48 protein-coding genes and 2 pseudogenes (2 of these 50 running past the window's edge) are annotated in these 57,671 nt (G+C 60.9%); 35 read left to right on the plus strand and 15 right to left on the minus strand.

Annotated features, from left to right (window positions below; genetic code table 11):
- The 4 genes in view from chrA to P6U23_RS08975 are tightly spaced (at most 56 nt apart) and all read left to right on the plus strand, a layout consistent with a single transcriptional unit that may run on beyond the window.
- Nucleotides 1-506: the 3' end of a chromate efflux transporter gene (gene chrA / locus P6U23_RS08960; protein WP_407179190.1), read on the plus strand. 676 nt of this gene lie to the left of the window's left edge; the window shows 506 of its 1,182 coding nt (coding positions 677-1,182); its start codon lies beyond the left edge, outside the window; the stop codon is at nt 504-506.
- Nucleotides 507-555: 49 nt separating this feature from the next.
- Nucleotides 556-903: a c-type cytochrome gene (locus tag P6U23_RS08965; RefSeq protein ID WP_407179191.1), complete on the plus strand. Its 348-nt coding sequence runs from the start codon at nt 556-558 to the stop codon at nt 901-903.
- Nucleotides 904-959: 56 nt separating this feature from the next.
- Nucleotides 960-1,181 carry a hypothetical protein gene (locus P6U23_RS08970; protein WP_407179193.1) on the plus strand — a complete coding sequence of 74 codons (222 nt, stop codon included), beginning with the start codon at nt 960-962 and terminating at the stop codon, nt 1,179-1,181.
- 13 nt (nt 1,182-1,194) lie between these two features.
- Nucleotides 1,195-1,605 carry a hypothetical protein gene (locus P6U23_RS08975; RefSeq protein WP_407179194.1) on the plus strand — a complete coding sequence of 137 codons (411 nt, stop codon included), beginning with the start codon at nt 1,195-1,197 and terminating at the stop codon, nt 1,603-1,605.
- 47 nt (nt 1,606-1,652) lie between these two features.
- Here the strand turns inward: P6U23_RS08975 and P6U23_RS08980 are convergent, their stop codons facing one another.
- Complete coding sequence (locus P6U23_RS08980) at nt 1,653-3,017, minus strand: sensor histidine kinase (protein WP_407179195.1); 1,365 nt, start codon at nt 3,015-3,017, stop codon at nt 1,653-1,655.
- A 50-nt stretch (nt 3,018-3,067) separates the two neighbouring features.
- Nucleotides 3,068-3,751, minus strand: coding sequence for a response regulator transcription factor (locus P6U23_RS08985; protein WP_407179196.1), 684 nt, complete (start codon nt 3,749-3,751; stop codon nt 3,068-3,070).
- Between the two features lie 297 nt (nt 3,752-4,048).
- Here P6U23_RS08985 and P6U23_RS08990 point away from each other — a divergent pair, with 297 nt between their 5' ends.
- The 8 genes from P6U23_RS08990 to P6U23_RS09025 all read left to right on the plus strand — a co-directional run bounded on the left by P6U23_RS08990 (nt 4,049) and on the right by P6U23_RS09025 (nt 10,355).
- A complete protein-coding gene (locus P6U23_RS08990; RefSeq protein ID WP_407179198.1) occupies nt 4,049-4,600 on the plus strand; it encodes a hypothetical protein in 552 nt (183 codons plus the stop codon).
- An 82-nt stretch (nt 4,601-4,682) separates the two neighbouring features.
- The gene (locus tag P6U23_RS08995) at nt 4,683-5,051 is read left to right on the plus strand and encodes a hypothetical protein (protein WP_407179199.1); all 369 of its coding nucleotides are present in this window, start codon (nt 4,683-4,685) and stop codon (nt 5,049-5,051) included.
- 2 nt (nt 5,052-5,053) lie between these two features.
- Nucleotides 5,054-6,454 (plus strand): hypothetical protein, encoded by a 1,401-nt coding sequence (locus P6U23_RS09000; protein WP_407179201.1) that lies wholly within the window; start codon nt 5,054-5,056, stop codon nt 6,452-6,454.
- Nucleotides 6,455-6,459: 5 nt separating this feature from the next.
- Nucleotides 6,460-7,710: an ABC transporter permease gene (locus P6U23_RS09005; RefSeq protein ID WP_407179203.1), complete on the plus strand. Its 1,251-nt coding sequence runs from the start codon at nt 6,460-6,462 to the stop codon at nt 7,708-7,710.
- Nucleotides 7,707-8,429 carry an ABC transporter ATP-binding protein gene (locus P6U23_RS09010; protein ID WP_407179205.1) on the plus strand — a complete coding sequence of 241 codons (723 nt, stop codon included), beginning with the start codon at nt 7,707-7,709 and terminating at the stop codon, nt 8,427-8,429. The genes P6U23_RS09005 and P6U23_RS09010 overlap by 4 nt, the downstream gene beginning before the upstream one ends.
- Before the next feature lie 17 nt (nt 8,430-8,446).
- Nucleotides 8,447-8,743, plus strand: coding sequence for a hypothetical protein (locus P6U23_RS09015; RefSeq protein WP_407179206.1), 297 nt, complete (start codon nt 8,447-8,449; stop codon nt 8,741-8,743).
- Between the two features lie 286 nt (nt 8,744-9,029).
- Complete coding sequence (locus tag P6U23_RS09020; protein ID WP_407179208.1) at nt 9,030-9,614, plus strand: ubiquinol-cytochrome c reductase iron-sulfur subunit; 585 nt, start codon at nt 9,030-9,032, stop codon at nt 9,612-9,614.
- A gap of 234 nt (nt 9,615-9,848) precedes the next feature.
- Entirely contained in the window at nt 9,849-10,355 is a 507-nt protein-coding gene (locus P6U23_RS09025) for a pyridoxamine 5'-phosphate oxidase family protein (RefSeq protein WP_407179210.1), read from the plus strand.
- Nucleotides 10,356-10,630: 275 nt separating this feature from the next.
- Here the strand turns inward: P6U23_RS09025 and P6U23_RS09030 are convergent, their stop codons facing one another.
- Nucleotides 10,631-11,824: a DUF3182 family protein gene (locus tag P6U23_RS09030; RefSeq protein ID WP_407179211.1), complete on the minus strand. Its 1,194-nt coding sequence runs from the start codon at nt 11,822-11,824 to the stop codon at nt 10,631-10,633.
- Nucleotides 11,825-11,963: 139 nt separating this feature from the next.
- On the opposite strand from P6U23_RS09030, the gene P6U23_RS09035 reads away from it, so the two are divergent.
- The 3 genes from P6U23_RS09035 (at nt 11,964) to P6U23_RS09045 (ending at nt 15,380) form a co-directional block, all read left to right on the plus strand.
- Nucleotides 11,964-12,557: an ATP-binding cassette domain-containing protein gene (locus P6U23_RS09035; RefSeq protein WP_407179212.1), complete on the plus strand. Its 594-nt coding sequence runs from the start codon at nt 11,964-11,966 to the stop codon at nt 12,555-12,557.
- A complete protein-coding gene (locus P6U23_RS09040) occupies nt 12,554-13,360 on the plus strand; it encodes an ABC transporter permease (protein WP_407179213.1) in 807 nt (268 codons plus the stop codon). Before P6U23_RS09035 ends, P6U23_RS09040 begins: the two co-directional genes overlap by 4 nt.
- A gap of 1,564 nt (nt 13,361-14,924) precedes the next feature.
- Complete coding sequence (locus P6U23_RS09045) at nt 14,925-15,380, plus strand: hypothetical protein (protein WP_407179214.1); 456 nt, start codon at nt 14,925-14,927, stop codon at nt 15,378-15,380.
- 142 nt (nt 15,381-15,522) lie between these two features.
- Here the strand turns inward: P6U23_RS09045 and P6U23_RS09050 are convergent, their stop codons facing one another.
- On the minus strand, nt 15,523-16,347 hold the full coding sequence (locus P6U23_RS09050) for a class I SAM-dependent methyltransferase (RefSeq protein WP_407179215.1): 825 nt from the start codon (nt 16,345-16,347) through the stop codon (nt 15,523-15,525).
- Between the two features lie 1,523 nt (nt 16,348-17,870).
- On the opposite strand from P6U23_RS09050, the gene P6U23_RS09055 reads away from it, so the two are divergent.
- The 3 genes from P6U23_RS09055 (at nt 17,871) to P6U23_RS09065 (ending at nt 22,881) form a co-directional block, all read left to right on the plus strand.
- Entirely contained in the window at nt 17,871-20,522 is a 2,652-nt protein-coding gene (locus tag P6U23_RS09055; RefSeq protein ID WP_407179216.1) for a hypothetical protein, read from the plus strand.
- 143 nt (nt 20,523-20,665) lie between these two features.
- Nucleotides 20,666-21,628, plus strand: coding sequence for a TAXI family TRAP transporter solute-binding subunit (locus tag P6U23_RS09060; RefSeq protein ID WP_407181391.1), 963 nt, complete (start codon nt 20,666-20,668; stop codon nt 21,626-21,628).
- Between the two features lie 662 nt (nt 21,629-22,290).
- Entirely contained in the window at nt 22,291-22,881 is a 591-nt protein-coding gene (locus tag P6U23_RS09065) for a hypothetical protein (RefSeq protein ID WP_407179218.1), read from the plus strand.
- 92 nt (nt 22,882-22,973) lie between these two features.
- Here the strand turns inward: P6U23_RS09065 and P6U23_RS09070 are convergent, their stop codons facing one another.
- Entirely contained in the window at nt 22,974-23,255 is a 282-nt protein-coding gene (locus P6U23_RS09070; protein ID WP_407179219.1) for an adenylate/guanylate cyclase domain-containing protein, read from the minus strand.
- Between the two features lie 383 nt (nt 23,256-23,638).
- Between P6U23_RS09070 and P6U23_RS09075 the strand changes: the two genes are divergently transcribed.
- Entirely contained in the window at nt 23,639-23,860 is a 222-nt protein-coding gene (locus tag P6U23_RS09075) for a transposase (RefSeq protein WP_407179221.1), read from the plus strand.
- An 898-nt stretch (nt 23,861-24,758) separates the two neighbouring features.
- On the opposite strand, the gene P6U23_RS09080 is transcribed toward P6U23_RS09075, so the two are convergent.
- Genes P6U23_RS09080 through P6U23_RS09100 form a run of 5 tightly spaced genes read right to left on the minus strand, consistent with a single transcriptional unit; the run spans nt 24,759 to nt 30,487 of the window.
- A complete protein-coding gene (locus P6U23_RS09080) occupies nt 24,759-25,700 on the minus strand; it encodes a 3-hydroxybutyryl-CoA dehydrogenase (RefSeq protein ID WP_407179223.1) in 942 nt (313 codons plus the stop codon).
- A gap of 41 nt (nt 25,701-25,741) precedes the next feature.
- A complete protein-coding gene (locus tag P6U23_RS09085) occupies nt 25,742-26,836 on the minus strand; it encodes an NAD/NADP octopine/nopaline dehydrogenase family protein (protein WP_407179225.1) in 1,095 nt (364 codons plus the stop codon).
- On the minus strand, nt 26,833-28,368 hold the full coding sequence (locus P6U23_RS09090; RefSeq protein ID WP_407179227.1) for a class I adenylate-forming enzyme family protein: 1,536 nt from the start codon (nt 28,366-28,368) through the stop codon (nt 26,833-26,835). Before P6U23_RS09090 ends, P6U23_RS09085 begins: the two co-directional genes overlap by 4 nt.
- 2 nt (nt 28,369-28,370) lie before the next feature.
- Nucleotides 28,371-29,660, minus strand: coding sequence for an acyl-CoA dehydrogenase family protein (locus tag P6U23_RS09095; RefSeq protein ID WP_407179229.1), 1,290 nt, complete (start codon nt 29,658-29,660; stop codon nt 28,371-28,373).
- Nucleotides 29,660-30,487: an alpha/beta fold hydrolase gene (locus P6U23_RS09100; protein ID WP_407179231.1), complete on the minus strand. Its 828-nt coding sequence runs from the start codon at nt 30,485-30,487 to the stop codon at nt 29,660-29,662. The genes P6U23_RS09095 and P6U23_RS09100 overlap by 1 nt, the downstream gene beginning before the upstream one ends.
- Before the next feature lie 180 nt (nt 30,488-30,667).
- On the opposite strand from P6U23_RS09100, the gene P6U23_RS09105 reads away from it, so the two are divergent.
- From P6U23_RS09105 to P6U23_RS09120, 4 genes are all read left to right on the plus strand, one after another.
- Nucleotides 30,668-31,429 (plus strand): SDR family NAD(P)-dependent oxidoreductase, encoded by a 762-nt coding sequence (locus P6U23_RS09105; RefSeq protein WP_407179232.1) that lies wholly within the window; start codon nt 30,668-30,670, stop codon nt 31,427-31,429.
- Nucleotides 31,430-31,474: 45 nt separating this feature from the next.
- The gene (locus tag P6U23_RS09110) at nt 31,475-32,311 is read left to right on the plus strand and encodes an enoyl-CoA hydratase family protein (RefSeq protein ID WP_407179234.1); all 837 of its coding nucleotides are present in this window, start codon (nt 31,475-31,477) and stop codon (nt 32,309-32,311) included.
- A gap of 85 nt (nt 32,312-32,396) precedes the next feature.
- Entirely contained in the window at nt 32,397-34,748 is a 2,352-nt protein-coding gene (locus tag P6U23_RS09115; protein WP_407179236.1) for a bifunctional salicylyl-CoA 5-hydroxylase/oxidoreductase, read from the plus strand.
- A gap of 60 nt (nt 34,749-34,808) precedes the next feature.
- Nucleotides 34,809-36,068 (plus strand): flavin-dependent oxidoreductase, encoded by a 1,260-nt coding sequence (locus P6U23_RS09120; RefSeq protein WP_407179238.1) that lies wholly within the window; start codon nt 34,809-34,811, stop codon nt 36,066-36,068.
- Here P6U23_RS09120 and P6U23_RS09125 read toward each other — a convergent pair.
- On the minus strand, nt 36,065-36,517 hold the full coding sequence (locus tag P6U23_RS09125) for a cupin domain-containing protein (protein WP_407179240.1): 453 nt from the start codon (nt 36,515-36,517) through the stop codon (nt 36,065-36,067). The two genes, P6U23_RS09120 and P6U23_RS09125, sit on opposite strands and share 4 nt — an antisense overlap.
- Nucleotides 36,518-36,535: 18 nt before the next feature.
- On the minus strand, nt 36,536-37,711 hold the full coding sequence (locus P6U23_RS09130; RefSeq protein WP_407179242.1) for an ABC transporter substrate-binding protein: 1,176 nt from the start codon (nt 37,709-37,711) through the stop codon (nt 36,536-36,538).
- Nucleotides 37,712-38,012: 301 nt separating this feature from the next.
- Between P6U23_RS09130 and P6U23_RS09135 the strand changes: the two genes are divergently transcribed.
- The 9 genes from P6U23_RS09135 (at nt 38,013) to P6U23_RS09175 (ending at nt 46,317) form a co-directional block, all read left to right on the plus strand.
- Nucleotides 38,013-38,507 (plus strand): MarR family winged helix-turn-helix transcriptional regulator, encoded by a 495-nt coding sequence (locus tag P6U23_RS09135; protein ID WP_407179244.1) that lies wholly within the window; start codon nt 38,013-38,015, stop codon nt 38,505-38,507.
- 5 nt (nt 38,508-38,512) lie between these two features.
- Nucleotides 38,513-39,328 carry an alpha/beta hydrolase gene (locus P6U23_RS09140; RefSeq protein ID WP_407179246.1) on the plus strand — a complete coding sequence of 272 codons (816 nt, stop codon included), beginning with the start codon at nt 38,513-38,515 and terminating at the stop codon, nt 39,326-39,328.
- A 144-nt stretch (nt 39,329-39,472) separates the two neighbouring features.
- Nucleotides 39,473-41,152 (plus strand): AMP-binding protein, encoded by a 1,680-nt coding sequence (locus P6U23_RS09145; RefSeq protein WP_407179248.1) that lies wholly within the window; start codon nt 39,473-39,475, stop codon nt 41,150-41,152.
- Between the two features lie 27 nt (nt 41,153-41,179).
- On the plus strand, nt 41,180-41,635 hold the full coding sequence (locus P6U23_RS09150) for a RidA family protein (RefSeq protein ID WP_407179249.1): 456 nt from the start codon (nt 41,180-41,182) through the stop codon (nt 41,633-41,635).
- Between the two features lie 119 nt (nt 41,636-41,754).
- Complete coding sequence (locus P6U23_RS09155; RefSeq protein WP_407179251.1) at nt 41,755-42,762, plus strand: ABC transporter substrate-binding protein; 1,008 nt, start codon at nt 41,755-41,757, stop codon at nt 42,760-42,762.
- A 45-nt stretch (nt 42,763-42,807) separates the two neighbouring features.
- A complete protein-coding gene (locus P6U23_RS09160) occupies nt 42,808-43,623 on the plus strand; it encodes an ABC transporter permease (RefSeq protein WP_407179253.1) in 816 nt (271 codons plus the stop codon).
- Nucleotides 43,624-43,626: 3 nt separating this feature from the next.
- Nucleotides 43,627-44,412, plus strand: a complete 786-nt coding sequence (locus P6U23_RS09165; protein WP_407179255.1) for an ABC transporter permease — start codon at nt 43,627-43,629, stop codon at nt 44,410-44,412.
- Complete coding sequence (locus P6U23_RS09170; RefSeq protein ID WP_407179257.1) at nt 44,409-45,470, plus strand: ABC transporter ATP-binding protein; 1,062 nt, start codon at nt 44,409-44,411, stop codon at nt 45,468-45,470. Before P6U23_RS09165 ends, P6U23_RS09170 begins: the two co-directional genes overlap by 4 nt.
- Nucleotides 45,471-45,477: 7 nt before the next feature.
- On the plus strand, nt 45,478-46,317 hold the full coding sequence (locus P6U23_RS09175; protein WP_407179259.1) for a phosphodiesterase: 840 nt from the start codon (nt 45,478-45,480) through the stop codon (nt 46,315-46,317).
- 188 nt (nt 46,318-46,505) lie between these two features.
- Here the strand turns inward: P6U23_RS09175 and P6U23_RS09180 are convergent, their stop codons facing one another.
- A complete protein-coding gene (locus P6U23_RS09180) occupies nt 46,506-47,234 on the minus strand; it encodes a CBS domain-containing protein (RefSeq protein WP_407179261.1) in 729 nt (242 codons plus the stop codon).
- Nucleotides 47,235-47,405: 171 nt separating this feature from the next.
- Between P6U23_RS09180 and P6U23_RS09185 the strand changes: the two genes are divergently transcribed.
- Both P6U23_RS09185 and P6U23_RS09190 read left to right on the plus strand, forming a co-directional pair.
- Complete coding sequence (locus P6U23_RS09185; RefSeq protein ID WP_407179263.1) at nt 47,406-47,765, plus strand: hypothetical protein; 360 nt, start codon at nt 47,406-47,408, stop codon at nt 47,763-47,765.
- Nucleotides 47,766-47,998: 233 nt separating this feature from the next.
- Nucleotides 47,999-49,674, plus strand: a pseudogene (locus P6U23_RS09190) (PHA/PHB synthase family protein).
- Between the two features lie 188 nt (nt 49,675-49,862).
- Here the strand turns inward: P6U23_RS09190 and P6U23_RS09195 are convergent.
- Both P6U23_RS09195 and P6U23_RS09200 read right to left on the minus strand, forming a co-directional pair.
- Nucleotides 49,863-50,147: pseudogene (locus tag P6U23_RS09195) on the minus strand (GFA family protein); the annotation flags it as partial.
- A gap of 43 nt (nt 50,148-50,190) precedes the next feature.
- Nucleotides 50,191-53,544: an AAA family ATPase gene (locus P6U23_RS09200; protein WP_407179265.1), complete on the minus strand. Its 3,354-nt coding sequence runs from the start codon at nt 53,542-53,544 to the stop codon at nt 50,191-50,193.
- Nucleotides 53,545-54,512: 968 nt separating this feature from the next.
- On the opposite strand from P6U23_RS09200, the gene P6U23_RS09205 reads away from it, so the two are divergent.
- Nucleotides 54,513-57,671 carry the 5' portion of an adenylate/guanylate cyclase domain-containing protein gene (locus P6U23_RS09205; RefSeq protein ID WP_407179267.1) on the plus strand. Its footprint extends 162 nt past the window's final position, so 3,159 of the gene's 3,321 nt are visible here — the first part of the coding sequence; its start codon is at nt 54,513-54,515; the stop codon falls past the right edge of the window.

Genomic DNA, 57,671 nt, shown 5'->3' on the forward strand with positions numbered 1-57,671 from the left:
CGCTCACCTTCGGCAGCGGACTTGTCATCGTGCCGTTTCTCGAGCAGGGGCTGGTGCAGCAATATAACTGGCTCGATCAGCGGCAATTCCTGATCGCAGTTGCGATCGGGATGATCAGTCCGGGACCTGTCGTGATCACCGCCACCTTCGTGGGTTATCTGGTGGCGGGATTCTGGGGTGCGCTGGTTTCGACGATCGGCATCTTTCTCCCGTCGTTTCTGCTCGTGCTGATCGTAGCGCCTCTGCTGGCTCGCCACCGCGATAACGCGAACGTCCAAGGTTTCGTTAAGGGCGCCTATGCCGCGGCGATCGGCACGATTTTGGGCGCCTGTATCCTGCTTGGAAAGATTGCGATCGGTGATTGGCTGACGGCGGCGATCGGTATCGTGTCTCTTGCAGTGCTGTTCCGCTGGAAGATTAGCAATCCGGTTTTGATCGCGGCAACGGCAGTCGTGGGCCTCATCGGCTATCCTCTGCTGCAACCGGCGTGGGTGATGGTGAAATAACAATTACGATAGGGCAGGAGGGTACCTCGTCGAAATGGAGTTAGGGATCATGAAATTGAACTATGGCGTTATGAGTTTGGTCCCCACGGTCCTGGCCGCCTCACTGGGATGCGCAACGCCGGCTCATGCGCAGTCTGCGGCCGCCGCGCCGGACAATGCACCACTCGATGTCCACCAGTTGTTCGCAACGACGTGCGGGTGGTGTCATTCCGACGGCGGGCGCGCTGCCGGTAAGGGGCCGCAGCTCATGGATACAAAGCGAGATGACGAGTTCATTCGCAACCGGATCAAGAATGGCAAGCCGGGGGCGATGCCCGCGTTCGGCACGATGTTCAGCGACGCGCAGATCGACACAATCATCAGGTATATCCGGGAATTGAAGCCGCACGAGGGATGACCAGCGAAGTCTGAGCCCATCCGCAACCGATTTGTCCGTAAGTCCAGGAGCGTTTTATGGCGACCCAAATTGTAATGGATCACACCGGCCACTCCCGCTACGAATTCGATGGTGATGATAGTGAAGCGCTGGTGAAGGCGGAGAGGCGCTTCAGAGACTTGACCAGCAAAGGGTTTACAGCCGCAGTGCGGACTGCGGCAGGTGAATCGGTACGGGTTCTCTCGTTTGATCCCAAGGCAACGGAAACGCTTTTCTTCCGGCGGCTTAAGGGTGGCTAGAAGGGCGGTCACCGTGTCTCTCTTCCGCAGATGTGCAGCTCAAATTTCAAGACTTCGTGCGCTGCGGCAACTCTATCACGCCTTTGTCAGCGAGAGTTCACCCGAAGCGAAAGGGCGGACGCTTCTGCGCCAATGGCTAACGCCAGCTCAGAGGACACAGTTTGAAGAGCAGGGCTACTTTGACGTCGTCGGCTGCGCGACGCGGAGGCGGTACCGAGTCCAGTACGGGTCTGTTGCCAACGTGCGGGAAATCGATCTCGAAGGGCGTTTCGGACCATTCTTGTGCTTCGCTCCCGAGGGTTATCTGGTCCCAGGCGACGTCATGCTTGCCCAGAAGATTGCCTTGGAGACAGATGAGGTTGCGACACTGGCCGTCGCGAATCGAGTGGCCGCAGTCGTCAGGCGCGCGGACCGGCGCAGTTGAAGGTATTTGATTGCGTGACTGCAGGCGCAGGCCACCGCGGCCCAGCTTCACGATGATCCGACTTCTTGCCTTCGCCCTCGTGGCTCATATACCTGTCGATGCCCGCCGGCCGCTGATGAATCATGCGGAGCCGGTAGAATGAGCCGAAACGAGCTTCCGTCGGTTCCACCGCTTGCGAGTTCGAGTTGGCCGCCGTTCGCCTCAACTGCCCAGCGAGCGATAGCGAGCCCCAGTCCGACCCCGCCTTCTTCCCTGGAGCGGCTCGTGTCGACGCGATAGAAGCGATCAAAAATGCGATCCCGGTGCGCGGCAGGAATCCCCGGTCCCGTGTCTCGTACCTCGATCATGGCCCGGCCGCCGGTCACGTTCACTTCGACGCTGATGATGCCGCCATTTGGGGTGTATTTTATCGCATTGTGTATCAGATTCATCAGCGCATGCCGGATGAGCGCGGCGTCTCCGATAGCGTTGACACGGATCGGAGCTCGCAGCGTGAGCTCTTGGTGCTTTTCATCGGCGAGCACGCGTAGCTGATCGATGACATGTCCCACCAGCCGTCCGAGATCCAGGGCCTCTGGGGCCAGCTGGAGTTTTCCCGAGTCCGCGCGCGTGAGCATCAGAAGGCCCTCGACGAGGTGCGTGAGCCTGTCTACCTCCTCCAGCATGCTGCCAATAGCATCGCGATACGCAACCGGATCAAGGGTGCTCTGCAGCGCCACTTCTCCCACGCTGCGCATCGCGGTGAGAGGGGTGCGCAGTTCGTGGGAAGCATCGGCGGTGAAACGGCGCAATCGTTCGAACGCATCTTGCAGGCGGGATAGCGTGTCGTTGAATACTGTGGCGAGCCGCCCGAACTCATCCTGGGCGTTATCGACCGGGAGCCGTTTGGCGAGTGATTCCGCTGTGATTTCCCGAGCCTTTTGCGCCATGGCGCCAACTGGAGAGAGTACGCGGCCGGCAAGGAAGTAGCCACCCGCGATCGCCAGGCCGGCAGCGAAGGGAATACCCGCCGCGAGAATGACTGCGAGCGTCCACACCGTGTTCCGCAGGGAGGTTTCGTCAAGTGCGGCGGCCACACGATAGGAAGATTCAGAGATGCTGTCGACGCGATAGTGATGCCCCTCCGGCGTCGTCCAGGACACTGGCGATGCAGCGCCGCCCGTTTGCAGCGCGCGTGACAGTCCTTCTCGTTCCCATGCCTCGCTCTGCCGGTGGACGCCGCCGCCGTCCAGCTGAAACAATGTGATGCCCCACTCGGGGGCTAAATCGTTTAATTCGTCCGGTTCCTCGCGATAGACCTTACCGATAGTGGCGATCTCTTGGCCGAGCTGCGCGTCCAACGCGGCGTAGAGGCGAGCCTCGACGAAAAGCAGAATGCCTGCGGAAAAGATACACACGATAAGCGTCAGCACGCCAGCGTGCCAGAGCGTAAGCCGCGCGCGCACGCTTGGCGGTCGGAATCTCATCCTTGCCTCCCGCTCAGAAGGTATCCAAGGCCGCGGACCGTGTGCAGCAGCTTTGTTTCGTAGCGTTCGTCGATCTTGCGACGCAGCCGCGCGATCGTCACGTCGATGACGTTGTCGAGTGGTGTAGCCCTGGCCGTCGCGTGCCATACGTCGTGTGCCAGCATCTCCCGCGATACAACGCGGCCGCTGTGGCGCAACAGGTATTCGAGTAGGTCGAATTCCTTCGTGGTGAGGTCAAGAGACTGGGCTCCCCTGGAGACCTTGTGCGTGATGAGATCCATCTCAAGATCCTCGTGCTGTAGCTTCAGGATCTGGTCCATGCGCCCGCGGCGGAGCAGTGCCCGGATGCGCGCAAGCAGCTCGGAGAATGCAAATGGCTTGGTCAGGTAGTCGTCCGCGCCTTGATCGAGGCCAATCACCCGGTCCTCCACCGCGTCCTTCGCCGTAACGACTAATATCGGGGTCTGATTGCCGCACTTGCGCAACGTCGCAAGCACATCGATACCATCACGGCGCGGCAGCATAAGATCGAGCAACAGAAGATCGAAAGAACGCTGGCTCGCGAGGAAAAAGCCTTCTTCTCCGGTCCCCGCGACCGTGACGTCGTAGTGCTCTTTTTCAAGACCTTCGCGGAGGGCGTTCGCGACCTTAATTTCGTCCTCAATGATCAGGATGCGCACGATGTGCTCCGCCTCAAGAGCTGCTCCAGCATGCGCATTATAGACCGGTTCCTTGCTGCCGCAGCCTCCCTGACAGGGATTTCAGGAAGTCTTCAGTGGTGGCGGTGCTGAAACACGACCAAGATCGAATCGCGGATCGAAGCATCGGGCCGTTTCTGGAGCGATCTCAAGCCGTCGAATCGGCGGGAACCCATCGCGGCACCTGGAACGGCGTGGGATTGCGCCACCAGACCGCTCGACCAGACCGCGCTGCGCGCGGCAGTCTGACCGGGTCTCGATCAGCGGAGGAGGTTCATCATGACTAGGCGACAAATACTACGGGCGTCCGCCTGTGGCTTCGTCATCGTTGCTTTTGCAACATCATTTGCCGGCCATCGATCGGCTCTTGCGATTGGCCCGGACCAGGAACAGGCCGAGCTAGCAAACGCATTGAGTGGCGCAAAGGTAAGCTTGCAGCAGGGGTTCACCGCAAGCGAACGGGAGGGGCAACCGATTTCCGGCAAATACGAGATGGACGAGGGCAAGCTCCAGCTCTCCATCTATACCGCGAAAGAAGGAAAGTATTTCGAAGTCATTGTCGATCATATGACCGGGACTATCGCCAAGGTCGAGCCGATTACCGAGGGCGAGGATCTTGCCCACGCTAAATCGCAGAAGGCTGCAATGGATCGGGCAAAGGTCAAGCTAGCGGATGCTGCGACTAAGGCGAAAGGAAAGGCCAAAGGGGAAGCTACGGAGGTGCTCGTTGTCAGTGCGGCGCCCGAGCTGAAGGACGGGCGTCCGGAGGCCACGGTCGTTCTCTTGCAGGGAAAAAAGTTTTCGACTGTTTCGCAGCGGCTTGACGAATGAAAGATGCGGGCTGGAGCACTCTGTACAGACCGGTATCTTACAGGAGGATGCGATGAGAACTGCCCCAAAATGGATTAGCTTAATGTTGGCGGCCGGCGTGGTGACGATCGGCCTCGGAATTGACAGTGCTGGCTGGAGCGGCGCCGCAGTCGCTCAGAAGAGGTCCCACGGTGCGGGATCGGTGGATCGGATCGTGAGCTCGTTGCGCGCGGTCGATACGGCCTACGCGTCAGGCAACTCGGCTGAAGCTCAGACCCGCTTTAGGGAAGCCCGTGCGGAGTGGAATGGCGTGGCGCCGAGGATTTCAGCACGTGAGGCTCGCGAGCAGCAGTTGCTGTTCGATTCGCTGGACAAACAGCTCAAGAGCGGCGCGCCTGCCGCCAAGGTGAAGTCAACCGTTTCCGGCATGATCGGCGAGCTCCACGAAGATATCGAGCGCGAACTGAGGTAGGCGTGATCGTGTATCGCGGGCTGATTTGGCTCGCCTTTGTCGATCTGAAAAGAGCGTGGTTGCGGTCACTGGTGACCGCGCTGGCGATCGCACTCGCACTGATCGCAGTCACGTTCTTTGTGGGACAGATAGGTCTTCGACGGGCTGAGCTCCTGACCGGCTATGAGGCTTCCGGAGCGGCGACGTTTGTTATTGAGCTCGGCAGCGGAGCCACGGGCGAAGTCGCGAATCTTGTTCAGCCGCTACGTTCGATTGCCGGCGTGCAGTCAGTCGATGCTCCCTATAATGGGACGCAACTCGGCCTCGTGGCCGACACCTCTTTTGTGGTCTTCGAAAACGAGAAACAGCAGGAGTCTCTCGGTGCCCGGACAACTGTGCTGGGCGTCGATCGGTCATTCGATCCCGTGCGGGACTATTATGTAAATTTCCATGATCTCAATCCGAAGGCGCCCACGGCAGTTCTCGGAGCGCCCCTGCTTTTGACATCTGGCGCGGTGCGCCCGCCTGATCGCAACGAGGTCGTAATCCCCTCCGACGTCACTGACTACGTCGGAATTCGACCTGGCGCCGACGCGACCGTGGATCTGACGTATGTGAATGCAAATCCACCAATTGTTCGACGCTACGAGAAGCTACGCGTGGTCGGGACTTTCGAGCTCTTGGGGCCAGATCAAGGTCGATTTGAGCCATTTTGGCGCCTTGCTGCGCGCGGCAGCGAAGTCCTCACAGTCCGCCGGCCGGATGCGCCGGAGGGCGTGGCAACCACGTTGCCCATCCTTTTGAACGAACAGCTCGTCAAGGAATTTCTCGGATTCGTTGGCGAGCAATTGGCTGCTCGCGGCATATCACCCAAGGAGGCCGTACCCAAGGAACTGGTCGTGCGGGCGAACTCAATTCGGGCAGTGCCCGCGGTCGAAGGCGAAGCGATATCCTTGCTCGATCAGCGCGGTCTCAAGCATGACTGCGGCGCTGCTAGTGAAGCCTCCTTCTGCCTAAGAGTGCCGGAGCGAAACAATTTCAAAGCGGCACTGCAAGAGCAGAAGAAGTTGGAAACAGGGGGGTCGTTCTTCATCCTACTCCTGCTTGTACTCGTGGCGGCCGGAGCAGCCGGTCTGCAGATCCAGTTGGTGCTGGCACGTTGGCGCGAACTTGGGATCTTGCAGGCCGTTGGCTTTTCGCCCCCAAAAGTCCTGCTCTATTTCGCTATACGACTGTACACTGTACTTGCCGCAGGCATACTGATCGCCGCAGCGGCGGTGAGCATTCTGCCATTCGCTCGAAGCGCTTCAGCGTTCGTTTTTGCCGCCGGGGTTGCGCTTGTGGTTGCGAGTATTGCAGCCCTTCCCGTGCTGCTTTGGCCACTCGCACAAGCGCCCGCCCAGCTCCTTCGGGTGTCCGCATGATATGGGTGAAGCTCACCTTCGGAGGCTTCGGCCGCCGCTTCGTCGAAGCGCTTGCTGCGGCCATCGTTCTCGCTGCTACCAGCGCGACGGTCGCTGCGTCGCTGATGGTGGTCGAGGGGGCCCGAAACACATTGGCTAGGGCTATCCGCCAGGATCGGCCCGACGTCGTTGAGGTGAAGAGTCGCTTCAACCGGGCTCTGTTTGAAACCCCGCGTAGCGGGCATTTGCCGCCGCTCACAATCCCCGTCTATGAACCCCTCATCGATCCCGCCGAGCTAGAAATGGCAGCGGCTGGCAACGAGGTCGTTAAACGCCAGTCCCTGTTTCGTAATGTCGTCTCCGGCGACAGCTTTCTCAATATTTACATTTTCGGTATAGATCCTGACGTCGAGCGCGGTTTGAGCAGCTTTTCACTCGTGCGCGGTCGATTCCTGCGGACGGACGATCGCGCTGTTGCGGTGCTCGATCAAGCATCAGCTCGCGCGCTCGGCGTAGATGTCGGCGGGACCTTCCCGGTTCGGAAGGCGGACGGTAACGATCTGCAGCTCACTGTCGTTGGCATTCTCGACCAACTGGAGCTGCGGGGCGCCCCGCCAAGGTCGGCCGAAGCGCCCTCATTGAGGCCGGAGTCAACCTTCGTCTCGAGCGGTGCCTTCGTCAACATCCAGACGAGCGAAGACATTTTCGGTCGCGAGAGCCTGACCGATGCACTTATCGTTGCAAGGAGCGCTTCTGACGTACCGGCTCTCGTTGCCAAGCTCCAGGAAGCCTTTCGGCTGGAGCCGGGCATTTTCGTCACGGAACGATACAGCCAATACCAGCGTAAGGTGCGCGATTTCGTCCTGACGCTCGCATTGTTCTCCGCAATGAGTATCGCGACCGTGTTATTGGCCGGATCCTTCGCAGCGAACCTTCTGCACGACATTTATGTCGAGCGTCGGCGGCAGTATGCCACGGTCGTAGCGCTCGGGTTTCGGCCTCAGATTGGTATCGCTCCCGCTATCATCTTTGGACTGGTCCTTGGATTGACAGCCGTAGCCATTGGTGGGCTCGCTGCCCGTGCATTGCTGCCGCGAACGTTCGCGATCCCTTCGCTTATGGCCGATCTTGGCCCGACGGAGCCGACAATCGATTGGGTGGTGGTCTGCGTCATGATAGCGATCGCTATCGCCGCCGTCGGCGCCGGTTTGGTCTCGACGGTGCTCCGGCTTGCGCGGCAGCCCCTCGCAATAACGCTATCGGAGGAAACATCGTGAGCCAGCCGCTTGTCTTGGTGCGCTCGGTTTCGAAGACATATCGCCGTGAGCGCGCCGTCGTTGGCGCGCTGCGTGACGTGTCACTTGAAATTGGACACGGCGAGCTCGTGCGGCTCAGCGGTCCGTCGGGTTCGGGCAAAACCACGCTCCTCAACCTCATCGCGGCACTTGATCGTCCCGACCAGGGCCAAGTCGTTGTGGCCGGAAGCGATCTCGCCCGCTTGTCGGCGGGCCGGGCCTCAAAGTACCGGGCGGAGCAGGTCGGTATGGTCTTTCAGGCCTATAACCTGATCCCGCAGCTGACCGCGCTGGAGAATGTCCTCCTTCCGATGGTGGCGTTGGGGCGAGCGAACCAAAGCCGCGCCCGCGGACTTCTCGATCTCGTCGGCTTGGCCGATCGGAGTGACCACAGTCCGGCCCAGCTTAGCGGGGGAGAGCAACAAAGGGTGGCTATTGCCAGAGCATTGGCGAACGATCCTGCGCTCGTCCTGGCTGACGAGCCGACTGGGAATCTTGACGACGAAAGCGCAAAACGTGTCATGGGGTTGCTGACGAGCGCGGTTCGTGAGCGCGGTAGAACGCTGTTGCTTGTCACCCATGAGCGTGACGGGACGCGTGCCGCCGATAGATGTTTCGAAATGCGAGGCGGGGTGCTCACCTCGGCCGGAGCGAAGAAGACCTCTGACGATCTGTCCACTTTGAGTGCCGATCAACTCTAACGGTCAGGAAGACGACATTGAGAGCAGTAGAAGTTGTTCTTGCAGTAGCGACGGTGATGGCCGCGATCAGCTCTCAGGCATTAGCGGAACGAATCGTTATAGGAGTAGTCGTAAAGGTGGACGGGGTAGCCGGCACTATTTCGGTCCGCGAAATGCATCTAGGTGCCGCCGGCGCGATCTCTTACGGCAAGGTCGAAGAGTTCAAAGCGCAGGATGGGCTGCTGTTTGATGCCGTGCGATCGGGAGACGAAGTCGTCTTTTCCGCTTCCGAGATGAACGGAGCTATGACGATTACAAAGCTTAGCGAGCAGTGACGGAAAGCAGCCGAATTTCAGTTACGTTTAGCGCGAATTGCAAGAAGCAGCCGCGCGGCACCCCCAGGAGATCTCCAGTGAGAAGCACCGAGGAAGAAAGTCGATACATCTCTAACTTGGTCGATGATTGTGGCCAACGCGCGTTGCTGTGCAAAACAAAAAACCTCTCGGGCAGCGAAACAGGAGCAGGTGGTGATCAACGCTCGGTCGTCGATGCCTTCCGTTCTGCCTGTTGGCGGCGCTCAACTTCTTCATCCATGCTCACATTCGATACGGAGCTGACGACATGCATAGTCATAACCGAGAGCGACGTTCGCTTCTTCTCACTGCCCTCGCAACGGGCGCGTGCTTGGCAACAAAATCCGTTCTCGCGGAGGAACAGCCGGGCAGCGATGAGCGACCACAAAAAGGTGACCGGCTCGTTGTGTCCGAAGGAGAACATGAGGGTGAGGTTATCAAGTCGAGCGACCTTCAGCTTGGCGGACCGCCGTTACGTGCTTGGCCGAAGGATCCGAAGACGTCAGTTGTCCGGAACGGCTCCCGGCTCAACGAGATCCTGGTTCTTAAACTCGAGCCGAGCGAACTTGATGAAGCGACCCAATCGCATGCTGTCGAGGGGATCGTTGCCTATTCAGCGATTTGCTCCCACGCCGCATGTCCCGTCTCGGAGTGGGTAAAGGCTGAACAAGGTGACAAGACGGTACTAAAATGTCCTTGCCACAACTCCGAGTACGACCCTCGGCAAAATGCGCAGGTCGTGTTTGGGCCAGCGCCTAGGCGCTTGGCCGCGCTTCCACTCACGGTCGCTGATGGCACACTTGTCGTGGCCGGGTCATTCGTCGGAAAGGTTGGCGCGCAGTCCGGAGGGTGACTAGCGCTCTCAGAACGGCGACGCGCGTGGGAGCCCAAGCCCGAGTTGTGTGGGACAGACTCCTTGCGGCGCGTCCGGCATGGGCTGTACGCGGTATCAGGCGTTGTTGATTTCAGGCCGACCTGCGGTCGGATCATTGCAATCACGACCGCCGTTCAGGCTGGCGCAACAATTTGCGAGTAGCGAGCTCGTCTTAGCGACCGTAAACCGCAGGGGCACTCCAGGAGACCTCCAATGCGAAGCGCAGAGGATCGGAAGAAAGTCGATGAAATCTGGAATTTGGTGAAACATGAACATACTGCGGTGCTAGTCAGCATCAGAAAAGACGGGTCGCTTGATTCAATCCCCATGGGGTGCGTCCAGCGCGATTTCGACGGAAGGCTCTGGTTTTTAACGTTCAAGGATAACCCGCGATTGCATGAAATCGAAGAGAATGGTCACGTGCTGGTTTCCTACGTCCGGCCGTCACGCTACGAGTTCGTTTCGATGAGTGGATGCGCCCGACTCGTGGACGACCGCGCCAGGATTCACGAGCTTTGGCGCGAAGGGTTCAGCGTCTGGTTTCCTGATGGTCCAGAGTCGCCGAGCATTGCACTTATCGAAATCGACGTGAACACGGTCAAGTGTTGGAGCAAACCGGCGTCAATCGTGACGTACGCATACCACTATGCGAAGGCGAAACTGACCGGAAGATCTCCGTCTCCCGAGCAGATCGCTAAAGAAGTCCTCGTACACTTTTGAATGCCGAAGTTCGCGTCCTCTCCGACTCGGTCAGCCGGGTGTTCCGTAAGATCGACGGCCGGGGCGAGGACGAGAACGGATCATGCCGAGGGAGACCAAGGATGCAGCCACAGAGGGATATGGCACGTACGCAGTGCAGCGGCAGGCCCGCTCGCACCACGGCAGCGGCTACGCAAATGGTGTATGAGGAAGTTGACCGAAATTCCATCGGCTATCGAGCGTGGCACAGAGCTTCGATGGATCGGCGTCTAGTGCACGCGAACGAATTGCTGCAACTATCCCGCGTGGCGGAGCGCTCGTGTAATCACGGTGTATCTCATTAGTGGCCCATCCTCGGGATCATTCCCGCAGAAGTGGACTGCGGCTCCGGGTGGCGGTTTCCGTGGCTTTCCAAAATGTTTCACGGAGTTCGCGTCGACAACTCGCAACGAAGAATCCGCGGCGAACGCGGTCAGTGCAGCGAGTTCGGCGGTACTTGCACCACCCGACCGCCACGAGGCCTCAAACACCCCTGATCGCCATTGCCCGTGCGCGTCGACGCCCTGGCCGACATCATAGTTTCTGCATGAGGCCAAGAAGCCAGGATATTCGTTGGCATTGCGGTCATAGGTTCTAGCCTGCGTTACGGCAAGGCGCGCCTCGGCATCCATCGGCAGGCGTTCCAGTTCTGTCCAGGCGCCGCGCACGCAGATCAAATGCGAACCACCATAGACCGAAACTCCGTGATTATTGATAACCGACCGTTGCGTGCCGTGATAAGCGATCGACCGATCGCCAATCATTGTGTAACCGACGGTTCGCGTCGTCGCGCGACGTAAGTTCGCTTCGAGAACGAGACCATGGCGCGTGATCTTTTCGGTTGGCAGATTCTCGAGGAAGACATCTAATTCAGTAATCGTGTTGATAACCGCTTGTCCGTGGCCGCCGTCCCCGAGGGGCTCCTTTGCGCGGAGAGCTCCCAGGGGCAGCAGCCGCATGGCGGCTGCCCTTGCGTCATCAATGTTGAAGGCGGTGTAGCCTGGAAGGACCACGTTGCTCACATTTTGGGCGAATACTGTCGACCAACCATGCGGCCGCGTCGCATGCGTGTTGATCAGTTGATGCGTGATGGCTTTCGTTTTGGCGAAAGGATAGGGCACAACCGCGCCATAAAGCTGGCAGGGAGAGTGAATACCGAGCTCCCGCGCCTCACCGAGCATGAGCGTGTCGTCCGGAACGAAGAAGACATGTCCAGGCGAGGGTTCGTTGGCGTCGAAGACACCGGCGTTTCGATAGCCGGTCAGCCGAGCGATGCTTTCGGCGACCGCGAACAGCGTAACTCTCTCGTGGACATACATCGGCGCGCCCAGCCGAGAGAAGTAGAGAGCGAGCGCAGTGGTCGCCCGCGGATTGGGCGCGGTTTGACCGGCGGTGGCCGGCTGCGATCCTTGAGCGTGATCAGTAAGAGGTGAAAATCTGGTACCGTCCATGCAACCACTCCGACAAAAAGGGACTGGCCAGTGCTTGGACGGAACACCGTCTAACGGGGAGACTGCATTTCCCCGTGTGGATAGGATAGGGAGCAGCCTCCTCTTGTGCAAGGCGTCGTCTGAAAGGTCATGAACGGTTATGCTTACGGTCAGCGCGCTGACGCGCTTGCACATCTCTGTTTCCTTTGAATTGAAGGATGGCGAATGTATTGCCCTGCAGGGGCCTTCCGGAGTCGGGAAAAGCCTGCTGCTCCGCGCCATCGCCGATCTCGACCCGAACGAGGGAGCGGTCAAACTGGACGGAACGCTCAGGGAGGCGGTGCCGGCCCCGCTCTGGCGGAAGCAAGTGACCTATCTCGCCGCCGAGCCGGGCTGGTGGGCCGATACGGTGCAAGAACATTTTACCGCATGGGATGCTGCCGTGCCGCTGGTCGCGCGATTGGGATTACCGCCCGATTGCGGAAACTGGCCCATCCGAAGACTTTCCACTGGAGAGAAGCAGCGGCTGGGACTTGCCCGGGCGCTGATGCTGCGTTCGCGGGTGCTTCTGCTGGATGAGCCAACCTCGACGCTCGACGCGACGTCGACCACGACCGTGGAATCGATCATTGCTGAGCGCGTCTTGAGCGGAACGGGCGCTATCTGGAGCACTCACGATAGCGCTCAGGCTCGTCGCGTCGGATCGCGGTTGTTTGTGATGGGCGGCGGTCGGCTCGAGGAGCATCAGCTTTGACCTATATCCAACTCGCTTATAGCGATCTCATCCTGCCTGCGCTGCTCGTCGTCATGGACGGCATTCTCTCGCTTGTGCTTCACCTCAAGCTAGAACGACAACTCGCCATCGCGACGATACGGATGGTGGTTCAGCTGGTGCTCGTCGGATATGTGCTCACGTTCCTCTTTGCCGTCGTCTCGCCGTTCTGGACTGCGCTAGCGGCCTTCATAATGGTGATCTTCGCATCGCGCGAAATCGCCGTGCGGCAGAAGCGGCGACTGCTGGGTTTTTGGACCTACGGCTTGGGCGCGGGATGCACGTTGCTCGCTGCCGCTACCGTCACGATGTTTTCGCTTCTGACCCAGTTGCACCCCGAGCCCTGGTATCATCCGCGCTATGCGCTGCCGCTGTTGGGGATGATCCTGGGCAACACCATGACCGGGGTAAGCCTGGGCTTGGACGTGCTCACGAACGGGCTGGTGCGTGAGCGGGCGGCCGTGGAAACCTGTCTCGCGCTGGGAGCTACGCGGTATCAGGCGCTGCTGCCGGTGATTCGCGACGCCTTGCGAAGCGGCTTCATGCCGACGATCAACGGAATGGCGGCGATCGGTCTTGTGTCCCTGCCGGGAATGATGACCGGCCAGATCCTTGCTGGCGTCGAACCGGTCGATGCCGTGAAATACCAACTCCTGATCATGTTCCTGATCGCCGGCGGCACGGGCCTGGGGACACTTGCGGCGGTTATCGGAGGCGCACGTCTGCTCACGGATCATCGACACCGATTGCGCTTGGACCGGATCGCAAGCGAAACGCCGGGGTAGGGCTGTCTCGATTTCATCGCGGCCAGCCATGTGCTGACTATCCGCTCGAAGTAATTCTGGCGCGTGTGGTCTGGATCACCAGCGGCAGCAACGATTCCGCGTGATCACAGCGACCGATCGAGTCTCGAGGGTCTCACAGCACGCTCAAGTAGTCTGGAACGTCGCCAAACCTGTGGCTTGCCTTGGCGTTCCCGAACCTCGCGAAGCGCACCCAGCGCGTCGAGATATCGACCGCGTCGCCGCAGGGGCAGCCGATTGCGCCTGCGCTTGCGCTCGACTGCAAGAGCAAGATGCACGGCTGCTTGCTCGGGAGGGCTAGTCGTGAGCGGCAGCTGTCGATCGGCTGCCGCACCGCGAATATCAATCGCGGAGCCACCGGATGCTGGCGCCCAGAGCTCCGCAATCAAATATTTGCTTTCAAGGAACTCGGCCCATTGCATGCAGTTCTCGGACGTGGCACCTCGAAGGAAGAAGCACCGCAAGGGGCCCGTTGGGCGGCTGTTCGCGCTGCAGGAGGGCGGGTGCATCATCGTTCATAGATCGGGGGCGGAGGAGGAGACGAAATGAGGAACATGATAGTAGCCGCTGCCTTGGCTAGCGCCGTGTTCGTTCCGGCCGCCATCGCTCAACACAGGGAGTCGGATGTCTCGACCGCTCCAAGTGCGCAAAACTCAGGGGCCGGAATAGCTGGCCAGCCCGGAAGCAAGAGTGGTCCTGCCACCAAGCCTGGAACGGTAGGCTCAAATTCAAGTAACCAAGGCAACCCCGCAGTGCAACAACAGGATCCTGCGAAGATTCCGGGTGTGCCAGGAAACAAGAGCGGACCTCCAGCGAAGCAACCTTCCCGTCAGTGAGCGATGCGTGGGGACAGTCGCCAGCGACGGCGGAGGTGTACTGAAATCTCAGGGCGCAGCTGGCCGAGGGAGCGAATTGAAACCGGTTGCCGTCTGTCGGTGAGCGAACCTCTCTTTGGTCAAGCAATTGCTCGCCGGCGGTCCTCTCTTCACTCTTGAGTCTGGCCGACAGAGGCCAACTTGGGCGACCTTAGTTGTGCGTGTTGCGTTCTTTACCAATCCGGAGAATCGTCGATCTCGCCTTCTTCGGTGCAATCGCTCGCACCCAGGTGGGCAGCATTTCTTGCGCGAACTCGTCCGCCTGACTGACTCCTTTGGACGGGAGTTCGATGCCCTCCATCCGCGCTCGGGCGCGCCGGCACCAGCGGAGCAGGCGCGGCACGCGCTGGTTTATGGAAGCCGGCCGCTCTGAACGTTCGTGGTGCAGCGAGAGGCGTGTGAGGCGCGCGTCGGCCGCACAGCTATGTGCGACTATAACGTAGTGGGCGACGTACAGCGGTGCATAGGGTGGTCGGCTTGCGGCGGTCCCGCAATTCTTCGAGCGTCCGCGTCCTCCCGTCGGGCAGAATCATCGGCTTGTCGCGCACAGGCAGATTCGTGCATACAACTTTTTAACCATTCGTTAACCATAGGTTTTCATGATGCCGCTCGCCGGTGTGTGTTCGTGACAGGGCGTAAATTACATGGCTCAGCGTAGTTCCAGAGCGTCAGTGCGGAAAGACGAGAACGTCCTAAACTTTGTCCCAGCGTCGGCACCCGAGGACGGAGCAACAGCCCTGGATTTGGTAGATCAAGCGGCCGAGGTCTTCCGCAGGATGGAGGAGCACGCCCGGGAGGCCGAAGCCCGCGCGCAGTCGCTTTGCACGAGCGCCTTGGAAAGATTACGGGCTGCTGAAATGCGAGCCGAGGCCGCCGAGCGGGCGCAACGTGAATTCGTTATCTCCACCGAAGATAAATTGAAAGAGGCTTGCAGAGCCCTTGAACAAGCGCAGACTTGTATCGAAGCCCAAAAGAATAAGGTGACGGCTGCAGAGCTTCGCGCCGAAATTGCTGAAGCCGAAGTGCGACAAGCCAATGAAGCGCTCGCGCTTGTTGAAGAGGCCATCCGCAAGCGTCTGCTTTGCGCAAACCCGCATACCCACAGCAGTTCGACTGCGGTAGGTTGATGATCGCGAGCGCCATGGCGGCCGATGCTGCCCAACCGCGGCGAGGCCTGCGCTCTCGACATCCAGCGCGCCATTCCGGTGCGTCATGCTCGGGCGCCGGCAGCTTGGTGATGTAGGGTCCGGGTTCGCGCACCTCGTCAACTCACCTCGCTCTATGGAACGCAAAGTACCAGCCGGATACGGCCCAATAAGGCAGCCAGTCTGCCAAGCGAATATCGCTCGACGATGATCCATCCATGAAATCGGAATTTTGCTGATCGAACAACTCGAACCCGGCAGCCTTAGCCATCTTCAAGACTCGTTGACGGGTGTACCACTGCTGGCGCTCGCCGTCCGCGCGGACATAAGGATCGTATCCAAGCAACCGACGCAGCGTGTTGTTGCGGCGGAGATATGCTCTTGGATTGAGTCGTTGCTGGGTCAGCTCGAACCATCCATAGCCGTTGGATGTCGAAGCCAGCAGCAATCCACCGAGCCGCAGATTGGCGGCAGCATTTGCAAGCAGGCTTTCTGGTGGTGTCACGACTTCGGTTAAAACGTCAGCCATGATCACGGCGTCATAGGGAGCGCCTTCCCGGAAGGTTGCGGCATCGCCGACCTGCGCATCGACGCCGTGAGAGCGAGCAACTTCGACGCACTCTGCCGAGACGTCGATTCCTTTGACTTGCCAGTTCTTGGCGACCAGCGACATTGCAATAGGCCCAGTGCCGCAGCCCAACTCCAACACCCTGCGCACGCCCGCTTCGGCAAGATGGCGATGGATGAAATCGAGCTTCTTGATGTCGACGGGGCGGGTATAGGTTGTGGTGTACGATTCAATATTCATGCAGAAGTTCCGCCTTTTCCACTCGCTAGTGCTCACGCTCAATCTTGAGCTGGCGACAAAGATTCGGAACGCTGGGCAGGGGATGGTATCCCACTCGATGAAATAGCCATAGATGTGATCGAACCCGATCGAGCCCGTCATCAGGCCTTTGGTGCCGACGGGATTGGTATCATAAATTGCCTACCAGCTTGACGACGCGACTGCCGCGCGAGATCCCGCTGGACTCATCCTGGCCGACCGACAGAGCGCGCCTGATGCTTTTCGATTTGACCCTCCGGGTTGGTCTCCATGAGTTCTTCGCCGACCGTGAGCTTGACCCCTTGGTCTCTCGGTTAGCCAGACGAGCAACACGGATAACGGGGATCAGGTATTCAGGCGAGGCATTCGTTCTTGGTGAAGAGATCGATGATGCGTCCGTATCCGCCGCGGTCAACGGCGGGATCGCCGTCGTGCTCTAGCCGGAGGCCTTAACTATCGTGTTGATGGAGCCAGTCTGGGCCGGATGGGACAGTGGTGGTGCTGGTGGGGAGCCAGAAACCCAAAGACCCAAACATCCGGCGAAGATGGCAGTCGGGCAGTTTTGCGCGATGCGCGTCAGAGAATCGGCCAACGTGCGCGCGTTGGGTCGGTTCGAAACGACGCCGGTCGGCGGAAAGCAACGCTGCGGACAAAGGAGCTCCAGGAACATCCCGGGTTCCGGAGGTTTGTACGCGGGTTCGTGCCATTCACAGCAGGACTTTTGAGGTTACTGCAGTTGCTCAAAGGGATTGTTGGGCACCCGGGATAGGGCGTGTACTCATCTGTGGACGCCCCGCGAGATGCAAGCGATTTTTGAAGAAGATCGGCACGTAGTCGGATGCTGCCATCTGTCCGGCCTCTGATGGTATCCAGACCGATTGTGCTAACCTGCAACACGGACGCCTCCCTTAAGTGGTGCTAAACACCTCCACTTTGGCACATCGATGCCGTTGCCGAGGCGATCTGCGAAGCTGCGCAGCGGCCGAGCATGCGGTTCGTTGCCGTGATCGGTCAGACTTTCTAGTTCAAATCCGGAGACTAGCACCTTATCGCCTTCAATCGCGTCGGCCTGGCCGGGGCAAGCCGCTTCCGGTCTACCCTGACCCTGCAGACCTTCTCAGAGGTGCGCCATACTTCGCATTCGGGCAATAGCGGTAGTCAGCGGCCATCCTTTAAAAACCGCTGTTGAAGACTTCTGCGCGCATCGCGGAGAAGGATTATGAAATAAAGGCCTGTCGTGCCCTTTCCAAGTCGGAACGATCTAGAAAGTCTAACCCGAAAGGGGTAGGCCAGGATCGTCCTCGCGAGGAATAGACTGCGCCTGCCGCCGAAGGGTATGATGACCAATCGGGATGGGGCATGTCAGCATGCGGCAGGTGATTGCTGATGCGTTAGGCGGCTCGGACGAGGCGCCCATTCCTCGAAAGCCCACGAAGCACTCCTCCGCGGGCCGGCGATCCGCGGTCCTGTGGATCACTGCGGCTTGCCTCTCAGCGGCCTGGGCGTCGGAGACGCAGGGTTTACCTGACGCGCGGCACGCGCGAGCAAACCAGGGCGGCGCCAGACCGGTGCAGGTTGCGCAATCAACAACGAGCAATTCGCGGGAGCTGCAGCCGGTTCTGGAACAAGAACACCGCAAACCCGAGATGCTGGGTCGGGAGCTCGCCTACCCACGGCGCGATGTTGAGACGCAGTCGGGGCTGGCGGCGAAGGAGACCGCCGAGGCCTGCCAGCTGAACCGGTCGGACGACAGTGACACCGTCGAGCTGCGAAACTTCCTGCAACGGGAACGCAAACGAAGGGAGCAGATCGAGCGGTATCTTGCGGCGGTCCAGCAAGCTGTCGAGATGCAGACGGCGGCCAAGGCGAGCGCCGAAGCGAGCCAGCTTAAGCAGGCCGCGGACAGCACCCCGGTGGAGCAGGGAAAGTCCTTGCAACAGGAGCGGGAGCGGGCAGATCGGCTGGAGCAGGATCTTGCGACGGCCCGGCGCGATCTCGCGACACAGACGGCGTTGGCGGCGAAGGCGAACGACGATGCGGCTGAGCTCAAGCAGGCGGCGGAAAGCGACGCGGCGAAGCTGAAAAAGTCCCTGCAAGAGGAGCAGGAGCACGCAGCTCGGCTGGAGCAGGATCTTGCGACGGCCCGGCGCGAAATCGAGACACAAACGGCGTTGGCGGCGAAGGCGAACGACGATGCGGCTGAGCTCAAGCAGGCGGCGGAAAGCGACGCGGCGAAGCTGAAACAGTCCCTGCAGCAGGAGCACGCAGCTCGGCTGGAGCAGGATCTTGCGACGGCCCGGCGCGAAATCGAGACACAAACCGCGTTGGCGGCGAAGGCGAACGACGCTGCGGCTGAGCTCAAGCAGGCAGCGGAAAGCGACGCGGCGAAGCTGAAAAAGTCCCTGCAAGAGGAGCAGGAGCACGCAGCTCGGCTGGAGCAGGATCTTGCGACGGCCCGGCGCGAAATCGAGACACAAAGCGCGTTGGCGGCGAAGGCGAACGACGCTGCGGCTGAGCTCAAGCAGGCAGCGGAAAGCGAGGCAGCGAAGCTGAAACAGTCCCTGCAAGAGGAGCAGGAGCACGCAGCTCGGCTGGAGCAGGATCTTGCGACGGCCCGGCGCGAAATCGAGACACAAACGGCGTTGGCGGCCAAGGCGAACGACGCTGCGGCTGAGCTCAAGCAGGCAGCGGAAAGCGAGGCAGCGAAGCTGAAAAAGTCCCTGCAAGAGGAGCAGGAGCACGCAGCTCGGCTGGAGCAGGATCTTGCGACGGCCCGGCGCGAAATCGAGACACAAACGGCGTTGGCGGCGAAGGCGAACGACGCTGCGGCTGAGCTCAAGCAGGCAGCGGAAAGCGACGCAGCAAAGCTGAAAAAATCCCTGAAACAGGAGCAGGAGCGGGCAATGCGGCTGGAGCAGGATCTTGCCGCAGCCCGGCGTGGCATCGAGACACAGGCGAAGCTGGCCACCAAAGCGAACGAGGAGGCCAGCCAACTGAAGCAGGCCGCGGAAATTGGCCCAGCTGAGTTGAGATCATTGCTGCAGAAGGAGCACGACAAGGCCGAGGCGCTGGCGCAGCACCTCTCGATGGCGCGTACACAAATATATGCGTGCGAGGCTCAGAGCCGTAAGGTTAGCGAGCAGCCGGCCGAGTTCAAGCAAGTGGCCGATAACGAGGCTGCGGAGCTGCGCAAATCCTTGCAGCAGGAGCGCGACAGGGCAGCGCGGCTGGAGCAGGACCTTGCGGGGTCGCGGCGCGATATCGAAACGCAGACGGCGCGAGCGGCCGAGGCGCACGAGGACGCCACCCGGTTGAAGCAGGTCGCGGAGAATGATTCCGCGGAGTTGAAACAGTCGCTGCAGAAGGAGCACAACAGGGCCGAGGCACTGGTGCAGGACCTCTCGATGGTGCACACCGCGATCTACGCGTACGAGGCTCAAGCGCGTAAGGCCGGCGATCAGGTGACAGGCTTCAAGCAGTCCAGCGCGGCAGAGCTGCGAAAGTCCCTCGTGCAGGAGTGGGAGCGCGAAGCGCGGCTGCAGCAGGCTCTCGCGGCTGCGCGGCGCGATGTCGAGAGGCAGTCGAGGCTGGCGGCCAAGGCAAACGACGACGCTATCCAGGCCAAGCAGGTCGCGGAAAGCGACGCGGCGAAGTTGAAAAAGTCCCTGCAAGAGGAAGGAAAGCGGGCAGTTCGGCTGGAGCAGGATCTTGCGGCGGCCCGCCGCAATGTCGAAAGGCAGGCGGCGCTCGCGGCCAGGGCGAGTGCCGAAGCTGCCCAGCTGAAGCAGGCGGCCGAGAGCGGGGCGATGGAGCTGGGCAAATCGTTGCAGAAGGCGCGCGACAGGGCAGCGCAGCTCGAGCGGGAGCTTGCGTCCGAGCGTAGGACGAAAGATGGCCCCACGACATCTAGGATCGCAACCGCCCGTCAGGCTGCGCAAGGTGGGCCGGAGGCGGCCAAGCCAGCTGCTGCGAACGACACAACCGTCTCAGCGGCTCGCGGCAATGCCCAGCCCAAGCCTGAGCGTGCTGCGGAGGCTGCAAGACTGGTGGCGCGGGCGAGCGTGCTGCTCGGTCAGGGCGATATCGGCTCGGCGCGACTTGTGCTCGAGCGCGCCGCCGAGACGGGCAGTGCTCACGCGAGCTTTACGCTCGCGGAGACGTATGATCCGCTCGTTCTTCGCAAATGGGGCGCGTATGGGACGCTCGGCGACGCAGCCAAGGCACGGGATCTCTACGCAAAAGCTCAAGCCGGCGGAATCACGGAGGCGCAAGAACGGCTCGACGCGCTGCCTCGGTAGGTGCCAGGCCAGATAGCCGCAGCGCGGGATCGCGAAGAAAAGTCCCCCGATTGGAGTTGATGATGAACGGATTTCTTAGATTACGGCCGCCGCTCTTGCTCCCGGCATTCGCTTTGTTGCTGCTCCTCGTTCATCCGTCCTGGGTGGAGGCGAAGACCAAAAAGCTCTGGACGCAGCACGTCCACCTGATGCGGCATCAAGCGCCGCCGCCGACGCCGCAAGTGGCGATGAACGCCTGGACGGTCGGTCTTGCCGGAGGCCTCATCGAGGGCGCGCCCATCCGTCTTGCCGCAGAGATGTCCCGCGTGGTCGATGACGGAGACAATCTGCATGTGCTGCCGATCGTGACACGTGGCCCTACTGAAAACGTGAATTCACTGCTCTATCTGCGCGGCATTGACGCGGCGATCATCAACGCCGACGTACTCGACGAATACAAGAGCCAGGTGCCAGATATCCAGCGCCGGCTGGCCTACGTGCTCAATCTGTTTCCCTCTGAGCTGCATGTCTTTGTCCGGCCGGAGATCCGGAGTTTGAACGATCTCACCGGCAAGAAGGTGAATTTCAACACGCAAGGCACCGCTGCAGCCTATTCGGGGCCGTTGATCTTCAGCCGGCTCGGCCTTGATGTGCAGCAGACCTTCATCCCGCACCAGGTCGCGCTGGAGCAGATGCGCAAGGGCGAGATGGCAGCGGTCGTGTTCGTTACGTCGAAGCCGGTCGATGCGTTCGTGCGCAGGCATTGGGACCCGGGCTTCAAGTTTTTGGCCGTCCCCTACGAGAGCAGGCTTGAGGATTACTATCTTCCTGCGTCGCTCGACGCGAACGATTACCCCGCTCTGATCAAGCAGGGCGAGCGCGTGGCGACGATTGCCGTACCGACCGCGCTGGTTGCCTTCAATTGGCCGGCGAATACGAATCGGTTCGAGCGCGTCGCGCGTTTTATTGACCATCTTTTCTCGCGGATCGATGAGCTGCAGGCGCCGGGTTTCGATCCGAAATGGAAATCCATCAATCTTGCTGCGAGGGTTCCAGGGCTTGCGCGCTTCCCCGCCGCGCAGGCCTGGCTCGATGCCCACGCGCGGGCAACACAGGCCTCGCAGTGAAACGCGCGGTCGTCTCCGTCTCGGCTGCATTCGCAGCGGTGAGCAGAATTGCGCTGCCGCGGGAGGCTGACGATCCGATGGCACGGCTTCGCGCCTGCTCGCTGACGGAAGGCGCCGACCGGCTGGAATACCTGGACAGGCTGTCGCGTGCCCTCGCCCTTGCGGCCGCTCCGGCAGCCAAGGAAAACCGCTGGATCATCAGCCAGACAATGTCGCCCGAGGCTTTCACGCCGATCGCCACCGCGACAATACCATGGCGCGAGGTTCCAGGCGGCAGTGCGATGCAGCGGTCAATTCGTTGCCGTAGAGGGCGCACTGAACTTGCGGTCGCAGGGCCTGCCATCTCGGGCCACGGCGATGATTTCGGGGTTTCCTATCGCACCAATGGTGGTCCGCCTTTGCAGATCGCCGCTGCCGTGCCGGCATTTGGTGCCGGCGTCTCGCTCAAGGTCGATGCGGTTGCAATGATACAATCGCTTCTGGGGGACGGTGGAGTGGCTTTGCACCTCTTGCGCCTCGTGGGAGCCGCTCAGGACGTAATTTCCCTCTGTTTGGGCTGGAGACGGTGCGCGCCAAGAGTACCGCGCCATGCAAATGGCCGCACGCCATCGCGAAGCCGAATAACTGACGCTGAGTGGAGCGTTCTTCGACGGGAACGGATCATGAGCATGTTCGGGCATATTGGGAAAGCAACGACGATCGGCGCCTCCGCGCTCCTGCTGGCGGTGTCGCCATCACTGGCGCAGTACCATTATTGGACGCCGGCAATCAGCCCATCAACCGTCACGGATAAGCCGCACATATCTAAGAGGCCGCACACGACCGCGCACAGGCGGAACCGATTGGCGTTTGCGCGCCTGGACAAGGCTCGAGAAGAGAAACCCAAGCTGCACCGTCTGATCTTGCAGGTGAATATCAACGATGCCGCGGCAATGAACCTCGCGCTTAATAACGCGATCAACGTGACGCAACACTACAGAGATCTCGGCGAGAAGGTGAAAATCGAGGTGATCACGTTTGGGCCGGGCCTGCACATGCTGCGCGACGACACCTCGCCGGTTAAGGCTCGGATCGAGACGATGGCGCTCAGCACGCCCGAGGTCTCGTTCAAAGCCTGTGGCAACACCCAGGAGAACATGCACAAGGCAGAGAACAAAGACATACCGATCATTCCGCAGGCGCAAGTTGTCAAATCCGGCGTCGTCCGCGTCATCGAGCTGGAAGAGCAGGGCTGGACTTACGTTAAACCATGAGCGAGGCTACGTTCGCCGCGATGATCCCTGGCACCATCGCTTTGACGGGCAAGACGATCAAACTCACGGTGCAATCATCTCGACGAGCGCGATCAATCCACTGGCAAAAATCGCCCCATGAGCCCGCGAATGATATTTTTGAAGCGCTGCTCACCCGCATGCTCAAAGATGACGTCAAGCTTTCCTTGGATATCCTCAAATACTCGGCCAGCGATGCAGATATCGCCAGCCTCGGCAATCCGTTCGAGCCGCACGGCCACATTGACACCGGTACCGAAAAGGTCGCCGTCATCGCGCATGACACAGCCGAAATTGATGCCAATGCGGAACTCAATTCGTCTCTCCTGCGGCACATCGGCATTGCGCTCCGCCATGCCCCACGCAGCGAACTTCTTGACCCTCTGCACATGGTCGGTCTTCGGCGCGAACTTGCGTCGTCATGTCATCGGTCGCGGGATGCGGCGAGCTTCGAGGTCGTGCGCCGGTACCAGCTGCATCTGGCCGCGAGCGGCGTCGGCGCGCCGAGGGTCAGTCAGACGATCTCGACGCTGCGGTTCTTCTTGGTTCACACTCAGGCGCCATGAGATCGTCGAACATACGCATGTCATTCACGAGCGGCGCAAGGTGCCGGTGGTGCTGAGCGTGGAGCAAGTGGCGCGGCTGCTCGATGCCGCGCCGGTGCTGAAGTACAGGCCGGCGTGCCACCTGGTCGAACAGAACCACGACGCTACGCACCAAGCCGGCAGCCTGAGCTTCGTTGGCGATCACGCCCATCTCGCCGAGGCGCAATCCTCCGCTGTTTATCTCGCACCCGCTGCGCAAGGCCGAATGGGTCGTCTACCCAAAGCGCCCGTTCGGTGGACCGGAGGCGGTGCTGACCGATCTGTCGCGTTACACCTACCGCGTCGCCACTGATCGCCTTGACGAGCGAGGCGTCACCTTCAAGTGGAAGAACCACCGCATCGATAGAAGCAGATGAGGACTGCCACAGACGAGTTCATCCGCGCTTCCTCATCCACGCGCTGCCAAAAGGCCTCAATCGCGTCCGCCACTACGGCCTGTTCGCCAAGGGCGCTTGCGCCGGCAATATTGCACGCGCGCGCGAGCTGCTCGCCATTGCGAAATCTGCAGCCCACCAGTGCTGCGCGGACCCCAGCAAGTCGAGTTCTCCGTGCTGCGCCGGTGGCATGAACATTATCGAGGTGTTCGCGCGCTTGCACGCCACGGCATCAGCCGACAGCTCCAACGAACCGTATCAGGATCGACACATCATGACCGCGTGGAAGTCCTGCAAATCCGTTCGTCACGGTCAGGCTCTCGACCAGCCTCGGCAGAGCCGATCCAAATCAGCTAGCTCGCCCGCGACGCTCAAACCGCCATAGCGCCTGCGGCACCGTCTTACGTCCCTTAAGCACGTTTCCTCCCTTGCAGGGTTTCAGACGCTGGCCGCCGAATACGCGGAGCCGTCGCCCAAGCGGCCGGCATGCGAAACCCTTCACAGCAGCCGACGTCAGTGGGCCCCCAAGCGACCTCGCCGGGAGTTACGAAGGTGACGTCCTCGGATATCGAACCGGTCGGGTTTGAAATCATCTCGAACGAGGGTGTCTCTCGGTCGAAATAGGCCTTTGTGTCCCTTACTGCTGGCCGGCCCCTTTCAGCACCTGCGTACGCCGAATTGCCCCGGCGCGATTGCTCAATGATCCGCTGAGGCTCGCTGCTCACGGTTGAGGCCCGCGGCACAGCAGCTCACATTAGGGGGACCGCCATAGTGAAGGTCTTCTCGCGATTCAGCCAGCAATGGCAGGACAATACCGGTCGAACCATGTCGCAAATGGGATGGTGGTCAGATCGAGCCGTGCCCGTTTTATGAGGCCACGCTAGACAACCGGGAACCGCGCCAGGCCGAAATGCCGCAGCATGTCAACCAGCTCGGACAGTCGCTGTTCGCGGTAGGCATCGATATCGAGGTCGGAATAGTTGAGAAAGCCGGCGCCGGTGCGCAGGCCGATGCGTCCCTCCCGCATGTTGCGGGAGATGACGTCTGGCGCGCGATAACGGTCGCTGCCGAGCGCCTCCTCGAGATAGCGGCTGGCGTAATAGAGAATATCGCCGCCGCCCCAGTCGATGAATTCCAACAGGCCGAGAACGGCATAGCGAAATCCAAAGCCGAACCGGATTGCCTTATCAATGTCTTCGGCGCTAGCGACACCTTCTTCGACCATCCGCGCGGCCTCGTTCATCGCCAGCGCCTGGATACGCGGTACGATAAAGCCGGGCTTCGCTGCGCAGACCACCGGTACTTTGCCGATGCTTTCGAGCAAGCTCTTCATCCGTGCGGTAACGGCAGGATCGGTAGCTGCTCCGGGCGAGATTTCGACCAGCGGAATCAGATAGGCTGGGTTGAGCCAGTGCACGTTGAGAAAGCGGCTGGGGTGAGCGACTGCCCCTGAGAGGTCATCGACCAAGATGGTGGAGGTCGTGGAAGCGATAACGACGTCGGGGCCGACCGCCTTTGACGCAAGGGCCAGCACGTCGCGTTTGAGATCGACAACCTCCGGGACGCCTTCGAACACGATCCCCGCTTCGGCAACTGCCGGGACGCTATGATCGGCAGGAGCTACTGTCACGCGCGCCAGCACCGCGGCGGCTTCGGCAACGGTCAGCAGTCCAAATCGTGTCAGACTCGTGAGTGTTTTTCGAACTTCACCAAGCGCCTCCGTTTCAAGTCTTGTAAATTGTTCCGGCGAGCGTGGCTTGATGTCGATCATCGTGACGGGATAGCCCGCATAGGCGAATGCCACCGCGATACCACGGCCCATGCGACCTGCTCCCAGACAGGCGATTGAAGAGCGCGTTGCGGTCATCTGGTGAAACCTTCACGCAACAGGCGTTGCAGGCTGCCTCGATCCATATCGCCCAGACCAAGGCTGTCGAGTGTGCGTCCGGTGCTCACGAAGTCTTCACCGCAAATCGCACCACCGATAGCGAGAAATGATCGAGCGAGTGGCGTCGAGATGCCTGCCAGTTCGGCTACCGATGCCAGAAACGAGAGGCCGATCTGCAAATCCTCACGCATGTAGCGGTGTTCAGTCAGAACGATTCGCTCTCGCCAATCCCCTGAATCGGTTAAACGCTCGTGCGTGCCGCGGCCATACATCCAGATCTCGCCCTCCTTGGCATAATGATGCGCCAGAGGAAAATGCGGCGCACCGTAGCCGAGCGCTTCCCGCACCGCAATTCGTTCGGCGTCCAGCGCGTCGGTAACGCGGCGGATTGCGGCTTGCGTGCCTTCCTTGTGGATGTCCCAGCTTTCGAAGTGCTCGATCGGGCCCGCGTTCATGATGATGAGCGGTGGGTGAATAATTGGGCCGGCGTTCATCAACGCGCCGGAGAGTGCATCGCCGCAGGGTTCGATCACTCCTGGAAAGGCCCGTCCAATCACCGAGAGCGCATGATCGGCAGTGCGAAGCGGGAAGACCCCGACGGGAAGCCGTTTGGCACGAACAGTGATGGCAACCTCGAATGGGCCATGCTTGCGCGTAAGCCAAGGTAACGTGCCCGTCTCCGCAACGCTTATGCTCGCGGGATTGCCCGCGTCGCGCAAAGCGCTCGCAAAGATCATGGTGCCGAAAGTTCCCGGTGGTAAGAATACGACCTGGCCATCGCGGAGACGCGGCGCGAGTTGCTTGGCGATCTCAGCCTGAGCGAATGCGGGAACAGGACAGACGATAAGCTCGGCCTGGTCCACCGCATCGCCGATCTCGGTGGTCACCAGCGCGAGCCGCACATCGTGCCGCCCGTTTGAATCCTTCACGATGATGCGAGAGCCCTCGGTGCGATGTGCCAACGCTTGCTCTATATCGCGCCGCCACAGCCGCACATCGTGGCCCTGGAGCGCAAAATCACCTGCAGCGGCAAAGGAACCGTTGCCGCCTCCCAAGACCGCTATTTTCAACTTCCGTCTCCTCGCTCGCGGGATCGCGCATCCAGCTCTTTCAGCATGAAATGCTGGACCTTGCCCAACGCCGTTCGAGGCAGTTCCTCCACGAAAATGATCTCCCGTGGCACCTTGAAGCGGGCGAGTTGCGATTGAACATGGGCCTTCAGGCCTTCCGCCTCGATCTGAGCCCCCGATCGGCGGATCACATAGGCGACCGGCACTTCGTCCCAGCGCAAGTCCGGCCGGCCGATAACCGCGCATTCGGCAACGTCGGGATGCTCCATCAGCACACGCTCGACTTCCGCCGGATAGATGTTTTCACCGCCGGAAATGATCAGGTTTCTTTTGCGGTCATGGACCCAAAAATAGCCGTCGCTATCACGCCGGCCGATATCGCCGCTTCGGTACCAGCCGTCATGCAGCGCCTCGCGCGTTGCGTGCTCGTTTCCCCAATATTCGTGGAAGACGCTGGGCCCGCGCACCGCGATTTCGCCTGGGGTGCCCGGCGGCAGTTCGTTGCCGGCATCATTGATGATTGCCGCTTCGCAGGATAAGCCGGGCAGGCCGGTCGAGCCCTCCCGTGAAAGGTCGCCGCCAAGCCTCGTATAGATGGCGATGGGGCAAGTTTCCGTCGAGCCATAGACCTGCAGCACCGGCACGCCGCGTGCGACCAAGCGTTCGATCAAGTGCTGCGGCACGATGGTCGAGCCGGTCGTAATAGCCTTCAGCGAGGACAGATCGACCATCGGCCATACAGGGTGGTCGGTCACAGCTTGAATGGTCGCGGGCACCAGAACGGTCAACGTTGGCCGATCACGCTGCAGCGCGGCAAGCGTCGTATCTGGTGAAAACCGCGAATGAAGGGTGACCGTCGCGCCCTGATGCAGCGCCGGCGTGGTCTGGATGTTCAGGCCGCCGACGTGGAAGAGCGGCAGGACAGTCAGCACATGATCGTCCGAGGTGAGGCCATGCATGTGCTGGCTCATGATCCCGTTCCACAGCAAGGCCTCCTGGCGTAGCACGGCGCCCTTCGGCCGGCCGGTGGTGCCCGAGGTGTAGACGATCAGAAGCGGGCACGACAGGTCTGTGTGCGGGTAGCGACGATCCCCCCAGTCTTGGTCCAGCAAGCTGTTCCATGTGCTGCCGCGGGCAGGCGCAAAGTCGAAGCCGACAACGGCAGTGCCAGGCAATTTCTCGGCCAGATCCGGGAGAAGTGCAGCAAAGGCATTTTCAAGCACCAGCACCTTGGCAGCGGCGTCGGACAGGATGAAGAGCTGCTCGGCGACGGCGAGCCGCCAGTTCAATGGCACCAGCATCGCGCCGAGCCGGGCGCAGGCATAGAGCAGTACCAGATAATCGGGCCGGTTGAGGCTGAGGATCGCGACGCGATCGCCTCTGTTGACGCCGAATCCCGCTTTCAAGGCGCGTGCGGCCTGCTCGATCCGTGCATTCAAAGCCGCGTAGCTGAGGGTCTCGCCCTCGAAACGGATCGCGGGCTTGTTGGGAGCGAACGCCGCGTTGCGCTCAATCAGCGTACAGAGATCCACCGTCAGTCGTCCGTTTCGCCGGCCTCATAGAGCGCCTCTCTCCCGATACGATCAAGGCAAAGCTCTGCGGTCCATGGCAGCATCAGCGAGCCGCAGCGGCTATCGCGGTAGATTCGCTCCAGTGACAGCGATTTCAGCATGGCCTGACCCCCGCAGGTGCGGATCGCCAGCGTCGCGATCTCGTTGGCACCTTCCATGCACGAATATTGCGCGGCATAGGCACGCAAGACCTGCTCCTTGCTCGGATTGGCGCGCGCCTCGCTGACCGCCTGAAACCAAATCGCCTTGATCTGCTCGAGTTTGATTTGCATCTGCGCGACCGCGATCTGCTTGGTCGGATACATTCGCCGTTTGACGGGCGGCGTGCCCGGAACTTCCCCGCGCAGATAACGGACCGTGAAATCATAAGCCGCTTGGGCGAGGCCCATATAGGTCGGCGAAAGCGTGAGGAACATATGCGGCCAGCGCAGCGCCGCCTGGAAGTAGACGCCACGCGGCATCAGGGCCGCATCGTCCTCCACGAACACGTCCTTGAACAGGAGCGTGCGCGATACCGTCCCGCGCATGCCGAGCGGATCCCAGTCGCCAACGACAGAGACGCCGCCTGCGTTGGCTGGAATGGCAAGATAGAGCGTGTTGCGACGCGACGCTTTTTCGCCTTCAGCGATCTCGGTGCAAAGCACCCCGTAATAGTCGGCATGTCCGGAGAGCGAGGCGAAGATCTTTTTCCCGTTCACGATCCAGCCGCCCGTGACCGGCTTCGCCTCCGTGCCGAAAGCAACTCCACCGGCTGCAGCCGCGCCACCTTCTGAAAATGGTTGCGAGTAGATGGCGCCCTTCTCGACGATGAGTTTGTAGTGAATGGCGCGCCGGCGCTCATGCTCTGCCCGCGTTTGCGAATCCATGTCGAGATCATCGGCCAATGGCCCCGACCAGAGCGTTGAGCAGACGTGCATGTTCCAGGTCAGGGCGGTCGCGCCGCAGTAGCGGCCGATTTCCGCGGCCGCAAGGGCATAGGTCTGATAGTCGGCTCCGAGACCGCCATGCTTTTTCGGGATGGAAATCCCGAGCAATCCCGCACGATGCAAATCGGCATAATTCTCGGTCGGAAACCTTGCGTCACGGTCATAGACCGCAGCGCGCTCCGCGAACACGGTCTGGCCGAGCTCACGTGCGCGCGCGATGATCTCAGCCTGCTGCCCGGAGAGGCGGAATGCCGCCGGATCGAAGATCGGCGCGTCGAGACCGGCCTTGCCGACCCCGGTTGCATCTGTGCTGGCGTGTCGCATCATTATGTCGTTGCTTCCGTTTGGTTGACCTTCGCCTCGAGGAATTGGTCGAGCGCAGCGTTGAAGGCCTCCGGACGTTCCAAATTGACGAGATGGCCTGCGCCCGCGAGTTCAACATAGCTCGCCGATGGAATGAAGCTTGCCATCTTGGCCATCATCGGCGCCGGAGCATTGTTGTCCTTTGTGCCCGACAGCACCAGCGTGGGCTGCCTGATATGCTTCAGCGCCTGGCGCAGGTCGAACCCCAGGAGCGCCAGCATGCAGGCGCGATAACTCGCTTCCGGAACGCTCGCCATACACTCGCGAGCAATTTGCATTCCGGCGGGGTCAGGATCATCGCCGACCAGTTCCGCAACCAGTGCCGGCGCTAACGAGGCCATGCTCTCGCCGCGATCAAGCGGGCCAAGCCGTGCCGCGATGAACGACTTTTGCCAATTACCGTCGGGTTTGCCGAAGGCCGGGCTGGTTTGCGCAAGCACGACCGCGCGGGCACTATGGGGATGGTCGACGAGCCATTGTTGGACGATCATGCCGCCGATCGAGTGGCCGACCAGCACAGGTCTCCTGGCGCCGACCTGTTGCAGGAAATCCTGCAATGCGCCGGCGAGCGTCGCGATACTTACGCTCGCAAGCGGGGCCGAGCCGCCATAACCAGGCATGTCCCACGCGAGAGCATGATACCGGCTACTGAACGCCTCGAGCTGGCGTCGCCAGGCCCGTGCCGCGCCCCCGATCCCATGCAAGAATATCAGCGGCGGCAGAGCGGGGTCGCCGGCCGCTTCGTAGCAGAAGCGACCATCGTCGGTCTTGATGGGTGCAAACGCAGGCACACCAGATCTCCGATTTTCCGAGCGTGCCAATGCTAACAGGCTGCCGAAGGATGGGAAGCCATAATTTTATATCTAAAGCATTTTGGCGCTCCTGACCGGCCAGAGCCTTCCTTGCAAAACTTTGAGGCTTAAAATATACGCGAAGCACCGAGGCTGAACTCCACACGGGGAGGTTTGCGCATGTCCGGACTGCCGCATTCCTCGCATGCGCTGGTGACGGGTGGCGGCCGTGGCATAGGTCGCGAGGTCGCCGCAGCGCTGGTCCGTGCTGGTGCGACAGTCACAGTCGTTGGCCGTCATCGTCCGGCTCTCGATGCGGTCGTAGCTGCGGGTGCGGCGCATTTCGCGGAAGTGGCCGATGTCGTGGAGCAGTCGGCAGTCCATTCGGCAATTGCCGCCGCCGCGGTTCGGCAGCCGATTGATATTCTGATCGCAAATGCGGGTACCGCCGGATCCGCCCCCTTTGAAAAATCCGATGACGCGCTGTTCAGGCGCATGATGGATGTCAATTTCATGGGCGTCGTGCATGCGATCCAGGCGGTGTTGCCTGGCATGAAGGATCGGCCTTACGGGCGAATTGTCGCCGTCGCGTCGACGGCGGGTCTGAAAGGGTATTCCTATGTGAGCGCCTATAGCGCCGCGAAACATGCAGTCGTAGGCCTCGTGCGCTCACTCGCGCTCGAGCTAGCGAGCACGCGCGTGACCGTGAATGCGGTCTGCCCGGGCTTCACTGATACTGATCTCGTTGCGACCAGCATCGACAATATCATGAAGAAGACTGGGCGCAGCCGCGAGCAGGCGTTGGCCGATCTCTCCCGCCACAACCCGCAGGGGCGCCTGGTCACCCCGGCGGAGGTGGCCGACACCGTGCTTTGGCTCTGTGGTGAGGGCGCGAGCGCGATCACGGGGCAGGCCATCGCGGTTGCCGGCGGAGAGGTTTAGGATCGCTGTGCGATCCCAGGAGATAACCGAGAAGTAGGACATATCATGAGCCGTCCAGCCAATCCCGTCACCATACCCTTGGCAGATTATTCTCCTCGGCACTTTCTGCTCACCGTCGTTGAGGGCGTAGCCACGGTGACCTTAAATCGTCCTGAACGAAAGAATCCATTGACGTTCGAGAGCTACCGCGAGCTGACCGATTTCTTTCGAGCCTGCGCCTTTGATGACGCGGTCAACGCGGTCGTTGTCACCGGTGCCGGTGGAAACTTCTCTTCCGGTGGCGATGTGTTCGAGATTATCGGTCCCCTGGTGAAAATGGATACAAAGGGTTTGACCGCGTTCACGCGCATGACCGGTGACCTTGTCAAAGCCATGCGGGCATGCCCGCAGCCGATTGTCGCTGCGGTCGGTGGCATCTGTGCCGGCGCCGGAGCGATCATCGCCATGGCATCCGATATGCGACTCGCCGCCGTCGGCGCCAAGGTCGCCTTTCTGTTCAACAAGGTGGGCCTTGCCGGTTGCGATATGGGAGCCTGCGCGATCCTGCCGCGCATCATTGGGCAATCGCGGGCTTCCGAATTGCTCTATACCGGTCGTTTCATGACCGCCGAGGAGGGCGAGCGCTGGGGCTTTTTCAGCCGTATAGTCCCGGCCAGCCAGGTGCTTTCGGATGCGCAATCGCTTGCGCGTGAGATCGCCCATGGCCCAACCTTCGCCAACACCATGACGAAACGGATGCTCGCCATGGAGTGGGCGATGTCGGTGGAAGAAGCGATAGAGGCGGAGGCCGTGGCGCAGGCACTTTGCATGACGACCGCCGATTTCACCCGCGCCTTCGAGGCTTTTGCGAACAAGACGAAACCGCTATTTCAGGGTAACTGACGCCTGCTCGACGCCCGATGCGGGGACTTGCGCTAGAATATTTTAGGTTTAAAATAATTTGGCGTTGCGATAGCCGGAGGCTCCTATGAAGGTCGCGATTATCGGCGGTGGACCGGCCGGTCTCTACGCCGCGATCCTCTTGCGCAAGCAGCGGCCAGAGGCAGAAATCACGGTCTACGAGCGCAATCGCGCGGATGATACCTTCGGTTTCGGCGTTGTATTCTCGGATGCAACGCTGGACAATTTCGAAAAATATGATCTGCCGAGCTATCGCCGCATCACCGAGGAATTTGCCTACTGGGACGACATTGCCGTCCATTTTCGCGGCACCGTGCATCGGGTCGGCGGAAACGGCTTCTGCGGCTGCTCGCGACGCAAGCTGCTCTTGATCCTGCAGGAGCGGGCGCGCGAACTCGGCGTCACGCTTCGGTTCGAGACCGAAATCGAGGATGAGGCCCGGCTCGCCGATGCCGATCTCGTCATCCTGGCTGACGGCATCAACAGTCGCTTTCGCGAGAAATATGTCGACCATTTCCAGCCCGAGATCGACGTGCGCGCGAATATGTTCGCCTGGATGGGATCGACCCGGCCGCTCGACGCCTTCACCTTCATCTTCCAGGAGACCGAGTGGGGACCTTTCATTGCCCACGCCTATCAATATGAGGCAGGGCGCTCCACCTGGATCTTCGAGACCGATCCCCAGACATTCGTGCGTGCAGGACTTAGAGGGCTCAGCGAAAGGGAGTCGGCCGATCGGATGGCAGAGATTTTTGGCTGGTTCCTAGGTGGTCACCAGATTTTGACCAACCGCTCGATGTGGCGCAACTTCCCGATGATCCGAAGCAAGCGCTGGGTTAAGGAGAACATGGTCCTGCTCGGCGATGCCAAAGCAAGCGCGCATTTCTCGATCGGGTCGGGGACCAAGCTTGCGATGGAGGATGCGATCGCGCTGGCAGACGCTCTGCGCGATACTCCGAGTGTGGCTTCCGCCTTGCAGAAATACGAGCAGGGGCGCCGCGAGGAGGTTGAGAAGACGCAGCACGCAGCCGACGTATCGCTGGTCTGGTTCGAACATGTCGATCGCTTCTGGGATTTCGATCCCGTGCAGTTTGCCTTTGGCGTGATGACGCGTTCGAAGGCCATCACTTACGACAACCTGAGTTTGCGGGCGCCGGATTTCGTCGCCGAGGTCGACAAGGCTTTTGCCAGGCAGGTTCGCGCGAAGGGGTTTGATGTCGATATCAAAAGGCCGGTCGCGCCAATGTTCCAGCCGTTCCGCTTGCGGGAGATGGAGATCGTCAATCGCGCCGTGGTATCGCCGATGTGCATGTATTCGGCCAAAGACGGGATGCCCGGCGATTTTCATCTCGTGCATTACGGCTCGCGCGCCATCGGCGGCGCCGGCCTGATCTTCACCGAAATGACCTGCGTCAGCCGCGACGCCCGTATCACGCAGGGCTGTGCCGGCCTTTGGAATGACGAGCAGGAAGCCGCCTGGCGGCGGATCGTCGATTTCGTGCACGCCAATTCGGCGGCGAAATTCGCGCTGCAGCTCGGACATGCCGGGCGCAAGGGGGCGACGAAGCTGATGTGGGAGGGTATCGATCGCCCGTTGGAAGAAGGCGGTTGGGACGTGGTGTCGGCCTCACCTATTCCCTACTTTCCTGACAGCCAGGTACCGCGCGAGTTGGATCGCGCCGCAATGGATGCGATCAAGGCGGCCTTCGTTGCCGCGGCCGAGCGCGGCGAGCGCTGCGGCTTCGATATGTTGGAGCTGCATTGCGCACACGGCTATCTGCTTGCGAGCTTCATCTCGCCGCTTACCAATAAGCGTACCGACGTTTATGGCGGCTCGCTGCAAAATCGCTTGCGCTTTCCGCTCGAAGTGTTCGAGGCGATGCGATCGGTCTGGCCTAAACACAAGCCGATGTCGGTGCGCATTTCCGCAACCGACTGGGCAGAGGGTGGCATCACCGGCGATGATGCCGTGCAAATCGCACGCGCCTTTGCCGAGGCTGGTGTCGACCTGGTGGATGTTTCGACAGGACAGACCGTGCGTGATGCCCAGCCGGTCTATGGCCGCATGTTCCAGACACCGTTCTCCGATCAGGTCCGAAACGAAGCCCGGGTTGCCACGATGTGCGTCGGCAACATCACGACGGCCGATCAGGTGAATACGATCCTGGCCGCCGGCCGCGCGGATCTGGTGGCCCTTGCGCGCCCGCACCTGGTCGATCCCGCCTTCACCCTGAAAGCCGCGGCTTGGTATGGTGTGGAGGGCGTGTTCTGTCCGCCACAATATCTGCCGGGCAAAGAGCAAATCTTCCGCAACAGCGTACGAGATAGGCAAGATTTCGAGGACCTGAAAATCAAGGCCAAGCCGAAGACACGGGCGGAGCTGAAAGCCGAGGCGACAAAGCCGCTTGCGGCGGAGTGATTGGGCGTGCGACGCTAGTGCCGTTCTGTAGCTCGTCCTCGGGTGCACGGAGTTGGCGCGATGAAGGCAATTGTCGTCGGCGGCGGTATCGGTGGTCTGACCACCGCACTGATGTTGCGGGCCCGCGGCGTTGATTGCGAGGTATTCGAGCAAGCTGACGCGATCCGCGAACTCGGCGTCGGCATCAATACGCTGCCGCACGCGATCCGTGAGCTTGCGGGAATTGGTCTATTGGATCGTCTCGACGAGGTTGCGATCCGCACCGCCGAGCTGTTTTATCTGACGCGTCACGGTCAGCAGGTCTGGCACGAGAAGCGCGGGCTCGACGCCGGGCACGACGTGCCGCAGTTCTCGATCCATCGCGGTCGCTTGCAGGCGGTGATCTATCGGGCGGTGCTCGACCGTCTCGGGCCCGACGCTATCAGGACCGGCTGTCGGCTCGGTTCGTTCTCCCAGGACGAAGGCGGAGTGACCGCCTATTTCTTCGACCGTAACGGCGCCCACGTTCACACCGCGCGCGGTGACATTCTGATCGGGGCGGACGGCATCCATTCCAACGTCCGGCAGGCGCTGTTTCCCGACGAGGGACCGCCGTGCTGGAACGGACTGATGCTCTGGCGCGGCGCAATCGACTGGCCGGCCTTTCTGACCGGGCGATCAATGATCATTGCCGGCGGCTTGAATGCGAAAGCGGTGGTCTATCCCATCGCCGAAGGTTCGAGCCCGGCAAGCCGGCTGACCAATTGGGCCGTGCTGGTGCGGATCGGCGACGGCATGGCGCCGCCACCGCGCCAGGAGGATTGGTCAAGGCTCGGCAAGCCGGAAGAGCTGATGCCGCATGTTGCAGGTTTCTTCATTCCCCAGGTTGACTTTGCCGCTTTGGTGCGCGCAACGCCGGAGTTTTGGGAGTATCCCTGCTGCGATCGCGATCCGCTACCTTATTGGTCCAGCGGCCGGGTGACGTTGCTCGGCGACGCCGCGCATCCGATGTATCCGGTGGGCTCAAATGGGGCGTCTCAAGCGATCCTCGACGCCCGGTGCCTCGCTGATGCGCTGGCGCGGTCCGAGCACCCGCGGCAAGCGCTGGTGGCCTATGAGAGTCAGCGCCTGCCGATGACTGCGGAGATCGTTGCGTCAAATCGCAAGGGCGGCCCGGAAGGGGTGATCGATGCAGTGGAGCAACTCGCGCCCCAAGGCTTCACTGATCTCGATAGCGTGTTGAACTACGAGGCGCGCGAAGCGATCGTGCGGGGATACGCGGCGAGAGCGGGATTTGCCGCACGCGTGGTATCCCGCCAGGAAGACCGTCAGGCCAGTTAGGCCGGAGGCGGCGGCAAGAAGTGAATGTTGTATTCGGCCGCGAGCTTGACCACGTCCTCTGGGTTTTGCTGCTTCATGTTGTGAATGGCCCAGAACAGGTCATAGAGCCTGCGGGTGGGCGACACCCAGAACAGCGTTTTTGCCGGCTGCTGCGATTTGTTGAAGATGCCGTGCGGCTTGCCCATGGGTAGCCGCACCGTATCTCCCGGCGTTGCGATTTCCTCGGCGCCATCGAGCATGAAGTCGAGCCGGCCCTCCAGGATATAGAGATACTCGTCCTGATCAGGATGGACGTGCGGCGGGACAAATGTGCCGGACGGGAACGTCGCATGCCACGAAAAACAGTTGTCCGTGCGGTTTTTCGGCACATAGGTCTGGCCGAGGATGTTCCACGTGATGCCCTGAATGCCCTCGTTGGCCCGGGTGATCCCGGCGATCTCGGTTTTCATACGTTGTCCTCCCTCGTCTTAGTTGCCCGGCGCGCAATCCTTTGCGTAGCGATCGCCGTAATTCTCGAAGACCTTCTGCACGATTTCAGTCTGAAACTTTCCATCGGGGCGCTTGGCCACTTTGGTCAGGTAAAAGTCCTGGATCGGATAGCCATTGCTGTTGAATTTGAAGCTGCCGCGCAGCGAGGTGAAATCGGCTTTCTTCAGCGCCGATGCGACGGCATCCTTGTTGCCCAGATCGCCGTTGGTGGCCTTCACGGCGCTGTCAATCAGCAGCGCAGCGTCATAAGCCTGCATGGCATAGGTGCCGGGCACGCCGTTATAGGTTGCCTCATAGCTGCTAACGAATTTCCTGTTCTGGGGATTGTCGAGATTGGGCGCCCAGTTGGCGCCGCCGAACATGCCGACCGCGGCATCCTGCTGTGCCGGCAGCGTCGATTCATCGACGGTGAAGGCGGACAGCACCGGGATGGTATCGGCGAGCCCGGCCTGACGGTATTGCTTGACGAGGTTCACGCCCATGCCGCCGGGCATGAAGGTGAATACCGCGTCCGGCTTGAGCGAAGCGATCTTGGAAAGCTCCGGCTGGAAATCCAGCGTGCCGAGCGGCATGTAGGATTCCTCGACAATGTCGCCCTTGTAGTCGAGCTTGAAGCCGGCGACGGAATCCCGTCCCGCCTGATAATTCGGCACCAGCAAGTAGACCCGCTTGTAGCCGCGATCCTGGGCGACCTTGCCGAGAATCTCGTGCACCTGGTCGTTCTGGTACGAGGTGACATAGAAAAACGGGTTGCATCCCTTGCCGGCATAGCTAGACGGACCAGCGTTGGAACTGATCAGGAAGGTCTTGTTGTCGACGACCGGCCGATGAATCGCGAGCAGAATGTTCGAAAAGATCGGACCAACGACAAAATCGACCTTCTCGCGCTCGAGCAGGCCTTTCACTTTGGTCACGGCTGCATCAGGCTTGAGCTCGTCGTCGACGACGATGACCTCGACGTTCTTGCCGCCCATCTTGCCACCGAGATCTTTCACCGCGAGCGCAAACCCGTCGCGCGTCTGCTGGCCAAGCACCGCCGCTGGCCCTGACAAGGTGGCGATGACGCCAATCTTGATCTTGTCCTGCGCGAGGGCCGCGCTTGACACAGCGCTCAACAGGATCGCCAGTCCGGCCCAATTCGACTGTTTGCTCATTACAACTCCCCTGATCAATGGCCTCGATCTGAGCGGAAAGAGCCGGGATCCGAGCTCTCAACCTTATTCCGGCTGCGGCTCACCGCGCAAGCAAACCGGCAATGAGCTTACGCCGCCGCGACAGGATGCATGCAAGCGTCGCGCCAGTTATTTGAAATCTAAAGAATCTCCCGCTCGAGATCGGGAACGTTCAATTTTGACTTGTGCCGCGACGCAAGATATTTGAAGGTCAAAATGATTGGCCCGGCCGGCAATTTTAAGATCAGACGCCGCTCACGGCTCCTGGCAGGTTGATTTCGTCATGATGCTCGATTCAGAGACCAAGGCCGTTGAACTGCCCGAAGATCACGGCAACGAACTGCGGTTGTGGCTGCGGCTTCTGACCTGCACGACCTTGATCGAGGGTGAGGTGCGCAGTCGTCTGCGCGAGCGCTTCGACGTGACGCTGCCGCGGTTCGACTTGATGGCGCAGCTCGATAAGGCGCCTGACGGCATGACCCTGTCGGATGTCTCCAAACGCATGATGGTGTCGAACGGCAACGTGACCGGACTGGTCGAACGTCTGGTCGAATCCGGCCATCTCGACCGGCGCACGTCGGATACCGATCGCCGCGTTCAGGTGATCCGCCTGACAAAAATCGGTCGTGCGGAATTTCGCAAGATGGCGGCTGAGCATGAGCGCTGGATCGCCGACATCTTTTCGGACTTGTCGCCCAAGGATGTGCGCGAGTTGATGCGGCTATTGGCGAAGACAAAAGCGTCAGCGCAGAAGGCCGCGAACCGACGGGCACCGTGAGCCAAATGGCGGACATCGACTACGAGCTCGAATACAACAATCGGGCCCGAGTTCCGGAAAATCCAGTTCTGATGGCCGGATGGGCCCGAGATGCCGCTGCGTATCGCGAGCAGAACCCGGCGCGCACCATCGCCTATGGGCCAGAGGCCCGTCACAGGATTGATCTCTTTGCTGGCGGTCGAGACGGCCCGATCGTCGTCTTCATTCACGGTGGCTATTGGCAGGCTCTGGACGGTTCGTCCTTCAGCCATTGCGCACGCGGACTGAACGCCCATGGGATCAGCGTCGCCATTCCGAGTTACGACCTTTGCCCATCCGTCACGGTGGGTGCAATCATTGAGCAAATGCGCGCGGCAATCCGCGAGCTGGCGCGGCATGGCCGGTCACTTGTGATCAGCGGGCATTCCGCGGGCGGACATCTCGCGGCGTGCCTGCTTGCGACGGATTGGCCCGCCATCGATGCCGAGCTGCCGAGGGATATTGTCAGCGCGGCCTACGCCATTTCCGGATTGTTCGATCTCCTCCCGCTGGTTGCAACGTCGATCAACAAGGCGCTGTGCCTGAATGAGGCCTCGGCGCGAGCCGCAAGTCCATTGTTCTGGCCGCCACGAGAGGGGACGATCCTCGACGCGGTGGTTGGCGAAAGGGAAAGCGCGGAATATCTCCGCCAGAGCCGCACAATCGTCGAGCAATGGGGCCGGGCGGGCGTTGCAACCAGGTTTGGCACGATCGCCGATGCCAACCATTTTACCGCGATCGCACCCTTGGCCGATCCGGACTCGGCAATGGTTGCGCGGCTGAAGGAATTGGCCGGTCGCTGAACGGTCCGCCGCCGCCCACATCGAGGGCGTCGAATGCCCAACTTTCCGCTATTGCGTCGAATTATTTTAAGTATAAAATGTTTTGAGGATGAAACGCTGCCGGGCGTCCTGAATCTTGGTCCCGAAACAAGAGGGGCGATGCAAATGTCAGGTCAAATTCCGAGCCTTGGCCCATCTGGCCACGTCGATGATTTCACGCGGCGAAACCTTCCGCCATTCCAGCAATGGCCGGCCTTGCTGCTTGAGCGGCCGGAGTTTCAATATCCGGAATATCTCAACGCCGCGGTCGAGTTGACCGACCGCATTGTCGAGAAGGGGATGGGCGATCGCATCGCGCTGATCGGCAATGGACGGCAGCGCACCTATAAGGAGCTTGCGGATTGGTCGAACCGTCTTGCGCATGCGCTGGTGGAGAACTACGGCGTCAAGCCCGGCAATCGAATCCTGATCCGCTCCGGCAACAATCCGGCGCTGGTCGCGGCATGGCTTGCGGCAACAAAGGCCGGTGCCGTCGTCGTCAACACCATGCCGATGTTGCGCGCGGGAGAACTGACCAAGATCGTCGACAAGGCTGAGGTCGCGCTTGCATTGACCGACAGCCGCATCTCCGACGAACTGGTGGCCTGCGCGAAGACCAGCCGCTTCCTCAAGCAGGTCGTGAATTTCGATGGAACGTCGAACCATGACGCGGAGCTCGATCGCGTGGCGTTGAACAAGCCGGTTCGGTTCGAGGCGGTCAAGACGGGACGGGACGACGTCGCATTGCTGGGCTTTACGTCAGGCACGACAGGTGAGCCGAAGGCGACGATGCATTTCCATCGCGATCTCCTGATTATTGCGGATGGCTATGCAAAAGAGGTTCTCAAGGTCACGCCCGATGACGTGTTCGTGGGCTCGCCGCCGCTCGCATTTACCTTCGGACTCGGCGGTCTCGCCATCTTTCCGCTGCGCTTCGGTGCCACGGCCACGCTCTTGGAGAACGCATCACCTCCCGAGATGGTCAAGATTATCGAAACCTACGGGGCCACGATTTGCTTCACCTCGCCGACCGCCTATCGCGTGATGATGGCGGCAATGGACAAGGGCGCAGACCTGTCATCGCTGCGCCTGGCGGTCTCTGCCGGCGAGACCTTGCCGGCACCGGTTTTCGAAAGCTGGACACGGAAGACGGGCAAGCCGATCCTGGATGGGATCGGCAGCACCGAGATGCTGCACATCTTCATCACAAATCGTGTGGAAGACGCCGCCGCCGCAACGACCGGGCGGCCGGTTTCCGGGTACGAAGCAAAGGTCGTCGATGAAGACATGAACGAGCAGCCGGCGGGCACGGTCGGCAAGCTGGCGGTGCGAGGACCCACTGGATGCCGCTATCTCGCCGACAGCAGGCAAACGAACTATGTGCGCGATGGCTGGAATCTGACAGGCGACGCCTTCGTTCGTGACGAAATGGGACGCTTTTGCTTCGTCGCCCGCGCGGATGACATGATCATCTCCTCCGGATACAACATCGCCGGGCCGGAGGTGGAAGCCGCACTGTTGTCGCATCCCGCCGTGGCCGAGTGTGGGGTCGTCGGTGCGCCAGACGAGGCGCGCGGCACGATCGTCAAAGCCTATGTCGTTCTCACTTCGGGTCTCGTCGGCGACGACGCGCTCGTTGCGGCCTTGCAGGATCACGTCAAGCGCGAGATCGCACCCTACAAATATCCGCGGGCGATTGAATTCGTCGCGCAGCTACCGAAGACCGAAACCGGCAAATTGAAGCGGTTCGCCCTCAGACAGATGGCGCAGGCCGGCGCGGCCTCGCCCGGCATGGCCGCGGAATGAATCCACTCGCATGATGGAAGATTGTTCGTGAGCACGCCGAAATCACCTCACCTCGCGGTTCTGCAGACCGCAAAGGACGGACGCGTCGACGGGGCGCGGATCCTGCAGCCCAGCGGCTGGCCGATGCCAAAGGGCTATGCCAATGGTGTGGCTGCCGATGGCCGCATCGTGGTGACAGGCGGCGTGATTGGCTGGGACGACCAGGGTCGGTTGCCGACCGGTTTTGTCGCGCAGGTGCGCCAGACCTTGAGCAATATTGCGGCCATCCTGGCTGAGGGCGGGGCGCGGCCGGAGCACCTGGTCCGGCTCACGTGGTACGTCGTCGATATGGACGAGTACCTTTCAAGCCTGAAAGAACTCGGGCAGGTCTATCGAGAGATGATCGGCTCGCATTATCCGGCGATGGCGCTGGTGCAGGTTGTGCGCCTGGTCGAGAAGGAAGCCCGGGTCGAAATCGAGGCCACGGCAGTGGTCCCGCGATGAGCCGCGGGTAAACCAGCTTTGTTGCAAAGCAAAAAGGTATCCGTCGCAAAACCTTCATGCGCGGCCTATACTTGGGGGCCATTTCCCTCAGGTCCTTGCCGATACATCGGAGCCTACGCATGAAGCCTGTCCGTTTTGCCCTGATGTTGATGGTGCTGGCCGTGCTGGCGCCGTGCCAGTCGGCGAAGGCGGCCGATGTCATCTGCTATAACTGCCCGCCGGAATGGGCGGACTGGGCCTCCATGCTCAAGGCGATCAAGGCCGATCTTCACTACGATATCCCGCACGACAACAAGAACTCCGGGCAGGCGCTGGCGCAGATCCTGGCGGAGAAGAACAATCCGGTCGCCGATATCGGCTATTTCGGCGTCAACTTCGGAATGAAGGCCAAAGCGCAGGATGCGTTGGAGCCCTACAAGCCCGTCAACTGGGACCAGGTGCCTGCGGGCCTCAAGGACCCCGACGGTTACTGGACCACGATCCATTCGGGCACGCTCGGGCTGTTCGTGAACAAGGATGCGCTTGGCGGCAAGCCGGTGCCGGCCTGCTGGAAGGATCTCTTGAAGCCTGACTACAAGGGCATGGTCGGCTATCTCGATCCAAGCTCGGCTGCGGTCGGCTACGTCGGGGCGGTCGCGGTCAATCTCGCGCTCGGTGGCTCCGCCGGCAACTTCGACCCCGCGATCAACTTCTTCAAGGAACTGCGCAAGAACGAGCCGATCGTTCCAAAGCAGACGTCCTACGCCCGCGTCGTCTCAGGCGAGATGCCGATCCTTTTCGACTATGACTTCAACGCCTATCGCGCGAAGTATTCTGAGAAGGGCAATTTTGAGTTCGTGATCCCCTGCGAGGGCTCCGTGGTATTCCCCTACGTGGTCGGCCTGGTCAAGAATGCGCCCGACAAGGAAAAGGCCAAGAAAGTGCTGGACTATCTTCTGTCGGACAAGGGGCAGGCGATCTGGACCAATGCTTATCTTCGCCCGGCCCGTCCCATCGAACTGCCTGAGGCAGTCAAGAACAAATTCCTGCCCGACAGCGATTATGCGCGCGCCAAGAGCGTTGATTGGGGCGAGATGGAAAACGCGCAAAAAGGCTTTGTTGACCGCTATCTCGCCGAGGTCCGTTGATGCAATATGGTGCCTCGGCTTGAGAGGCAGGGGCACCATTTCCCGATGTCGCATCGATCCTTTCTCGGGCTGTGCCTGTTGCCGCTTGCGGTGGTCACGGCCGCGTTCTTTTTGCTGCCGATGGCGCGGCTGATCGTCACCGGCGCGGAAGGGCCGCAGGGTTTGGCGGGATACCTCGCGATCCTGGCCGAGCCTCGCTACCGCGCGACGCTGATCAACACCGTGCTGCTGGCGACCGCCACCACCGTGGTCACACTGATCGTGGCTACGATCGCCGGCATGTTCCTGCAGCGCCATCGCTTCCCCGGGCGATCAATTCTGATCGCGATGCTGACCTTTCCTCTGGCCTTTCCCGGCGTCGTGGTCGGCTTCATGATTATCCTGCTCGCCGGCCGGCAAGGCGTCATCGGCGATCTCTCGAGCCATCTGACCGGGCAGAAGCTGGTTTTTGCCTATTCGATCTATGGGCTGTTTCTCGGCTATCTCTACTTCTCGATTCCACGCGTCATCCTCACCATCATGGCCGCGGTGCAGAAGCTCGACCCAGGTCTTGAGGAGGCGGCGCGTTCGCTCGGTGCGGGCCCATGGGTGGTGCAGCGGGATGTGGTGTTGCCGGCGCTGGCGCCGGCCTTCGTCGCATCTGGCGCCATCGCTTTTGCCACCGCCATGGGGGCGTTCGGCACCGCCTTTACGCTGGCGACGAATATCGACGTGCTGCCGATGCTGATCTACACCGAGTTTACATTGGCCGCGAACTTTGCGACCTCGGCTGCACTCTCGGTCGGGCTCGGCGTCATCACCTGGTTCATTCTGGCGCTCGCCCGTTCCTTCAGCGGCAGCGCGGTGGCGGCCGCGGGATAGTCCATGCGCGATCGCCTGCTTTTCACCGCACAGCTCCTTTTCACGTTGCTCGTCGCCGCGTTCCTGGTCGTCCCTGCCGGACTCTCCATCGCCGCCGGCGTCACCGTGAATTACTTCCGCGGGATTGCGTCAGGGGTGACGCTGGAATGGATCGCGCAGGTCTGGGAGCTCTATGCCGGCACAATCCTGCTTTCTTACGTGATCGCCCTTGCGACGCTCGTGGTAACGCTGCTCGTCGGGGTGCCGGCGGCCTACGCGCTGCATGTCCGGAGCGGCAAGATTTCACGGATGATCGAGGAGGTGATCACCCTCCCGGTCGCGATTCCAGGCCTCGCCCTCGCGCTGGCCCTGTTGCTGACTTATGGGGGTGCCAGCGAATTTCGGCGATCCTGGCTGTTCATTCTCGTCGGTCACGTCATCTTCACCATGCCATTCATGGTGCGTTCGGTCATGGCCGTGTTTGCCACTGTCGACGTCAAGACCCTCGATGAAGGCGCGGCCTCGCTTGGTGCCTCGCCCTGGCGGCGCTTCCGCGATGTGATTGTCCCCAATGCCGTGCCGGGCATTCTTGCCGGCAGCCTGATGGTGGTGACACTATCGCTCGGCGAATTCAACCTGACCTGGATGCTGCACACACCCTTGACCAAGACATTGCCGATCGGCCTTGCCGACAGTTACGCCTCGATGCGGCTGGAAGTGGCCTCCGCCTATACGCTCATCTTCTTCATCATGATCATTCCGCTTTTGGTGGCGATGCAGCTCTTCGCGGACGGGAAGCAGACGAGATGAGCGCGGTTGGCGGACACGGCGCGGCCGTGGACATCAAAAATTGCGGCAAGACCTTCGCCGACGGTACGCTTGCGCTCGAGCCCGCGACGCTTGAGATCGCACGCGGCGAAACACTGGTCCTGCTGGGACCCTCCGGGTGCGGCAAAACCACCATGCTGCGGATCATCGCCGGGCTCGAACACCCAGATCCCGGCGGAACGGTGCTGTTCGACGGCAAGAATATGACCTCGTTGCCGATCGAGCGCCGCAACGTCGGCATGGTGTTTCAATCCTACGCGCTGTTCCCCAATATGACGGTCGCGGAAAACATCGCCTACGGCCTGAAGATCCGCGGCATGCCCAAAGCGGAGCGTGCGGCGCGGGTCGCCGAACTGATCGCTCTGACCAACATCGCAGGCTTGGAAAATCGGCGCATCGACCAGCTCTCCGGCGGTCAGCGCCAGCGCGTTGCCTTGGCGCGGGCGGTCGCAATCCGGCCCGGCATTCTGCTGCTGGACGAGCCACTGACGGCGCTTGATGCGGCGCTTCGCGAGCGGCTTCGCGGCGAGCTCAACCGCCTGTTGCGGGCGCTCGGCATAACGGCGATCTATGTCACGCATGACCAGGCGGAAGCCATGGAACTCGGCGACCGCATCGTCGTCATGCGCAAAGGCGCCATCGCCCAGATCGGCTCGCCGCGCGAGATCTATTTCGCGCCGCAGAACCGCTTTGTCGCCGAATTCATCGGTGCCGCGAACATCGTCGAGACTACAGTCGAAAATGGCCGGCTCGTGCTGCCGGGCGGACGCTTGCCAATCCATTGCGCGCACAACCTGCCGGAAGCCGTCGTGATGATCCGCCCCGAAACGATCGGGATCATTTCAGCGGACAGCTCCTCCTTGTCAGGTACAATCGATAGCGTCAGTTTTGTCGGCGACCGGCAGCGCCTGGTCGTCAGCGGAGCCGCCCACAAGCCCCTCACGATCGACGCGCCGAATACGATTCAAGCCAAGGCGGGGGAACGGGTCGGGCTGTCGATCGCGCCCGACGCCATTCGCCTGTTGCCGCCGGAGACCTGACGAACCCATGCCCTCGAAACCCGTTCTCATCGCGCAGATTTCGGACCTGCACATCAAGGCGCCGGGCGCGCTCGCCTATGGCCGCGTCGACACCGCAAAGGCACTTGAGCGATGCGTCGCTACTCTCAATGCGCTCGAGCCCGCGCCTGATTTCCTGGTGATTTCGGGCGATCTCGCGGACACGTCGAGCCCGGAGGAATATGAGCATCTGCGGCGCTTGCTGCAGGCCTTGAAGCTGCCGTTTGCGGCCATTCCAGGCAACCATGATTCTCGCGAACTGATGCGCGGGGCGTTCCCGCAAGCCGGCTACGCGCACAGCTCCGGCCCGCTCGACCAAAGGATCGAGCTCGGCGGGATCGATCTCTTGCTAGCCGATTCAAGTGTGCCAGGCGCGCCGCATGGCGAGCTTGCCCCGCCGAGCCTGCAGTGGCTTGAGGCAGCGCTGGCCGCTTCAGCGGATCGTCCGGCGCTAGTCTTTCTGCATCATCCGCCATTCGTTGCAGGGATCTGGCATATGGATCGCCAGAACCTGCGCAATGCGGACGAGTTGGCCGCAATCGTCATGCGCCATCCGCGGATCAGGCACATCGGCTGCGGCCATGTGCATCGCGCGACCTTGACCATGTTTGCAGGCCGTCCTTGCACGATCTGCCCCGCGCCCAATCATGCGGTCGATCTCGATCTTGCGCATCTGCGCGGTCCGTCGTTCAAGGTCGAACCGCCTGCCTTGCATCTCCACGCCTGGTTTCCGGGCGAGCAGTTCGGCAACCTGGTGACCCACCAGGTGCCGATCGGCGAATTCGACGGGCCACACCCGTTTTTTGGGCCGGACGGGAAGCTGCTGTAAAGCATCCGCGAACGGCAAAGCCGGACAAGCGTCTTCGACTGAGCCTGTCATTGCGAGGAGCCAAAGCGACGAAGCAATCCAGCCTGCATCCGCGGAGCAAGTCTGGATTGCCTCGCTTGCGCCCGCAGTGATGCCGGAGGTTGGGCGCGGGTGGCCTCGCTTCGCTCAGGCCGGTTTGCTCTGATCGCTCAGCTCGCCTTCGCCAGGTCCTCGTCTTCCGGCGAGTTCAGATACATGCCGGACATGGTGTCGACCCAGCACAGATGGTCGTGCACCTTCTTCACGCCCTCGATATTCTCCGCCGCGACGATCGCGGCCTGGCGCGCGCGTTCCTCGGTGATGACGCCGCTGAGGTGAACGACGCCGTCTTTCACGATCACGCTGAGGCCAAACGGGCACCATTCGGTCTCTTCCATCGTGGCGATGATGCGATCGCGCATGTGATCGTCGTCCGCCGTCGGGTCGGGGACTTCGCGGGCGAGGCTCGCGACAGCCTGCAGCAGATTGGCGCGCGACACGATGCCGACCAGCTTGCCGTCGCACAGGACGGGCAGCCGCTTGACGTTGTTTCTCTCCATCAGATCGACGATCTCGGCCAGCGCCGTGTCTTCGCTAATGGTCAGCGGCGTCTTGGTCATCACCTCCGAGACTTTGCGGCCGTGCTCGTGAACGAAATCGGAGGCCGATGTGCCCGGGCCTAGAATGAAACGCAGCCAGCGGCCGCGTTTGCGCTGCGTGCCGATTTCACTGCGGCGGATGAAATCGCCCTCCGACACGATCCCGACGAGCTTGCCGCTGGCGTCCACCACCGGAAGACCGCTGACATGCTTCTGCAGCATGAGATTGGCAGCATCGACGATGGTCGCGTCGGGAGCGACTGTGATGACGGGCTTGGTCATGATCTGGTGGGCGCGCATGGGGGACTCCGCGAGTTCAAGATTGCTCTGATGTCGGAACGATATTCCGGCGGTGCCGGCGTCATTTGATCGAACTCAAGTGCGGCCGGCGGCTGCGAGTTGATGCAGCTCAACATGGGCCTTGTGCGATGCCATATGGTGTTTGCCGAATGGAATTGACAGGAGGCCCCCATGGCTGAGATGTCCGAAGCGCGTGTCGCGACGGCCGAACGACCGGTCGTCGAGAAGACAGGGCCAGGCGGACAGGCGCACACGCGGTTGATCAATGTCCTGTTCGGCGCCCAGCGGGTCCTGGTTGAGGAGGCGATCTTCGCCACGGAGGAGTGGTTCGACCGGGCGCGAACGGAGACGCACTTGCTTGCCGAACTCCTGTCGAAGATGGCGGGAGCCCATTCCGTCAATAACATCCAGACGATGTGCCGGGAATGCGGCCAACATCAGATCGATTTCATTCGACGCGACTGCGACCGGCTCTTTAAGCATGGGCAGCGGATGGTCGAAGCGGCATCGAAGCTGGTCGGCACGGCCTAAAGAGACTCCTCCTCTCGGAGGCCCGGGGCTTCACGGCCTTTCCAAAGCAGGAGCTTCCTGTGCAGCAGATATCGACCAGCATCGAGAAGGCGCAAACACCATTGCTGCCCTGTCCTGCCCATAAGCAGAGCGAAGGGCAAGACCTCCACCTGCCTGGCAAAGCCGGAGCTTCGCCAGCGCCGAACCCGATTTCCGCATCCGAAGACCACGTCGCCGATCGTGCTTTCCATGCGATGCTGGCGCGACTGACCGGCGGCATCTCGCCTGCTGCACTGTCACTCGCTTACATGGATTGGGCCTGGAATTTGGCGACGGCCCCGCAACGCCAAATGGAAATCGTTCAAGAGGCCGTACGGGGCGCTGGACGTCTGCTCGGGGCGGGGCTTGGCGTCACCGCGCCGGATCAGGCCCCGTGGTCATTGATCAAGCCGCAGCCGCAGGACCGACGCTTCGCACACGCGGAATGGGAGAGCCCACCATTCAATCTCCTCGCGCAAGCGTTCCTGCTGAGCGAACGATGGTGGCACAACGCCACCACCGGGACACGCGGAGTCGCACCGGCCAATGAAGCGGTGGTGGAGTTTTCGGTTCGACAAATCCTGGATACGCTGGCGCCGTCCAACTTCGCCGCGACCAATCCCGAAGTGCTACAGAAGGCATTCCGGAGCGGTGGCGAGAACTTCGTCCTCGGTTTCCGGAATTGGTACGCAGACCTGGTGCGGCTGCTGTCACGGGGCAAGCGTTCGATCGAAGATCAGCAGTTCGTCGTCGGCAAAACCGTCGCGACTGCGCGAGGCAAAGTGGTCTTTCGCAACCACCTGATCGAACTAATCCAATACTATCCGACAACTGAAAAAGTCCGCTCCGAACCGGTCCTGATCGTCCCGGCGTGGATCATGAAGTACTACATCTTCGACCTGTCAGCTCACAATTCGCTGGTGAAATATCTGACCGACGAGGGCTTTATCGTTTTCATGATTTCCTGGCGAAACCCGACGGAGGAAGATCGCGACATCGCGTTCGATGATTATCGCGTGCTCGGGATCGAAGCCGCGCTTGCAATGATCAACTTGATCGTCCCCGGCCCGCGGATCCATGCGCTGGGATATTGTCTCGGCGGAACACTGCTGTCGATCGCCGGCGCAGCGATGGCTCGCGATGGCGATAACCGGCTGAAGTCGATTACGCTGCTTGCTGCGCAGACCGACTTCACCGAGGCTGGCGAGCTGACGTTATTCATCAATGAGAGCGAGGTCACGTTTCTGGAGGACATGATGTGGCAGCGTGGTTTTCTCGATACCACGCAGATGGCCGGTGCCTTCCAGTTGCTGCGTTCCAACGACCTGATCTGGTCGCGGGTCGCGCGCGGCTATTTGATGGGTGAGCGAGCACCGCCGAGCGATCTGATGGCCTGGAACGCCGATGCCACCCGTCTGCCCTACCGCATGCACTCCGAATATCTGCGCAAGCTCTTCCTGCGCAACGATCTGGCCGAAGGCCGTTATCTGGTGAAAGGCAAGTCTATCGCGCTTTCGGATATCCATACCCCAATGTTCGTGGTCGGCACCGTTAGGGACCACGTCGCGCCCTGGAAATCGGTTTACAAGATCCATTACCAGGTGGACGCGGACGTCACCTTTCTCTTGACCGGCGGCGGTCACAACGCCGGCATCGTCGCGCCACCGCAGAGCCGGGGCACACTTACCAGGTCATGACCAAAGGCGCGGACGCTCCCTATGTCGGTGCGGATGAATGGCTGAAACTCGCGCCGGGATATGAGGGATCCTGGTGGCCGGAGTGGAGCGCATGGCTGTCCGCACGATCAGGCGGCTTGTGCGAACCGCCGCACGTCGGCGTCGCCAGCAGCCAGGCTCTGCCGGATGCCCCGGGCGATTACGTGCATCTCTGATATGGCGGCGGAATCGGCACCCGCTACGACAAGCTGGCGCGGCACTAGGCCTCGGCGGTCGCGCTAACCACCGCGATTACCTTCTGGTGCTCCGCGCACCGCCGTTCCACGGCATCAAAGTCTGCAACATGGAGGCGGTCAGTTTCCAGGCGAGAGCTTGCCGAGGGGTTGTCGGCTGACAGCGATAGTTAGTTAGCCGGGATGACGCGGAGTGTGCCTGCTCGACGCGTTGGCCTGCCAGTGTCGTTCGTGTGATTGACGCCATCCATGACAGGCACCTCAGAGAAATCGAATGGGCTTAGCCCGTCCAGGCAAGCCACGTTTACTGCATATAGATTCTGATTAGATCGTCGTGAATGATGAAAGCGGTAGCTTTTTAACGCATCCTCGCCCTGCAGGATCTTGATCCCACCCATTTCGGCCATGACAACGATGGGGGGATGCAATGCGGACATTCGGCCTGATCCGCACGTTTGAGACGGCCCAACGCGAGACCCTTGTCGGCCGGCCGCCTTGTCAGTGAAGCTCGCCAAGCAAGGCCTTGGCCTTTCGCAAGTCGCTTGTATCAAAACCTTCGGTGAACCAGGCGTAGATGGGGGCGAGAAGGTCACATGCCGTTTGCTGCCTGCCTTGCTCATTCAAGAGCCGCGCCATGCTCATGGCCGCACGCAATTCCCACGATTTTGCCTGCTGTGCTCGCGCAACGGCCAGGGAATGCTCAAAATACGCTCGCGCTTTCGCCACGTCCCGCTGTGGCGACTTGAGCGCGATTTCACCCGCCACGCGGTTAGCCTCAGCTTCGCACCATTGTTCCCCGGTTGCCTGCATCGCCGCCATTGCTTTGCCGATGCAGGCCCATGCTTCATCGAACTGGCTCGAATCTGCATGGGCGATTGCCAACATGAACTCCTGTTCCGGCGTAAATATCGTCGACCCGGCCGATCGCCACAAAGCGATACCGGTCGCGACCATCTCAACTGCCGTCGCGGCTTTCCCTGTAAGGGTTAGAACATAACCACGCCGTAGCACACCCTCCGCCTTTCGGAACGGGGCACCTTTCTCCTCGGCTAAAGCAACAAGTTCGTTGATATGGTCGTTTGCCGCCTCGTAATTCCCGCAATACGTGTTAATGAGAATCGGGAAATTCAGCGTGAACATTAAAGTGGCAGCATGTTCAATCTGGCGCGCTTCCATCAGTGCGCAGTCTGCATCCTTGAGCGCAGCTTCAGGATAGCCGAGCAACCACAAGGCCATTGAACGAAAGGCCAGGCAGGTCACCCGCAGGTCCTGGCCAAATCGCGTCATCAACCGCCGGTGCTCGGCCGGGCGGTAAAGGGCGAGCGCTTCATTGTAGTGCGCTCGAGCCTCGACGAGATCCCCCATCAACGCGAGCGTACTTGCCATCGTTCGGTGCCCCACAATAAGCGGGACCGCGTTCCCGTCCTTCTCGCCCAGCGCCAGAAAGCGTGCCGCGAGTTCCCGCGCGACGTCACCGTTAAACCTGATGAAATTGACGATCCACTGGCCAAACAGAGCCGAGAGCAGCAACGAGGTGTCACCGAGAGATTCTCCGAGCCGCTCCGCTTGCTCGATCAGCATCCTGACCCGATCGACGGCAGCCTTGGTTTCGGGCGAGCCATACCCTTTGACATGCATGAGCGTGTTCACGAGCGCAACCTGCAATATGATCTGTTCGCGCCGCAGGTCGGGCGTGCTGGGCAAGCTTTGGATTTGCGCCAGAGCCTGGCCGAGCTGTTCGGCGGCTTCGACGAGAGCCGAGTGCTCCTGCGACCGTTGCCCTGCCTTGCCCCACAGGTGCGCCGACTTCTCTCTCAGGTCTGCCTTTGTGTAATGGCGCGCCAGCAGCTCGGGCTGGTTCTCGGCGAGATCTGCGAACTGATTTTCGAGGATTTTGGCGATACGTGCATGCAATACGCGCCTCGGCTCCCGTAGCAGCGTATTGTAGGCTGCGTCCTGCACCAGGGCATGCTTGAACAGGTAGGTCGCGTGCGGTGGAGTGCCCTGCCGGAACAACAAGCCGGCACCGACAAGTCGATCCAGGTCAGAGTTCAGCTCTGGCTCCGGCTTTCCCGCGACGGCGGCCAGCAACATGTGTGGAAATTCCCGGCCGATTGCCGCGCCGATCTGGGCCAGGTCCTTCGCTCGGCCGAGTCGGTCCAGCCGCGACAGCAGCGACGCCTGAAGGCTTGCCGGAACCGCAGCGGAGGTTGGTTCGCTGGGGGCGGTCCGTTGCGTTTCACCGTCACCCTCGGCATCCAACACCGCCTTGGTCATCTCCTCGACAAACAGTGGAATCCCGTCGGCACGCTCGATGATGTCCTCGCGGATCCCCGCCGGGAACGATCGGCCGCCGATCAGTCCCTCGATGAGGGAATCGACCTCGCGCCGCGCCAGCCGATTGAGGGTCAGCACGGTCACGTGCGACCGTCCGATCCAAGGCGGGCTGAATTCCGGCCTGTAAGTAACAATGATCAAGACCCGGTCTCTCACGGCCAGATCAACCACCCGACCAAACAATTCGAGGCTGGTGGGATCGGTCCAATGCGCATCTTCGAAGATGATCAGCACGGGATTGATCCGGGCAAGCGACTTGAGCTGGGAGCAAAGAGCTTGCAGCGTCTTCTGACGACGGAGCTGCGGCTCGATTTCAGCGATGGGATAGCGTCCGTCGTTCGGAAGTAACAGCAATTCGGCAAGCAGCGACGCATCCTCGTGCGAGGTCGAGGTTTGCGCCAGCAACTTGTCCAGCTTGTCCAATCTGGCTTGCGGGCTGTCATCATCTTCCAAACCGGCGGCACGCATCAACTGGCAAATGATCGGGTAGAGCGCACTGTCGGTATGTTGCGGGGAGCAGACGTAACGCAGTCGCATGTGCGGCTCACGCGCAAGCTGTTGCAGCAGGGCGAAAGTAAGTCGAGATTTGCCGATGCCAGGCTCACCGGAGAGCAGCACCACCTGGCCTTCGCCGTTCTTGGCGCGTGACCACCGTCGAATCAGCAGCTGGAGTTCTTCTTCACGCCCTACCAGCGGCGTCAGTGCGCTCGTGTGCAAAGCCTCAAAGCGACTGGCCACTGAGCTGGGTCGCACGGCCGCCCACGCCCTTACCTCGCCCTGGATGCCTTTCAGATCTTTGGTTCCGAGGTCCTGCAGTTCGAAGAGATTTCCGAGAAGCTTTCGGGTGCCGTCAGCAATGACCACCATGTTGGGAGCGGCGATCGCTTGCAACCGCGCAGCGAGGTTGGGGGTTTCGCCCACGACGTCGCGCTCCTGATGGTCGCCTGACCCAATCAAATCTCCCACGATCACCACTCCGGTGGCGATGCCAACGCGGACCTGCAAGAGAACCGGGGCGGCAAGCAGAGACACCGCAGCGATCACCTCCAGTCCGGCCCGTACGGCGCGGTCAGGATCATCCTCGTGCGCCTCGGGGTAACCAAAATAGATGAGGACACCGTCGCCCATATATCTAGCTACGAAGCCGCCGAAACGACGTACTGTCGCCGCGACACACGTCTGGTAGCTTGAGATAATGTCCCGCAAATCCTCGGGATCCATGCGGACCGAAAGTTCGGTCGAGCCGACCAGGTCGGCGAACATCACCGTGATCTGACGGCGCTCCGCAGCCTCCGAGATCTTCGGAGCCTCTGACGCAGCAAAGGATTGCGATACCGCCTGCCCATCGCGGATCGCTGCAAGGATTTTCCGCCGATGCCCGAGCGGAATTCCGATATCCCTGAGGTCGTGGTCAGTCAAATGGGGAAGTACGGAGACGTCAATTTCATTTTCGGCAAAACGCTGCGCGTATTGCCCGAGACCAAGTTGGCTCAGCCAGGCGGCAATCTCTTGCACGTCGCCTCCCGCTTTGCAGGCCCTACCCAGCAGGATACACAGTTTAGTCTTTTCCGAGGCAAATGTGGCCGATTTCGCGCGCCTTACCGCAGGATTGTGAAGGGTCGGTCGCGTCATTTCGGCGCGCCTTCGTGAGCTGCTCCTGGCCTTGCAGCGGGCGCGGGGAAAGGTGATCGGAAAAAGGTGGTCGGTATGGGTCGCGAGCAACGGTCGAGCCCATGAGAACAGCTGAGGCCCAAAGGCCTCGCCAGACCGAAAACAAGCTTGTAGCGGCGCCGCGTTTCACCAACTCACATGGTCACCAGCGTTGCCGGCAGACCTCCCGGATTTGGGAACATCAGTCATGACAAACCCGTTGTGGAAGAGGAGCGGAGCCGGCCTTTGGGGGCGGGAGCGCTGGGCTGGCGCGATATGGTAACGCAGTCCTATCGGCCATGAGGGCGAACGGGGCAACGAGAGTAGCACGGCTTCGGGTTTGCATCTGGCCCGGCGGCACTCAGGCCCTTTCCATTCGCGATCTTCGCAGGGTGCTTGGGTCATCAAAGCATCACGGCAGCGCGGCGGCGAGTTTGGGCGTCTTGGGGCGCTAACCAGACCGGACGATCGTTCGCTGTTTTGCGACATTCACTTTGCCGATGCGGGCCAAAGCTGAAAGCCGGGCGAATGGTTTGCCGTCAAACTCAACCAAACTTGAAGCCGATACTTGGCCCGTCCGATTAGTTTGGAACCCTCGCTCATATGGTCAGGTCGTGCAACGCCGTCGGCTATCGGAATGGGGCCGCTCGCCGCAATCCAGTTGTTCTCATCATCTCATGCGCTGCTTGGTGGCGCACCCGTACTGCTGCACCGGAAGGTCAACTGAGAGCCGCGGCTGAATGCCGCAAACCAAGGCATGCTATCCTCGGCAAGATCGGAATAACGTTTCGTCCAGAATTCGACGAGCCGCCAACCTGGCAGTCGGAGCACCAATGCAGCAGATTGCGGACTGGCTCGAGAAGCTTGGGCTTAGGCAATACGCGCAGTGTTTTGCCGAGAATGGGATCGATATTGGCGTCCTTCCCGATCTGAAGGACGAGGACTTCGACAAGCTCGGCGTCCTGCTCGGCCATCGCCGCAAAATGCTGCGCGCGATAGCCGAACTCGATCAGACCGAATTGATGGCTGGGCCGTCTCTTCGCGACGCGGAGCGACGTCACCTCACTGTTTTGTTTTGCGATCTAGTAGACTCGACCGCGCTCTCCACGCGCCTCGATCCCGAGGACATGTGGGAGGTGATCCGTGTTTATCGGGGCGCCTGCGCGAGGGTCATTGCCGTTTATGACGGTATTGTCGCCAGGTTTGTGGGCGACGGAATACTCGCCTATTTCGGCTATCCGCGCGCACACGAAGATGACGCGGAGCGCGCGGTGCGAGCGGGCCTCGACATGGTCGTAGCGATACAAAAGCTCGACACCCGTGTGGACGCACGCGTCGATGTGCGGATCGCTATTGCGACGGGGGTTGTGGTGGTCGGCGACCTCATCAGCGAAGGCGCATCAGAGGAGCAGGCAATGGTTGGTGATACGCCAAACATCGCTGCCCGTCTGCAGAGTCTGGCTGAGCCGGGAGCAGTTGTCGTTGCTGCTTCGACGCGCCGGCTGCTCGGTGACCTATTTACTTTTCGCAACCTCGGCCGCCGCGAGGTCAAGGGTATTTCCGAACCGATCGCGGTCTGGGCGGTCGAAGGTGCAGCCGCCTCGGAGAGCCGCTTCGAAGCAGTGCGCACGGCCCGCTCAATCGGCTTTGTCGGTCGCAAGGTAGAGATCGAATTCGTACTCGCGCGCCAGCAGCTGAGTTGGCAGAGCCAAGGACAAGTGGTTTTGATTTCCGGCGAGGCTGGGATCGGCAAATCGCGGATACTAGCAAGGTTATCCGAGAGCCACGAGTTGGGGACGTACCTTAAGGTGCGATATCAGTGTTCGCCATATCATGCCAACAGCGCGCTCCATCCCTTTATCGCTCAGCTCGAGCGCGCTGCGGGCATCAGGTCACAGGACACGCCTGATCAGAAGCTCGACAAGCTTGAGGCGATGCTTGCGCTTGGAACGCGGGACGTGGCCAAGGCGGCGCCACTTATTGCCGCTCTCCTTTCGATACCAACCGGTGACCGCTATCCGCCGCTTGGGTTGAGTCCGGTGCAGCAGCGGCGACGGACCTTCGCCACGCTTCTCGATCAGCTCGAAGGCCTGGCGCGCGAGCAGCCTGTAGTGATTCTGTGCGAGGACTTGCATTGGGCTGATGCCACGACGCTGGAGCTGTTCGACCTCGCGGTTGATCGAATTCGGGGCCTTCCGATACTCGCACTGATGACATTCCGGCCTGATTTCGAGCCGCCTTGGGCAGGTCTTGCCAACGTCAGTCTGCTGCGGCTCGATCGGCTTGATCGGTCGGATACGCGTGCTCTGGTCAACCAGGTGACCGTCGGCCGAGAGCTGCCAGCCGAAATGATATCGCAGATCATCGAGAAGACGGATGGTGTTCCCTTGTTCGTCGAGGAACTGACCAAAATGGTGCTGGAGTCTGGACTGCTCGTTCAGGATGCCGGGCGTTATCGGCTGGATAATCCGCTCCCGCCGCTCGCCATTCCAGCCACACTGCAGGACTCCCTGATGGCGCGGCTCGACCGGCTGGCGCCGGTCAAGGAGATTGCACAGATCGGCGCTGCGATCGGCCGCGACTTCTCCTACACACTGCTGCAATCTGTGGCAGGCCGGGATGATTTGACACTGACGGCTGCGCTGGCGCAGCTCGAAGAAGCAGAACTGGTGTTGCGCCGCGGGACGCCGCCAGAGGCGAGTTACAGCTTCAAGCATGCACTCGTTCAAGAAGCAGCTTATGAGAGCCTGCTCAAGAGCCGCCGGCAGTTGCTTCATAAGCACATCGGCGATGTCCTACGGGACAAATTTCCAGTCATTGCTGAGAAGGAGCCGGAGCTCGTAGCATACCACTACATGGAAGCCGGGCTGAAAGGGGTAGCCGTCGAATGGTGGAGCAAAGCGGGCCAGCAAGCGCTGAAGCGCTCAGCATATTGTGAGGCGATCGCACATCTGCGCAAGGCTGTCGCCATCGCCGATGGACTACCTGATGGGGCGTACCGAACCATGGACCGGCTTCGTCTCCAAATCGCATATGGTCGAGCGCTGCGCGGCAGCCTCGGGCACAGCGCCCCGGAAACGGTGGCGGCATGGAAGCGGGCCAGGCAGTTCGCAGCTGATACGAATGATCCAGTTGAACTCGCGCCCATTCATTCGGGCCTGTTCAACGCCTGCCTGACTCACGGCGAGATCGCGCCCATGCGGGAGCTGGCAGACGCAATCATGAGTGCGGCGGAGCGGCGACCGGAATCGCCAGTGGCCGCAGTCCTCGCTCATTGGACAAACGGAGTGACTTGCTGGTTCGGGGGCGATTACCCGGCGGCGAGAGAGCACCTTGAGCAAGCACTTGCGATCTTTGAGGTCGAGCCAAATCCCGCCATCTTCAGGGCTTCGGCGCTCGACCTGCCGTTCGTCATCATGAGGTTTCTTGCGCTGGTGCTTTGGCCTATGGGCAGCATTGATCGGTCACGCCAGCTCGCCACCGAAGCGGTACATCTCTCGGGAGAAAAGCGGGCGCTCTCTCAAGTCAATGCGCTGGTGCACAAGGCCGTCTTCGACGGTCTTTGCGGGGGTATGTTAAAAGAAACAGAGACCATCCTAGCCCTCGCCCGCGAGCATACGATGCCGTTATATGTGGCCGCCGGTACGTACCTGAACGGCTTGGCAAGGTGGCGTTCGGGCGACCGTACGGGTGGGCTGGGGGACATGCGGCGGGGCTGGACATTACTTCACGAAAATGACTGCTATCTCTGTGAACCCTTATGGGGGATGCATGTCGCCGTGGCGAATGCAGAAGCAGGGCAACTCGAGACTGGGTTGGACGTTTTGACGGAGCTGGTCCTCTGGGCAGAACAATCCGGCCAGCATTGGCTCGATGCCGAACTACATCGCGTCCAGGGTGATCTTTTGATGCGCGATGGTCCGACTAATTTTCCCGCTGCACAAGACGCCTTTAACCGAGCTCTAGAGGTCGCCCGAAGTCAAAAGGCCAAG

The sequence above is a fragment of the Bradyrhizobium sp. STM 3562 genome, assembly GCF_045571435.1.
Lineage (GTDB): Bacteria > Pseudomonadota > Alphaproteobacteria > Rhizobiales > Xanthobacteraceae > Bradyrhizobium.

Coding starts and splice junctions, on each gene's coding strand:
- P6U23_RS08965 (WP_407179191.1), top strand. CDS start 556: ATGAAATTGAACTATGGCGTTATGAGTTTGGTCCCCACGGTCCTGGCC.
- P6U23_RS08970 (WP_407179193.1), top strand. CDS start 960: ATGGCGACCCAAATTGTAATGGATCACACCGGCCACTCCCGCTACGAA.
- P6U23_RS08990 (WP_407179198.1), top strand. CDS start 4,049: ATGACTAGGCGACAAATACTACGGGCGTCCGCCTGTGGCTTCGTCATC.
- P6U23_RS08995 (WP_407179199.1), top strand. CDS start 4,683: ATGTTGGCGGCCGGCGTGGTGACGATCGGCCTCGGAATTGACAGTGCT.
- P6U23_RS09020 (WP_407179208.1), top strand. CDS start 9,030: ATGCATAGTCATAACCGAGAGCGACGTTCGCTTCTTCTCACTGCCCTC.
- P6U23_RS09025 (WP_407179210.1), top strand. CDS start 9,849: ATGCGAAGCGCAGAGGATCGGAAGAAAGTCGATGAAATCTGGAATTTG.
- P6U23_RS09030 (WP_407179211.1), bottom strand. CDS start 11,824: ATGGACGGTACCAGATTTTCACCTCTTACTGATCACGCTCAAGGATCG.
- P6U23_RS09035 (WP_407179212.1), top strand. CDS start 11,964: ATGCTTACGGTCAGCGCGCTGACGCGCTTGCACATCTCTGTTTCCTTT.
- P6U23_RS09050 (WP_407179215.1), bottom strand. CDS start 16,347: ATGACGGGCTCGATCGGGTTCGATCACATCTATGGCTATTTCATCGAG.
- P6U23_RS09055 (WP_407179216.1), top strand. CDS start 17,871: ATGCTGGGTCGGGAGCTCGCCTACCCACGGCGCGATGTTGAGACGCAG.
- P6U23_RS09065 (WP_407179218.1), top strand. CDS start 22,291: ATGAGCATGTTCGGGCATATTGGGAAAGCAACGACGATCGGCGCCTCC.
- P6U23_RS09070 (WP_407179219.1), bottom strand. CDS start 23,255: ATGGCGGAGCGCAATGCCGATGTGCCGCAGGAGAGACGAATTGAGTTC.
- P6U23_RS09080 (WP_407179223.1), bottom strand. CDS start 25,700: ATGGGCCGTGGTATCGCGGTGGCATTCGCCTATGCGGGCTATCCCGTC.
- P6U23_RS09095 (WP_407179229.1), bottom strand. CDS start 29,660: ATGATGCGACACGCCAGCACAGATGCAACCGGGGTCGGCAAGGCCGGT.
- P6U23_RS09105 (WP_407179232.1), top strand. CDS start 30,668: ATGTCCGGACTGCCGCATTCCTCGCATGCGCTGGTGACGGGTGGCGGC.
- P6U23_RS09110 (WP_407179234.1), top strand. CDS start 31,475: ATGAGCCGTCCAGCCAATCCCGTCACCATACCCTTGGCAGATTATTCT.
- P6U23_RS09115 (WP_407179236.1), top strand. CDS start 32,397: ATGAAGGTCGCGATTATCGGCGGTGGACCGGCCGGTCTCTACGCCGCG.
- P6U23_RS09120 (WP_407179238.1), top strand. CDS start 34,809: ATGAAGGCAATTGTCGTCGGCGGCGGTATCGGTGGTCTGACCACCGCA.
- P6U23_RS09125 (WP_407179240.1), bottom strand. CDS start 36,517: ATGAAAACCGAGATCGCCGGGATCACCCGGGCCAACGAGGGCATTCAG.
- P6U23_RS09130 (WP_407179242.1), bottom strand. CDS start 37,711: ATGAGCAAACAGTCGAATTGGGCCGGACTGGCGATCCTGTTGAGCGCT.
- P6U23_RS09135 (WP_407179244.1), top strand. CDS start 38,013: ATGATGCTCGATTCAGAGACCAAGGCCGTTGAACTGCCCGAAGATCAC.
- P6U23_RS09140 (WP_407179246.1), top strand. CDS start 38,513: ATGGCGGACATCGACTACGAGCTCGAATACAACAATCGGGCCCGAGTT.
- P6U23_RS09145 (WP_407179248.1), top strand. CDS start 39,473: ATGTCAGGTCAAATTCCGAGCCTTGGCCCATCTGGCCACGTCGATGAT.
- P6U23_RS09155 (WP_407179251.1), top strand. CDS start 41,755: ATGAAGCCTGTCCGTTTTGCCCTGATGTTGATGGTGCTGGCCGTGCTG.
- P6U23_RS09160 (WP_407179253.1), top strand. CDS start 42,808: ATGTCGCATCGATCCTTTCTCGGGCTGTGCCTGTTGCCGCTTGCGGTG.
- P6U23_RS09165 (WP_407179255.1), top strand. CDS start 43,627: ATGCGCGATCGCCTGCTTTTCACCGCACAGCTCCTTTTCACGTTGCTC.
- P6U23_RS09170 (WP_407179257.1), top strand. CDS start 44,409: ATGAGCGCGGTTGGCGGACACGGCGCGGCCGTGGACATCAAAAATTGC.
- P6U23_RS09175 (WP_407179259.1), top strand. CDS start 45,478: ATGCCCTCGAAACCCGTTCTCATCGCGCAGATTTCGGACCTGCACATC.
- P6U23_RS09180 (WP_407179261.1), bottom strand. CDS start 47,234: ATGCGCGCCCACCAGATCATGACCAAGCCCGTCATCACAGTCGCTCCC.
- P6U23_RS09185 (WP_407179263.1), top strand. CDS start 47,406: ATGGCTGAGATGTCCGAAGCGCGTGTCGCGACGGCCGAACGACCGGTC.